We start from the raw sequence: 56872 nt of genomic DNA on the forward strand, positions 1-56872 counted from the left end.
CAGATCCCGCTACCGCGGCCTGGCCAAGACCAGCCTCCAGCACCAGCTCACCGGCGCCGCCGTCAACCTCATCCGCATCGACGCCTGGCTCACCAGCACACCCCTAGCCCGTACCCGCATCAGCCCCCTGACAGCACTTCGCCCCGCCGCATAGCGGCGGGGCGAAGTGACCAGGCCCGAATTAACCAACAGCATCCGCGAGCGGTACCGGACCCCTTCCGTGCCGCGGACGGGTTACTTCAGGCGGGTGCCCGTCGAGCGCAGGTTCCGGCAGGCCTCCACGACGCGGGCCGCCATGGACGCCTCCGCCAGCTTGCCCCAGGTGCGCGGGTCGTAGGTCTTCTTGTCGCCGACCTCGCCGTCGACCTTCAGGACGCCGTCGTAGTTCTTGAGCATGTGGTCGGCGACCGGGCGCGTGAACGCGTACTGGGTGTCGGTGTCGATGTTCATCTTCACGACGCCGTTCTCCAGCGCGGTGAGGATCTCCTCCGGGGTGGAGCCGGAGCCGCCGTGGAAGACGAAGTCGAACGGCTGGGAGCCGGCCGGCTTGCCGTACTTGGCGGCGACGCCCTCGTTGAGCTCCTTCAGCAGCTCGGGACGGAGGACGACGTTGCCCGGCTTGTACACGCCGTGCACGTTGCCGAAGGACGCGGCGAGCAGGTAGCGGCCCTTGTCGCCGAGGCCGAGGGCCTCCGCGGTGCGGACGGCGTCGTCGACCGTGGTGTAGAGGGAGTCGTTGATCTCGTGCGTGACGCCGTCCTCCTCACCGCCGGTCGGGGTGATCTCGACCTCGAGGATGATCTTCGCGGCGCGGGTGCGCTCGAGGAGCTCCTGGGCGATGGAGAGGTTGTCGGCGAGGGTCTCCGCGGAGCCGTCCCACATGTGGGACTGGAACAGCGGGTTGCGGCCGGCCCTGACGCGCTCCTCGGACACCGCGAGCAGCGGGCGGACGTACCCGTCGAGCTTGTCCTTCGGGCAGTGGTCGGTGTGCAGGGCGATGTTGACGTCGTACTTCTCGGCGACGATGTGCGCGAACTCGGCCAGGGCGACCGCGCCGGTCACCATGTCCTTGCTGTGCTGGCCGCCCAGGAACTCGGCGCCGCCCGTCGAGATCTGGACGATGCCGTCGCTCTCCGCCTCGGCGAAGCCGCGCAGTGCCGCGTGCAGGGTCTGGGACGAGGTGACGTTGATGGCCGGGTAGGCGAACTTCCCCGCCTTCGCCCGGTCCAGCATCTCGTTGTAGACCTCGGGAGTTGCGATGGGCATCTGTCCGCTCCTTATGCGTGCGGTGTGGCGTGCTGCGTACGGTCGGCCCTGACCTGGAACCTTGGATGCGACGTCATTGTCGCGCCCATCCTTCCAGACTCGGCCGGAAGGTCCATCCCGCCGTCCGGCCAGTGGTCGGCCGACCCGTCAGTCGAGGCCGAGCTCGTCCTTGGAGTAGGCGAACAGGTACGGCACCCCGGCGCCCTCCTGGATCTTCTCGGCGGCGCCGGTCGCCCGGTCGACGATCGTCGCGACGGCCACGACCTGGGCGCCGGCCTCGCGCACGGCCTCGACCGCGGTGAGCGGGGAGCCGCCGGTGGTGGAGGTGTCCTCGACGACGAGGACGCGGCGGCCCTTGATGTCCGGGCCCTCGACGCGCCGCTGCAGCCCGTGCGCCTTGGCGGCCTTGCGGACGACGAAGGCGTCCAGCTTCCGGCCCCGCGCGGCGGCGGCGTGCAGCATGCTCGCCGCGACCGGGTCGGCGCCCATGGTCAGCCCGCCCACCGCGTCGAACTCCAGCTCCGCGGTCAGGTCCAGCAGCACCTGCCCGACCAGCGGGGCGGCCTCGCCGTCGAGGGTGATGCGGCGCAGGTCGACGTAGTAGTCGGCCTCCAGACCGGAGGAGAGGGTCACCTTGCCGTGCACCACGGCCTTGTCCTTGATCTGCTGCAGCAGCGCGCCGCGTACTTCGCTCATGGAGGCCAGCTTAGAGGCGGGTCCAGGTCCAGGTCGTCGAGGCCTCCAGCGGCTCCAGCGGGGTGACCAGGCGCGGGTGGGTGTTCAGCCCGTCGGGCGGCCCGGTCTGCGGCTCGACGCAGACGGCCTCGCGCTGCTCGTCGTAGACCACGACCCACTCCTCGCGGCTGGTCACCCTCAGCTCCAGCCGCCCCGGCCAGGTGAGGGTGACGTCGACCCCGCCCGGCATCCCGAAGCAGTCGTCCCACGGACCCGGCTTCGGGTCGGTCCGGTGCCCCGTCGGCAGGTGGTCGTCCCCGCGCTCCTCCTGCCAGGCGGGCGCGAAGTCGATCGCCACGTCCTGCCCGCCGAGGTTCCGGTTGAACCACGGGTGCCAGCCGATCTGCGCGGGGAAGGACGACTCGTACGTCTCCACGCTCATCGCCAGGGTCAGGGAGTCCCCGGTGAGCGCGATCCGCTGGGTGACGCGCCCGGGGTACGGCCACGGCTCGACGAGGTCGTACGTGAGCACGGCCTCGTCGGCGCTCGTGCGGGCGGTGCGCCAGGCGGCGTCGCGGGCGGTGCCGTGGATGGCGTGCGGCGGGGCGCTGAGCGGCATCTGCCGCACGGTGGCGCCGTCCCGGAACCGCCCGTCACGGATCCGTCCGCACCAGGGCACCATCGGGAAGCACCCGAACCGTTCCCCCTGCCGCAGCAGCTCGACGCCCCCGACCCGCAGCCCTCCGACCCGCCCGCCGTTTCCCGGCAGCACGTCCACTTCCGCGTCGCCCGCGGTCAGCGTGATGTCTCCGTTACTCACGTGACGACCCTACTGGGGCGATCGAGGGAGCCTCGTTCAGCGGCGTCTGCGGAGCGCCCTGATCGCGACGACCGCCGAGGCCACCGCCAGGGCCGCCGCCGGCGCCGCCCAGCGCAGGGGGGTGTCGGAGGCGACGGTCTGCGGCGCGGGGACGGGGGCGTAGCGGCCGCGCGGCGGGGCGTGGTCCACCTCCTCGGCGCTGCGGCCGATCATCGTCCGCCGGGCGTGCGCCGCCTCGGCGACGGAGCCGTCGTCCTCCTCCTCGTCGTCGAAGGAGGGCGGCGGAACCTCCGCGTCGAAGACGGACGGGACGTCCGCGTCCGGGGGAGGCGGCGGGGCGTCGTCCGGGGCCGGTGGCGGGGCGTCGTCCGCGTCCGGGGTGGTGTCGAAGTCGGTGGTGGCCCGGGGTTCGAAGTCCCCCGTGGACAGCATCTCGGGCGACTCCGGGCCAGAGGCCCGCTCCGCCGCGTCGGCGCCCAGGTTCTCCGCGAAGCGGTTCAGCAGGCGGGACACCGCCGCGGCCACCGCGTCCGCCGGGAATTCCGTGATCCGGCCGTCGGCCGTCGCCGTGCCGGTGACGGTGAGGGCGGTGCCGCCCTCCGCGGCCCGCAGGCGCAGGCGGAGCGCCAGTGTCACCCCGCCGCTGCCGCGGGCCTCCGCCGCCTCGCCCTCGACGGCGTGGGAACCGTCGTCGCGCGCGGACACCCGTACGGCTCCCCGGTAGGTGACGGAGTGGTTGCCGATCCGGACCTTCAGCCGCCCGGCGACGGGGTCCGCGCCGGCGTCGTGCTGGAGCCCGGGCACCGCCCGGGCGACCCGCGCGGGGTCGTCCAGCACCTCCCTGAGCCGCTCCGCCTCGACCGGAACGAACACCTCGTGCTCCATGAGTCCGGAGCCTACCCACGCGACGCCGGACCGCACCCCCGTCGGCGGGAAGTGGCGGCGCGTCGGTGCGGAACGCGGTAAGGGGTCAGCCGGCGTACCGGGGGTGCGGCAGCGTGGACGGCGGCAGGCCGGGGACCCGGGTGCGCTCCGCGGCCCGGACGTCCGCCGCGAGGGAGGCGTCGGTGAGCGTGCGCGGACGCGGTCCGGCGGGGTCGAGGCGCGGCTCGGGACGGTCGCGGGCGGCCAGGACGAACCCCCAGTCCCGGTGGGCGTGGGCGGTCGCCGCGGCGCCCCGGTCGGGTCCGGCGGCGAAACCGGACCGCCGGCCGCCCACCCGGTAGGCGGCGGTCCGCAGCCCCGCCGCGCGGAGCGTCGCGTCCACCGTCCAGAAGTCGCGGGCGCGGGACGCCACCGCGCCGCCGTGCACCACGAGCCGCCCGCCGGGCGCCAGCGCCCGGCGGGCCAGCCCGTAGAACTCCTGCGAGTACAGCTTGGTGCTCGCGGTGATCCCGGGGTGCGGCAGGTCCGAGACGACCACGTCGTACGGCGTCCGGGGCGCCCGTCGCAGCCAGTCGAAGGCGTCCGCGGTGGTCACCCGTACGCGCGGGTCGTCGAGCGCGTGCGCGTTCAGCGCGGACAGCGCCGGGTCGCGGCGCGCCAGCCGCACCACGCCCGCGTCGAGCTCGACGACGTCGACCCGGTGCACGCCGGTGTGGCGCAGCACCTCCCGCACGGCCAGCCCGTCACCGCCGCCGAGGACGAGCACGCGGGCGTGCGGCCCGCGCATCGCGGGGTGCACCAGGGCCTCGTGGTACCGGAGTTCGTCCCGGCCGCCGACCCGCAGCCGCCCGTCGAGGAACAGGTTCAGCGGCCGCCCGCCCCGTCCTCCGGTGAGCAGCACCTCCTGGACGTCCGTCCGCAGGGCGACGCGGACGTCCGAGCCGTACATGGCGTGCCGGGCGGCCCGCTCGAAGTCGTCGACGAGGACGGCCGCCGTGGCGAGGACCACGAGCACGCCCACGTTGGCGGCCGTCAGCAGCCGGCGGGCGCGCCGCGTGAGGTCCCGCCGGAACAGCCCGAGCACCAGCGCGCCGCCCACGACCGCGTTGACCGCCCCCGTGATCAGCGCGCCGGTCAGCTGGCCGAGGACCGGCAGGAGCAGGAAGGGGAAGGCGAGCCCGCCGACGAGCGCGCCGACGTAGTCCGCCGCGGACAGGTCGGCCACCGCGCCCCCCGCGTCCTGCCGGCGGATCCGCTGGATCAGCTCCATCAGCAGCGGCACCTCGGCCCCGATCAGCAGACCGGTGGCGAGGGAGAAGGCGACCAGCAGCCAGCGCGGGCCGCTCGCCCACGCACCGCCCCAGGCACCCGTCCAGGCGAACACGGCGTACAGCGCCATCGCGCTGCACCCGCCGACCAGCGCGAGGGCCGCCTCGACGGCGCCGAACCAGGCCGCCGCGTGCCGCCGCAGCCGTTTCGCGGCCAGGGAGCCGAGGCCCATCGCGAAGACCATCACGGACAGCACGACCGACGCCTGGGTGACCGAGTCGCCCATCAAGTACGTGGCCAGCGCGACGAGTTCCAGTTCGTACACGAGTCCGCAGGCCGCGCAGACGAAGACGCCCGCGAGGACCAGGAACCGTCCCGTGCCCTGCCGCACCGGCAGCCGCAGCGTGCTCCCCGCGTCACCGTCCGACCCCTCCCGGGATGGCGCGGAGCCGGGCGGTGCGGGGGCCTGCGGTTCGATCACCCCAGTGACGTTACGTCACGTCTCCGCGACAGCACGTCACCCACACGTGTGGTCTTTGTTTACGGCCGCCTCCCCTGAGCGGGGGCGACGGCCTCTCCGGCCTCCGTCCTCACACCGCCGACCTCGCCCGCACCCCCACCCTCGTCCGCGTGGCCACCAGCTGCCCGTCCTGCGGGTAGGCGTGCCAGGTCCGCCAGTGGACCTGCTCCCCGTGACACCGGGCGAGCAGCGCCGTGAAGGCGTGCGGGCTGCCGGGGAAGACCCCGGCGAGGCCCTGCGGATGGTCGGAGACCAGGGCCAGCAGCTCCTGGGCGCGGCCCGCGAAGGACCCCGGGGAGAGCACCTCCACCCGGGCGGCGAACTCGTACTCCCAGTCGTCCACCCGCTTGGCCACGCCCAGCGGAAGCGGCGTGCTGCTGCCCGGAATGCACGCCACCGTCTCCGAGCAGAGCCCCCGCTCCTCCTCCAGCAGTACCTGGTGGGACGCTCCGAGCAGTCTCAACTGCACTTTCCTCCCCGCCAGTTCGAGATCGAGCGTGGCCAGCGCGGGAAGAGGCTCGCGTCCCAGGGCCCAGGCGAGGTCGGTCGCGCGGGTGTCGGAGTAGGCGGTGGTCAGGGTCGTGAGCATGGATCGGCTCCGCTGGCACGCATGGAGAGGGGGAGGGGGTCCGCGCACCCCGGTCGCACCGGGGAACCCGGCCCGTCAGCCCGGTCGCCCGGCCGGAAGGAGGGTCCGCGGGGAGTCCGAGGGCTGCGTCGGTGATTTATAGGGAATCATGAAGTGTGGTGCCACCACAGCGTTTTACCCAACTTCGTCGGCTTTCCATCCCCTGGGGGGCTCCCCAGCTCACCTGTTCAACTCCGGCGCACGCCCCGAGGTGACGGCGCGCGCCGGTGCGGCGCGTCCCCGGAACGGCACAGCGGGGCCCGCCCAGGCGCGGACCCCGCTGTCGCGGATACGTCGTCCCCCGTGAGGGAGGCGGGCTGCCCCGTGTCAGCTGCCTCCCCCACCGCATCCGCCGCCGCCCCCGCAGGACGACCCGCCTCCGCAGGACGAGCCACCACCGCAGGACGATCCTCCGTCGGAACCCGACGACGAGCAGGACCCGCCGCTGCTGCCGCCGCCCCCCGCCCACCAGCTGTCACGCCCCCTGCCGCGACGACCCGGACGGCCGGCCCCCACCCGCCGCGCGGGCCTGCGGGCCGCGCTCGCGGCGCCCCCGACGAGCAGCACGAAAATCCCCGCCAGGATGATGCCGACGATCATGGCGTCACCCTCCTCTCGTTCCCCCGTGATCCCCGAAGCGGCCCCCGTGGGCGCCTCGCTCACGTGTGTGACCGGGAGATGCCCTCCGCCCGCGCGGCCCAAAGCACAGTTGAGGAAATCCAGAGCTTCGGCGCAGGATGGCCGCCATGACCTCCAGCGCGCGCCCCCTCCTGAACCGCCGGCTCGCCGAGTTCGGGACGACGATCTTCGCCGAGATGTCCGCCCTGGCCCTGCGGACCGGGTCCATCAACCTGGGCCAGGGCTTCCCCGACACCGACGGCCCCGAGGAGGTCAGGGAGGCCGCCGTGCGCGCCCTGCGGGACGGCCGCGGCAACCAGTACCCGCCGGGCCCCGGCGTCCCCGAACTGCGCACCGCCGTCGCCGCGCACCAGAAGCGCCGCTACGGCCTCACCGTCGACCCCGACACCGAGGTCCTGGTCACCGCCGGCGCCACCGAGGCGATCGCCGCCGCACTGCTCGCCCTGGTGGAACCCGGCGACGAGGTGATCGCCCTCGAGCCGTACTACGACTCCTACGCGGCCTGCGTCGCCATGGCGGGCGGCACCCGTGTCCCCGTCACCCTCCGCCCCCGCGACGGCCGCTTCCGCCTCGACCTCGACGAACTGCGCGACGCCGTCACCGACCGCACCCGCCTGCTCCTGCTCAACACCCCGCACAACCCGACCGGCACCGTCCTCACCCGCGAGGAACTGACCGCGATCGCCGAGCTGGCCGTCGAACGGGACCTGCTGGTCGTGACCGACGAGGTCTACGAGCACCTGGTCTTCGACGACGCCGAACACATCCCCCTGGCCACCTTCCCCGGCATGCGGGACCGCACGGTCACCATCTCCAGCGCGGGGAAGACCTTTTCGTTCACGGGATGGAAGGTCGGCTGGATCACGGCCTCCCCGGACCTGGTCACGGCGGTCCGCTCGGCCAAGCAGTTCCTCACCTACGTCTCCGCGGGCCCCTTCCAGTACGCGGTCGCCGAGGCCCTCGCCCTGCCCGAGTCGTACTTCACCGGCTTCCGCGACGACCTGTGGGCCAAGCGCGACCTCCTGGCGGCGGGCCTGGAGGAGGCCGGCCTGACGGTCTACCGCCCGTCCGGCACCTACTTCGTCACCGCCGACATCCGCCCCCTGGGCGAGAGCGACGGCATCGCCTTCTGCCGGGCCCTGCCCGAGCGCGCGGGCGTCGTCGCCATCCCCACGGCCGTCTTCTACGACCGCCGCGAACTGGGCGCTCCCTTCGTCCGCTTCGCCTTCTGCAAGAAGCGGTCCGTGTTGGAGGAGGCGGCCGCCCGGCTCAAGCGGTCGACCCCATGACGGCCGGCCGGCGTACGGCGCACCGGCGCCCCTTCGTCAGTGGGCGTCCGTCCCGGGCTCCGGGCGCGGGAGCTCGTCCAGGTCGAGGGTGAACGTCCTGCCGTCGGCCAGGGGAATGGGGAGCTTGACCGTGCCGTACTTGTGCGTGTGCGCCGCGATGCAACCGGTGGCGGTCGGCTGTGTGTGGAGGACGACTTCCTGCGCGTACGGGTCCACGACCAGGTGGATTGGGCGAGGGCGTCGGCGACCACGGTGAAGTCGGCCGTGAGGCGGGTGCGGACGTGGATCACGCCGGAGGTCGGAGCTCCGGCGTCGGCGCGCAGGCGCGCGTTAGACTGCGGGTCAGCCATCGGGAAGGGGTTCACTTCCTGATCGGTCAGGCTCTCGTTCGGGATGCCGGTCCCGGCCGGGGGCCGTATCTGTTTGCGGTTGTCGCGGCGAACGCAGCCGCCCGCGTCCCGCACCTGCAAGCCGGTCACTCGCACGGGTGACGCGGGCCTTCCGGCGGGGAGGGTGGGTGGGCGGGTGGTTCTTTCCCCCGGTTCCTTGGGGAGGTCAGTGGCCCGCCGGCCCCTCGCGGACGGGACACCGGCGGACCCGTGCAAGGGCCCGCGACCGGTGCCCCGTCGGCTCGGACGCGGTGGCGGTCGGCCTTCGACCCGCCCATGGAGGCGGCCCGGGAGACGGCTCCGAAGCACAGCGCCGGACCGTGCGGGGCCCTGCCGGCACGGACGGGGACGACGCCGGGGGTCCGTCCGACGGCCGCGCCGGGGCCAATTCCGTTGGCCAAGGCGTCACTTCCGTTCCCCCATGGCTCGAAGGGCACGTCCGTGCCCTCTGTCGGGCGCAGGGCGATCGAGCGATCCTTGGACACGGAATGTGATGACTCGTGTACTGCGCGGGACATCCACGCTCGACACGCGAGGACGGAAAGCCGTGCTGACAGCAACGACCACCCACGAGGACGAGCCGGGACGGGGCACCGCTCCCGTCACCGCGGAGGCACGCGAACAGTTCGTCTCCTCGGCGCGGGGCGCACGGCTCGCCCGGCGTCACGCCGTGCGGTGGATGGCGGAACGGGGCCATCCACCGACGTCCGACGTGTCGTACGCGGTCGCCCTCGTCGTCGGGGAACTCGCCGCGAACGCCGTACGGCACGGCCGGGTCCCCGGACGCGGCTTCGGCCTCCGGCTCGTCCTCGACGCGGCGGCGGGCCTGGTGCGGGTCGAGGTCGCGGACGCCGCCGCCGCGAAGCGACCGCCCGCGTCCGCACCCCCGACGTGTCCCGAGGGCGAGTCCGGCCGGGGGCTGCTCCTGGTGGAGGCCCTGGTCCTGCGCTGGGGGACGGAGCCCCGCCGGCCCGTCGGCAAGACGGTGTGGGCGGAGCTGCCCGCGCACCCGCCGTCCCGCCCGTGAACCGCGCCCGGCCGGGGAAGGGCGCGGGGCCGCGGAGCACGAAGAGCCCGGCCCCGGGCACCGGCCGTCGTGCGGTCGGTGCCCGGGGCGGGCTCCCCCCGTGCGGCGCGCGCCTGCCGGCACCCGCCGCGCCGTCGTGCTCGGAGGCGGACTACTCGTCGTCCTCGGGCTTGTCCGCCTCGTTGATCTCCTGCTCCAGGCCGAGCTGCTCGACGAGCCACTTGTCGAACTCGATCGCGGCCCGCACCCAGCTCACCGTCGACGAGACGAAGTGCTCCAGGCTGACGCCCATGCCGATCAGCATCTGGGCCTCACCGATGAGACGGACCGTGCCGTCGTCGTGGGTGTGGGTGTAGACCTTGGGCCACAGCGTGCGCCGGTTCCAGTCGTCGACGGACTCGAGCAGCTGCGGCTTCTCGTCGATCTGGTGCGGCCGGTCGTAGAACGTCCGGACGGAGAAGATCTGCTGGTCGTCCTCGCCGCGGAACATGAAGTAGGTGCGGAACTGCTCCCACGGCGCCGCGAGGTCACCCTCGTCGTCGACGACGTACTTGAGCTCCATCTGGTCGAGGAGCTGCTTCACGAGGTCCTGATCCGGGACGACGGGGCCCGCCGGTCCTTGCGGCTGCGGCTCGGGCTGGCCCCCGAAATTCGGAATCGAGGACGGGTCGATGGTCACCGTGATTTTCCCTTCGTACGGATCCCGCCATCCTCCCCCATGCGGGGAGGGGGGTGGCAAGCCCCGACGGGCCTGTCAGCCGTGGGCTGACTCGATCCGGTCAGTGCCGGGGTACCCGGTACGGCTCGGGCCCAACGCCCCCGGGGGACATCGGGCCCGAAAACGGAACCGTCACTCAGAGTGCCTTGCCGGTCGCCGGGCCCACCAGGAGTCCGTCCTCGAAGCGGTCCACGCGGACCGTGTCGCCGTCCTTGATCTCGCCGGCCAGGATCTCCTTGGCGAGGCGGTCGCCGATGGCGGTCTGGACGAGGCGGCGCAGCGGGCGGGCGCCGTAGGCGGGGTCCAGGCCCTCCTCGGCGAGCCACTCCAGGGCCTCGGGGGTGATGTCCAGGGTGAGGCGGCGCTCGGCGAGGCGGCGGGCCAGGCCGTCGAGCTGGAGCCGCGCGATGCGTGCCAGTTCGGGCTTGGTGAGGGCGGCGAAGACGACCAGGTCGTCGAGGCGGTTGAGGAACTCCGGCTTGAAGGAGGCGCGGACCACCTCCAGGACCTGTTCCCGCTTCTCCGTCTCGGTGGTGAGCGGGTCGACCAGGTACTGGCTGCCCAGGTTGGAGGTCAGCACCAGGATGGTGTTGCGGAAGTCGACGGTGCGGCCCTGGCCGTCGGTGAGGCGGCCGTCGTCGAGGACCTGGAGCAGGATGTCGAAGACCTCGGGGTGGGCCTTCTCGACCTCGTCGAGGAGGACGACGCTGTAGGGGCGGCGGCGGACGGCCTCGGTGAGCTGGCCGCCCTCCTCGTAGCCGACGTAGCCGGGGGGCGCGCCGACGAGGCGGGCGACGGAGTGCTTCTCGCTGTACTCCGACATGTCGATGCGGACCATCGCCCGCTCGTCGTCGAAGAGGAAGTCGGCGAGGGCCTTGGCCAGTTCGGTCTTGCCGACGCCGGTGGGGCCGAGGAAGAGGAAGGAGCCGGTGGGGCGGTCGGGGTCGGCGATGCCGGCCCGGGAGCGGCGCACGGCGTCGGAGACGGCGCGTACGGCCTCGGTCTGGCCGATGAGGCGCCTGCCGATCTCGTCCTCCATGCGGAGCAGCTTCTGGGTCTCGCCCTCCATGAGGCGGCCGGCCGGGATGCCGGTCCAGGAGGCGACGACGTCGGCGATGTCGTCGGCGCCGACCTCCTCCTTGACCATGGTGTCCCCGGCAACCTCCTCCTCGGCCTCGGAGGCGGCCTCCAGGTCGCGTTCCAGGCTCGGGATCTCGCCGTAGAGGAGCTTGGAGGCGGTGTCGAAGTCTCCGTCGCGCTGGGCGCGTTCGGCCTGGCCGCGCAGTTCGTCGAGCTTCTCCTTGAGTGCGCCGACCCGGTTGAGGGACTGCTTCTCCTTCTCCCAGCGGGCGTTGAGTCCGCGCAGTTCCTCCTCCTTGTCGGCGAGGTCGCGGCGCAGCTTCTCCAGGCGTTCGCGGGAGGCGGCGTCGGTCTCCTTGCCGATGGCGAGTTCCTCCATCTTCAGCCGGTCGACGGCGCGCTGGAGTTCGTCGATCTCGACGGGCGAGGAGTCGATCTCCATGCGGAGGCGGCTGGCGGCCTCGTCGACGAGGTCGATGGCCTTGTCGGGGAGGAAGCGGGAGGTGATGTAGCGGTCGGAGAGGGCGGCGGCGGCGACGAGGGCGCTGTCGGCGATCTGGACCTTGTGGTGGGCCTCGTAGCGGCCCTTGAGTCCGCGCAGGATGGCGATGGAGTCCTCGACGGTCGGTTCGGCGACGAGGACCTGCTGGAAGCGGCGCTCCAGGGCCGGGTCCTTCTCGATGCGTTCGCGGTACTCGTCGAGGGTGGTGGCGCCGACCATGCGGAGTTCGCCGCGGGCGAGCATGGGCTTGAGCATGTTGCCGGCGTCCATGGCGGAGTCACCGCCGGCGCCGGCGCCGACGACGGTGTGCAGTTCGTCGATGAAGGTGATGACCTGGCCGTCGGAGTCCTTGATCTCGGCGAGGACGGTCTTGAGGCGTTCCTCGAACTCGCCGCGGTACTTGGCGCCGGCGACCATGGCGCCGAGGTCGAGGGCGACCAGCCGCTTGTTCTTCAGCGACTCGGGGACGTCGCCCTTGACGATGCGCTGGGCGAGGCCCTCGACGACGGCGGTCTTGCCGACGCCCGGCTCGCCGATCAGCACCGGGTTGTTCTTGGTGCGGCGGGACAGCACCTGGACCACGCGCCGGATCTCCTGGTCGCGTCCGATGACGGGGTCGAGCCTGCCCTCGCGGGCGGAGGCGGTGAGGTCGGTGCCGAACTTCTCCAGGGCCTTGTACTGGCCCTCGGGGTCGGCGGTGGTCACCCGGCGGGCCCCGCGCGCCTTCTGGAAGGCGTCCTGCAGCTTCCTCGCGGTGGCGCCCTGCCGCGAGAGCACCTCGCCGGCGGCCCCGCCCTTGGCGGCGATGCCGATGAGGAGGTGTTCGGTGGAGAGGTACTCGTCGCCGAGGTCGCGGGCGCGGGCCTGGGCGTCCGCGATGACGGCGAGCAGTTCGCGGTTGGGCTGGGGCGGCGCCACGGTGGACCCGGTGACGCTCGGCAGGCCGGCGAGGACGCGCTCGGCCCCGGAGCGCACGGCGGCCCGGTCGGCGTCGACCGCGGCGAGCAGATCCGTGATGTTCTCGTTCTCCTGCCCGGCGAGCAGGGAAAGCAGCAGGTGGGCGGGGGTGAGGTCGGGGTGTCCCTCGGTCACGGCCCGGTTCCCGGCGGCCTGAAGCGCTTCCCGGCTCCGGTTGGTCAGCTCGGCGTCCACGTGTCCGTTCTCCTCTTCGCGGTGACCCTCGGCGGCCTCGGCGGCCTTCGGTGCTGACTCGGTCAGCGTACACAAACTTGAGTCTATTCCACTCAAGGTGGCGGACGGGAGTGCGGCGGGGGTTAAGTTCCGGTCCATGACCACCACGTACTCGGTAGATCCGGGCGATCCGGACGCGTCGTACCTCGGCTTCTGGCGCGAGAGGCACCTGTGCACGCTCACCACCCTCCGTCCGGACGGCACCCCGCACGTGGTACCCGTCGGGGTGACGTACGACCCCCGGGCGCGGCTGGCCCGGGTGATCACCAATGTGACGAGCGCGAAGGTGCGCCACGTACGGGCGGCGGGGGACCGGGGCGCGGCCGTCGCGGTGTGCCAGGTGGACGGCCGGCGGTGGGCGACGCTGGAGGGGCGGGCGGTGGTCCGCACGGACCGGGAGCGGGTCGCGGAGGCGGAGCGGCGGTACGCGGAGCGCTACGGGCGGACGCCGTCGCCGAACCCGTCGCGGGTGGTCATCGAGATCGCGCTCACACGGGCGCTGGGGCGCGGGTGAGGCGGGCGGCGCCGGGCGGCTGTTTCCGGCCATCGCGCGATCGGGTCGATACCCGGAAATGTCCCGCAGAACTGCAGCGGCGTCACCGTGTTCAGGTCACGGTGACGCCGCTGCGGGGGGAAGCGCCTGCGCGATCTTTTACGACGGGGGAATCGCGTCAGGCACTGCGGGGGGTGGCAGAGATGGCCCGGGGGGCAGGGGAGTCGGACTCCACCTGTCGGTGATCCCGCTGGTCCAGGTTCACAAAGATCATTCCGTACCGGATGGCACACCGCACGGGCTTCGGCGCCCCCCTGGGCCGCCGCAGGCACCGGTACGCCCGTACGTCCCCGTCCTCGTCGCGGGTGACGACGACCGGCTCACCGAAGACGGTCACCATCAACGAGTCACCGCTGTGGGGGAGGGCGGTGACCAGGTCGATGAAGTGCCATCCGGATCGGTAGGCGGTGGCCATCTCCCTGCGGAAGGAACGGTCGTCGGGTGGAGTAGTCACATCAACGCCCCGAGTCGACGACGATCGACGGCCAGTGGCTGTCGGCCAGCGTCCCACTCTTCGCGTCGGAGTAACCGCTCAGCGCTCCGAAGGCCGCGACGGCGGAGAGGGCGGCTGCGAGCACCGAGCGAAGCAGTCTCTTGCGCATAGTCGGCTTCGTCCTCACGTGAAAGTCTCCTCGTTCCCCCGTCTAGTAAGACGATGGCTCATTCGAACACGTTGTGGCCACACAAACGGTGCATCATGTTCCTGCACGTTCAGGACCCTGGGGGGTGGAGATTTGGTGGCAAATCGAACTAAAGGGACACATTCCCATGCGGTGACCGAACTGTGCGAAGCAGGCGGCCGACTTTATGCCCATGCTCTGCGTATGGGGAGGGTCGCACGGGAGGCGGCCGAGGAGGCGCCGTGCCTGATGGAACTCGCCCTGCTGCACCCCGATCCCGACGACAAGAACTGGCTGCGCCCGGTCGCCCCGGCGATCGCCCTGGCGCAGCGGCTGCACCCCATCGAGCGCGACATCGCGGAGCGCCGGCGGCTGTCGGTCCGGCTGGCGGACGTCTTCGAGCCGTTCATGGCCCTGGGCGCCCAGGCCGTCACCACCGAGAACTCGATCACCGTCCTGGAGGGCAGCGAGCGCATCAACGCCGCCCTCAACCTCGCCGCCACCCAGTGCCACACCGAGATGCTCACCATCCAGCCGAGCGACGACCGCTTCTCCGAGCGGAGCATCGTCCAGGGGCTGGAGCGGGACAAGCCCCTCATCGAGCGGGGCGTGCGGATCAGGACGCTCTACCAGCACACCGCCCGCTACAGCCCGGAGAAGCGGGCGTACGTGGAACAGCTCTCCGCGGGCCGGGTGGAGTACCGGACCATCGACGAGGTGGTGGAACGCCTCATCGTCTGCGACGAGACGGTCGCCTTCATCCCCACCCGGGACGACCAGCAGGTCGCCCTCGAACTCCGCCAGCCCGGCCTCGTCCGCTATCTGATCAAGGTGTTCGAGTTCATGTGGAGCCGCTCGGTGCCGCTGACCGCCGGCGCGCCCTACGACCCCGCCCCCGGAGGCATCACCGACATCCAGCACTCGATCGCCAAACTCCTCGTCGAGGGCCACGTCGACGAGGCCATCGCCCGCCGTCTCGGCATGAACGTCCGCACCTGCCGCGCCCACATAGCCAAGCTCGCCGCCACCCTCGGCAGCGGCAGCCGCGCCCAGCTGGGGTACCTCATCGCACAGTCGGGAATCCTGCGGCGGGACCAATGATCCGGGGGGCGATCCGGGCATGACCGAGAACGCGCACGACGACGGGCCGGAGTTCCTGGACGAGGAGGCCCTCGACCTGTACACCCGCGCCCTCCGCCAGGGCCGGCTGCCCGCCCCGGCGGCCGCCGGGGCCCCGCACCTCCTCCGTCTCGGCCTGCTGCACCCCGCCCCCGACGATCCCGACGGGCTGGAGCCCGTCGCGCCGCAGGTCGCCCTGCACCGGCTGCTGCGGGCCTCGGCGGACCGCGTCGCCGAGGAGCGCCGGCGCGAGGAGCGTCTGGTCGAGGCGCTGGGGCCGCTGCTGCGGGCCGGCGGGTCCGGGGCGACGGCGACCCCCCTCATCGCGCTGCACAGCGGCAAGGAGCACATCGGACGGGTCATCGACGAGACGATGGCCGACGCCACCGACCTGCTCTCCGTCCAGCCGTACAGCAGCTACATCAACCCCGACCCGGCCCTCCACGAGCCCGCGCTCCGGCGCGACCAGGCCCTGCTCGACCGCGGCGGCCGGATCCGCGCCCTCTACCAGCACACCCTGCGCCACGCGCCCCCGCTCCTCGCCCGCTACGAACGGCTGACGGGCGACGTCGAGGCGCGGACCCTGGACGAGATCACCGAACGTCTCGTCGTGGTCGACCGGGAGGTGGCGTTCATCCCGGCCACCGTGGACCGCAGTTCGGCCCTGGAGGTCCGCCACCCGGCCATCGTGGGGTTCCTGGTGACCGTCTTCGACCGCCTGTGGCACCTCGCCACGCCCCTGTACCCGCGGGCCGTGCGGCAGCCCCCGCTGAACGGCGTCACCCCCCGCCAGCGGGCCATCGCCGCCCTGCTGGTCGAGGGCCACACCGACGCCGTCGTGGCCGAGCGGCTCGGGATGAACGTGCGCACCGCGCGCGAGCACATCGCCAAGCTCGCCGCGACGCTGGGCAGCGGCAGCAGGGCCCAGCTCGGCTACCTCATCGCCCGCTCGGGGATCCTCGACCGGGCGACGTGACCGCCGGGCCCCGGGCCCCGTCCAGGCCGGCCTGGGCGATGCGGACGCCCAGTTGCGTACGGCTGGCCGCGCCCAGCGTCTCCGACAGGCGGGCAATGTGGGCCCGGCAGGTCCGCACGCTGATGCCCAGCCGTTCCGCGATCACCGCGTCCTGGTGTCCCTCCGCGAGCAGGGCCGCGATGGACTGCTCGCGGTGCGAGATGCCCTCGATGCCGGTGGCGGGCAGCGGGGCGGTCAGCGGGATGGCGAGCCGCCACAGCCGGTCGAAGACCGTGCCCAGGTAGTCCACCAGCGCCGGGTGGCGCAGCTCCAGCGCCATGGTGCGCTCGGTGTTGGCGGGGATGAACGCGACCGTGCGGTCGAAGAGGATCAGCCGCTCGACCACCTCGTCCAGCGTGCGCGCCTCCACCGCGTCGCCCATCAGCTCCAGATAGCTGAGCAGCCCGTGCCCGTGCCGGGCGACGTGCGTGTACAGGTCCCGCATGCGCACGCCCCGGCCGCGCAGCGCCATCGCCCGGTGCAGTCCCTCCGACAGCTCCGCCTCACGCCGGATGCCGCCCGGCTGCACGGTGAGCACCTCGGTGGTGCACGCCTGCGTCGCCTCGTCCATCGCCGCCTGGATGCGGGCCAGTCCGTCCAGCACCCGGATCGCCGGGCCCTCCGCCGACGACCGCGAGGCGGACACCTGGCGGCCCAGACCGGCGTACCGCTCGAAGGCCTCGACGGCCGAGCCGACCCGGCGCTGACTCGCGCTCACCTCGTCGTACATCCCGCGCAGCAGCCGGGTCATGACCTCCTGCGGGGCGGTCGGCACCAGCCAGTCCATGTCGTCGGGGTCCGGGTGCAGCAGGGCGAGCTCCAGCAGGCAGGGCACCGGCTCCGCGTCCCGGCGCGGCAGCCGTCCGCACCGCACGGCCCGGGAATACACGCGATCCCCGGCCTCGCACAGTCGGTCGGCACCGTGTGGATGCTCCTCCGTCCCGTGCCCGGCCATCGCCCATCCCACCCCCGGTTCAGCCACTTTCCGCAGCGCAACTATGCGCGGCCGCAACCGGCTGTGCAACACGGGCGGGGCCCGGCGCCGGTCGGGGGGAGCGGCGCCGTGGCCGGATAACGACGGGGCGGCTACTTCAGCTTGACGGCCGCGCAGGCCGCCTTGTACTCCGCGGTGCAGATGTCCGAGACGTCGTAGATCTTGTCGGCGATCACGGTGGCCTCGATGTTGTCCTTCGTCAGCGCGACCACGGGCACGAGCTGCGCCGGGATGTCCTTGTGCGTGGGGCTGTCCACCCGCTCGCGGGTCAGCGCGTCGAACTGGATGTCCTTGCCCTGGACCTTCGCCACGGCCATCTCGGCGGCGCTCTCGGCCTCCTCCGGGTAGGACTTGTAGACGCTCATGTACTGCTCGCCGACGAGGATGCGCTGCACCGCCGCGAGTTCGGCGTCCTGGCCGGTGATCGGGGGCAGGTCGGTCACGCCGGCGGCCTTCAGCGCCTTGACGATCCCGCCCGCCATGCCGTCGTTGGCGGAGTAGACCGCCTTGATGTCGCCCGCGCCGATCGCGTTGATCGCCTCGGTCATGTTGGCCTGGGCGTTCTCCGGCTTCCAGTCCTTGGTGTCGTAGGACTTGGCGATCGTCACCTTGCCCTTGAGCTCGGAGAGCGCGCTCGCCTTGAACTGCTTGGCGTTGGGGTCGGTCGACGAGCCGTTCATCATCACGATCTTGTCGGTGATGCCGCCGTCGCTCCCGAGCGACTCCAGCAGGGAACGGCCCTGCACCTCGCCGACCAGCGCGTTGTCGAAGGAGACGTACGCGTCGATCGGGCCCTCGGCCAGCCGGTCGTAGGCGATGACGGGGATGCCCGCGTCCTTGGCCTTCTGCACGCCGTCCGCGATGGCGTGCGAGTCGACCGGGTCCAGCACGATGACGTCGACCTCGTCGTCGATCATCTGCTGCATCTGGTCGGCCTGCTTGCCGGCGTCCGCCTCGGCGTTGGCGTACTCGACCTTGCCCTTCTTGTTGGTGAGCGACTCCACCTTCGTCTTGAAGATGGGGTAGTCGAACTGCTCGTACCGGGTGTTGGCCTTCTCCGGGAGCAGCAGCCCGACGGTGACGTCGTCGCCCTTGCCCGGGCTCGCCTCGTCGCTGCTCCCCGTCGCGTTGAGCACGCCGCATCCGGCGAGCATGACGGACATGGAGGTGGCGGCCACGGATATGGCGATACGACGCATGCGAGGGCTCACTTCAGGTGCGTTTCGGACGTGGGCACAGCTTTGCGGCCCATGTGACTGAAAAGCCAACGCTTCAGCCCCCGCCGGAGTCAAGGCCGTCCGCTTAACGAGATGGACACGGCACGGGGCGCCGGGCTCGTGAGAGACCTGCGGACGTCCGGCGAGGATCATCTGGACGCGCAGTCATACCATAGCCACACGCGAGCACGGACAAGCCAAGAGGCCCTGAGGTTCGGTGAACCTCAGGGCCTCCCGCGGCGCCCCGGGACCGGCGCCTCAGTCCTGCTGCTGCCGCTTGGGCCGCCACACCACCAGCGCGCTGGTGTGCTGCACCTCCTGGTACGGCACCAGGTCGCGGCGGTACGAGGCGTGCACCGCGGCCTCGCGCTGGCGCATCGCCGCCGCCGCCCCGTCGAGGGCGCCCTCCAGCTCGGCCACGCGGGCCTGGAGGGCGGCGACCTGGTTCTCCAGTTCGATGATGCGTTTGATCCCGGCCAGGTTGATGCCCTCGTCCTGTGACAGCTGCTGCACCTGACGGAGCAGCTCGATGTCACGGGCCGAGTAACGGCGGCCCCGGCCGGCCGTGCGGTCCGGCGACACGAGACCCAGCCGGTCGTACTGGCGCAGCGTCTGCGGGTGCAGACCGGAGAGCTGGGCCGCCACCGAGATGACGTAGACCGGGGTGTCCTGGGTCAGTTCATACGGATTGCGTCGACGGCCGTCCATGCAGATCAAGCTCCCTTCGCGGCCTGGAACAGCTCCGCCCGCGGATCGTCGTCCGCGGTCGCCTCGCGATACGCCACCAGTGCGTCACGAGCCTTCCCCGACACGTCCTTGGGAACACTCACCTCCACGGTGACCAGCAGATCACCGCGGGTGCCGTCCTTGCGGACCGCGCCCTTGCCACGGGCCCGCATGGTGCGCCCGTTGGGTGTGCCCGGCGGCAGCTTCAGCGTGACCGGCGGACCGCCCAGCGTCGGGACCCGCACCTCACCGCCGAGGGCGGCCTCGGCGAACGTGACGGGCACGGTGACGGTCAGGTTGTCGTCCTTGCGGCCGAACACCGGGTGGGTGCCGACGTGCACGACGACGTACAGATCACCGGCGGGACCGCCGCGCTCGCCCGGCGCGCCCTTGCCGCGCAGCCGGATCCGCTGGCCGTCGCTGACGCCCGCGGGGATGCGCACCTGCATGGTCCGCGAGGACTTGGCGCGGCCGCTGCCCTTGCAGATCTCGCAGGGCTCCTCCGCGATCAGACCGCGTCCCTTGCAGTCGGGGCAGGGATCGGTGAGCGAGAAGCCGCCGCCCGAGCCCCGCGCCACCTGGCCGGTGCCGACGCAGGTCGGGCACACGCGCGGTGTGCCGTTCTTGTCGCCGGTGCCCGAACAGGCCTTGCAGGGCGCCTGCGACGACATCCGCAGCGGGACCGTCGCGCCCTCGATCGCCTCGGTGAAGCTCAGCGTCACCTCGGACTCGATGTCCTGGCCGCGCCGCGGCTGGGTACGCGTGGTCCCCGCGCCGCCGCGGTTGAACAGGCCCCCGAAGACGTCACCCAGGCCGCCGCCGAAGCCGCCCGCCTGGCCGCCGGCCTGACCCCCGAAGAGGTCGCCCAGGTCGAAGTTGAAGGAGCCGCCGCCCGCGCCCGGCCCCGGGCGGAACCCGCCGGCGCCGAAGAGCGCGCGCGCCTCGTCGTACTCCTTGCGCTTCTTGGGGTCGCCGAGGACGTCGTTCGCCTCGGAGATCTCCTTGAACCGCTCCTCCGCCTTGGCGTTGCCCTTGTTGGCGTCCGGGTGGAACTCGCGGGCGAGCTTCCGGTACGCCTTCTTGATCTCGGCCTCGGTGGCGTCCTTGGGGACGCCGAGGACCTTGTAGAAGTCCTTCTCGATGAAGTCCTTGGTGCTCATCCCCGACGTCCCTCCTTCCCTGCGTCGACTCCCGCGTCAGCCCTCGTCCGGGCCACCGCTCTCCTTGTTCTCCGAGTCGTCCTGCGCCTCGGCGCCCTCCTCGGCCGGCTTGACGGTCTGCGCGCCGGGCTGCGGCTCGGCGACGGCCACCCGCGCGGGGCGGATGGTGCGCTCGCCGATGCGGTACCCCGGCTGCAGGATCGCCACGCACGTCGTCTCGGTGACGTCCGGCGCGTAACTGTGCATCAGCGCCTCGTGGATCGTCGGGTCGAAGGGCTCGCCCTCCTTGCCGAACTGCTGCAGACCCATCTTGGCGATGATCGTCTCCAGCGACTCGGCGACGGACTTGAAGCCGCCGACCAGCTCGCCGTGTTCCCGCGCGCGGCCGACGTCGTCGAGCACGGGGAGCAGCTCGCTCAGGAGGTTCGCCACGGCGATCTCCTTCACCGCGATCCGGTCACGCTCGACCCGGCGCCGGTAGTTCTGGAACTCGGCCTGGAGGCGCTGGAGGTCCGCCGTGCGCTCGTTGAGCGCCGTGCGCGCCTGGTCCAGCTGGGCCACCAGTGCCGCTTCCTGGCCCGTGTCCCCGGCCGGGGCCGCCCCCTCCTCCTCGGAGGGCTGGGCGGCGGCCTTCGGCTCGGCTTCCTCGGAGGGGACGTCGGGCTGCTGCGACTGCTCGTCGAAGCCCGGGGTCTCCTCGGTCACGCCGCACCGTCCTTGCGGTCCTCGTCGACGATCTCGGCGTCGACGACGTCGTCGTCGGCCTTGGCCTCGCCGGCACCGGCGGACGCACCGGCCGCCTGGGCGCCCTGGGCGTCGGCGTACATGGCCTGGCCCAGCTTCTGGGAGACGGCGGCGACCTTCTCCGTGGCGGTGCGGATCTCGGCGGTGTCCTCGCCCTTGAGCTTCTCCTTCAGCTCGGCGACGGCGGTCTCGACCTCGGTCTTGACGTCACCGGGGACCTTGTCCGCGTTGTCGCTGAGGAACTTCTCCGTCTGGTAGACGAGCTGCTCGCCCTGGTTGCGGGACTCGGCGGCCTCGCGGCGGGCGTGGTCCTCCTCCGCGTACTTCTCGGCCTCCTGGCGCATCCGGTCGACCTCGTCCTTCGGCAGCGAGGAGCCGCCGGTGACGGTCATCTTCTGCTCCTTGCCCGTGCCCAGGTCCTTCGCGGTCACGTGCATGATGCCGTTGGCGTCGATGTCGAAGGAGACCTCGATCTGCGGGACGCCGCGCGGCGCCGGGGGCAGACCGGTCAGCTCGAACATGCCGAGCTTCTTGTTGTACGCGGCGATCTCGCGCTCGCCCTGGTAGACCTGGATCTGCACGGACGGCTGGTTGTCCTCGGCCGTGGTGAAGATCTCGGAGCGCTTGGTCGGGATCGTGGTGTTGCGCTCGATCAGCTTGGTCATGATGCCGCCCTTGGTCTCGATGCCGAGGGACAGCGGGGTGACGTCGAGCAGCAGGACGTCCTTGACCTCGCCCTTGAGCACACCGGCCTGGAGCGCGGCGCCGATCGAGACGACCTCGTCCGGGTTGACGCCCTTGTTGGCCTCCTTGCCGCCGGTCAGCTCCTTGACGAGCTCGGCGACGGCGGGCATGCGGGTGGAACCGCCGACGAGGACCACGTGGTCGATCTCGGACAGCTGGATGCCGGCGTCCTTGACGACGTTGTGGAACGGCGTCTTGCAGCGCTCGAGCAGGTCCGCGGTCAGCTGCTGGAACTGGGCGCGGGTCAGCTTCTCGTCGAGGTGCAGGGGGCCCTCGGCGGAGGCGGTGATGTAGGGGAGGTTGATCGTGGTCTCGGTGGACGAGGACAGCTCGATCTTCGCCTTCTCGGCGGCCTCGCGCAGACGCTGCAGCGCCATCTTGTCCTTGGCCAGGTCCACGCCGTGCCCGGACTGGAACTGCTTGACCAGGTAGTCGACGACGCGCTGGTCCCAGTCGTCACCGCCGAGGTTGTTGTCACCGTTGGTGGCCTTCACCTCGACGACGCCGTCGCCGATCTCCAGCAGCGAGACGTCGAACGTACCGCCACCGAGGTCGAAGACCAGGATGACCTGCTCGTCCTTGTCCAGGCCGTACGCCAGGGCGGCGGCCGTCGGCTCGTTGACGATGCGCAGCACGTTCAGGCCGGCGATCTCGCCGGCCTCCTTGGTGGCCTGGCGCTCGGCGTCGTTGAAGTACGCCGGGACGGTGATGACCGCGTCCGTGACCTTCTCGCCCAGGTACGCCTCGGCGTCACGCTTCAGCTTCTGCAGCACGAAGGCGCTGATCTGCTGCGGGTTGAAGTCCTTGCCGTCCAGGTTGATCTTCCAGTCGGTGCCCATGTGGCGCTTGACCGACCGGATGGTCCTGTCGACGTTGGTGACGGCCTGGCGCTTGGCCACCTCGCCGACCAGCACCTCGCCGTTCTTGGCGAAGGCGACGACGGACGGCGTGGTCCTGGCGCCCTCGGCGTTGGTGATGACGGTGGGCTCGCCGCCCTCCAGAACGCTGACGACGGAGTTAGTCGTGCCCAGGTCGATGCCGACCGCACGTGCCATTTCGATTCCTCCATGACTTGAGTGGAACGGACTCAAGCATGCCTGACACCCGGCGCAGGGTCAACAGAGCTGAGTCGAGCAGGCTCAACTCTCATCCACTCCTTACACGCAACCGGTCCGTGACCTGCGGCGACGCCTCGGAAGATCGCTGGCGAGGGTGAAAAACAGGAGGGACGGGAAGGCGCAGGAGCGCGAGGACGACCACCGCGGCCACCGCCGCCACCCAGACCGTCGCACCCCCGGAGACCCGTCCGGTGTGCGCGGCCACTCCCACGAGTACCCCGCCCAGCGACGCCACGCCGAGCAGGACGGTCACCGCGCGGGGAGCGAGTCCGAGCCGGCGCAGCCGGTGCCCGAGGTGGTCCGGCCGGCCGCGCGTCACGGGCCACCGGGACAGCCGTCGCGCGAGGACCACCAGGACGGCGTCGGCGCACACCACGGCCGTCAGGGCGAACAGCACCCCGGCGCCGGCCCCGGTCCCCTGGCCGGCCCGCACGAACACCGCCGCCGCGGCCACCACGAACCCGGCGAACAGCGAGCCGCCGGCGCCGAGCCCGGACCGCGCGGGGTGCCAGTTGTGCAGCAGGAACCCGGCGAGCGCGGCGGCCAGCACGCTCAGCAGCAGCGCGATCCCGTCCATCAGCTCGGCCGCCGCACAGGCCGCCGTCCCGAACGCGGTCACCACCCCCACGGTGCCGGCCAGCCCGTCGGCGTGGTCGAGCCCCCGGAAGGCGGCGGTGACCGCCACGACCCACCCCACGGCGAGCACGCCCGCCGGCACCCCGGTCTCCGCGTACGGCACGACGAGCGCCGCCGCCACGGCCGTACCGGCGAGCGGGACCCACCACCGCAGCCGCCACACGTCGGCGGCCAGCCCGAGGACGCCGACCCAGACCCCGGCGGCCAGCAGCCGCCCGACCCCGGTGCCGAGCGGGGCGTGTCCCGCCCGGTCGCCGACCCCCGCCACCAGCACGGTCGCGAGCACGACGGCCGTTCCCCCGGACAGCGGCAGCGCCCAGCGGCGTCTGCGGTCCAGGATTCCCAGGCGCAGGGCGGGGACCCGCAGCAGCTCCGCGAGGAGGGCGGAGAACAGCAGGGCGGTGGCGGCGGCGACGATCCCGTAGAGCACGGATATAAGTTAGGGGCGTATGGGCCGATTTATCGCGAATAACACGAGGGGATCCCGGACGCCCTTCGGGACACCCCGGGACGCCTCCGTAGGCGACCCTGAGCGATTCAGATCACCCCGCGCCCGGCTACAGTGCGGCCGGGGATGGGGGTAGTCTCGAACGGACTACATAAGTTACCGCTTAGTAATGTCGGGGCAGCCTTACCGGAGACCCCGTCGACGTTCCGCACATCCCCTCAAACCCCTCGCAGGCCCGAGGAGCCCTCATGCAACTCGCCGCGATCATCGTGTCGCTGGTCCTGACCGTGGTCGGCGTTGCGCTGCTCGCACGCGCGATCGGCCAGTTCGTCCGGTACTTCAAGCTGGGCCAGCCGGTCCCGGCCGGCGCCCGGACCGACAACCCCTACCAGCGCAGTGTGACCCTGGTGCGGGAGTTCCTCGGCCACACCCGCATGAACCGGTGGGGCGTCGTCGGCATCGCCCACTGGTTCGTCGCGATCGGCTTCCTGACGCTGCCGCCGACCCTCGCCCAGGCGTTCGGCCAGCTCTTCCAGGCCGACTGGGTGCTCCCGGTCATCGGCGGCTTCCTGCCGTTCGAGCTCTACATCGAGTTCATCGGCGTGATGACCGTGCTCGGCATCGCCGTGCTCATCGTCATCCGCCTGCTGAGCCTGCCGTCGCGCCCGGGCCGCAAGTCCCGCTTCGCCGGCTCCAAGGCGGGCCAGGCGTACTTCGTCGAGTACGTCATCCTCACCATCGGCCTGGCCATCTACGTGCTGCGCGGCCTGGAGGGCGCGCTGCACCACGTGGACCACTACGAGGCCGCCTACTTCGCCTCGTACCCGCTGGTCCTGGCCTTCAAGGGCCTGTCGGTCGCCACGCTGCAGAACCTGGTCTACCTGGTCGCCATGATCAAGATCGGGACCTCGTTCGTCTGGATGATCGTGGTCTCGCTCAACACCAACATGGGTGTGGCCTGGCACCGGTTCCTGGCCTTCCCGAACATCTGGTTCAAGCGGGAGGCGGACGGCGGGGTCGCGCTGGGCGCGCTGCAGCCGATGACCTCCGGCGGCAGGCCGATCGACTTCACCGATCCCGGTGACGACGACGTCTTCGGCGTCTCCCAGGTCGAGCAGTTCTCCTGGAAGGGCCTGCTGGACTTCTCCACCTGCACCGAGTGCGGCCGCTGCCAGTCGCAGTGCCCGGCCTGGAACACCGGCAAGCCGCTGTCCCCGAAGCTGCTGATCATGTCGCTGCGCGACCACGCGCACGCCAAGGCCCCCTACCTGCTGGCCGGCGGCGGCAAGACCATGGAGGGCGAGGAGAAGGCGTCCGCGGAGCAGCTGGCCGGTGTGCCGGCCGCCGCGCTCGCGGAGGCCGAGCGCCCGCTGATCGGCACCGCCGAGGACAACGGCGTCATCGACCCGGACGTGCTGTGGTCCTGCACCACCTGCGGCGCCTGCGTCGAGCAGTGCCCGGTGGACATCGAGCACGTCGACCACATCGTCGACATGCGCCGCTACCAGGTGATGATCGAGTCCGCGTTCCCCTCCGAGGCGGGCACGATGCTCAAGAACCTGGAGAAGAAGGGCAACCCCTGGGGCCTGGCGAAGAAGCAGCGCCTGGAGTGGACCAAGGAGGTCGACTTCGAGGTCCCGGTCGTCGGCAAGGACCTCGAGGACCTCTCCGAGGTCGAGTACCTGTACTGGGTCGGCTGCGCCGGCGCCCTGGAGGACCGCGCCAAGAAGACCACCAAGGCCTTCGCGGAGCTGCTGCACATCGCGGGCGTGAAGTTCGCCATCATGGGCGGCGACGAGAAGTGCACCGGCGACTCCGCCCGCCGCCTGGGCAACGAGCCGCTGTTCCAGGAACTCGGCATGGAGAACGTCGCCGCGCTGAACATGGCCTTCGGCGAGGAGACGGACGACGAGGGCAAGGTCGTGCCCGAGTCGGCGAAGCCCAGGTCGGCGAAGAAGATCGTCGCCACCTGCCCGCACTGCCTCAACACCCTGGGCAACGAGTACCCGCAGCTCGGCGGCGACTACGAGGTCATCCACCACACCCAGCTGCTGCAGCACCTGGTCGACGAGGGCAGGCTGATCCCGGTCACCCCGGTCGAGGGCATCATCACCTACCACGACCCGTGCTACCTGGGCCGCCACAACAAGATCTACACGCCCCCGCGCGAGATCATCGGCAAGGTCCCGGGCCTGCGCAACGAGGAGATGCACCGCCACAAGGAACGCGGCTTCTGCTGCGGCGCGGGCGGCGCCCGGATGTGGATGGAGGAGCGGATCGGCAAGCGCATCAACAACGAGCGCGTCGACGAGGCCCTCTCCCTGAACCCCGACATCGTCTCCACCGCCTGCCCGTTCTGCCTGGTCATGCTGACCGACTCGGTCAACGGCAAGAAGAACGAGGGCAAGGCCAAGGAAACCGTCCAGGTCGTCGACGTCGCCCAGCTGCTGCTGGACTCCGTCAAGACCCCGGCCGACCCCACCGGCGACGCGACCAGCGAGACCGCCCCCGAACCCGAACCCGTCAAGTAACGCGACGCACCACCGAAGGGGCCGCCCACCAGGGCGGCCCCTTCGCCATGTTCACGTACAACCCTCCGGCCCACTCGAAGGTCTCCTGGTCGGCGGCCATCCGTGAACCACAGGACAACTCGGGGCGAACACGGGTGCCACACCGCACCAGCATCCGTGAACGGCCGTGCCCGGCGACCGTCCCGCACCCCGCAGGAGACCTCCTTGCACAAGAACCTCCGCACCGCCCTGGCGACCGCCACCGCGGCCGCGCTCACCGGCGGCCTGCTGGTCGCCATGGCCGGCCCCGCGTCCGCCGCCCCCTCGGGCGTCGACGGCGACTTCAACGGCGACGGCTACCGGGACGTCGCCGTCACCGCCCCCCTCGCCTCCGTGAGCGGCAAGGGCAGCGCCGGCGCGGTGACGATCCTCTACGGTTCCCCCCAGGGCGCCGGCGCGGGCAGGATCCAGACCCTCACCCAGGACAGCGCGGGCGTCCCCGGCGCCGCCGAGAAGGACGACCAGTTCGGCGCCCACACCGCGCCCGGCGACTTCAACGGCGACGGCTACGCCGACCTCGCCGTGGGCGCCCCGGGCGAGGACGCGGGCACCGACGCCGACGGCGGCACCGTCGTCATCCTGTGGGGCGGCTCCGGCGGCCTCTCCGGCGGCACCACCGTGTCCGACCCCACCCGCTCCGTCCACGACTGGTTCGGCCAGGTGGTCGCCGCCGGCGACTACGACGGCGACGGCAAGGCCGACCTCGCGATCGCCTCGGACATCAACAAGGTCGACATCTACCGCGGCGGATTCACCAAGTCCGGCTCCACCGGCGGCCGCTACACCGTCACCCCGCCCATCCTGAAGGTCCCGGGCATCGACATCTTCAACCTCACCCCCGGCGACACCGACGCCGACGGCCGCACCGACCTGGTCGTCGACGGCTTCGAGGGCGACAGCCAGAGCGACTACTCGTACAACGCCAACTACTGGCTGCCCGGCTCCTCCTCCGGAGCCACCGCCTCGGGCGCCCGGAAGCTCCCCGCCGGCGTCATCTCCGACATCGGCGACGTGAACGGCGACGGCTACGGCGACATCGTCATCGGCAACGCGTGGGACCCCGGCACGGAGACCCCGGGCACCGCCAAGGGCGGGTCGGTGGACGTCGTCTACGGCACGTCGTACGGGCCCGACGCCATCGAGCGCGTCAACCAGAACAGCGCCGGCGTGCCCGGCAGCAACGAGAACGGCGACAACTTCGGTCACGAGGTCTCCCTGGGCGACATCAACGGCGACGGCCACGACGACCTCGTCGTCGGCGCGCCGGGCGAGGACCTGGACGGCGTCGAGGACGCCGGCATGGTCTCCGTGCTCTACGGCGGCCCCGGCGGCCTCCTGGAGACCGGCTCCCAGTCCCTGCACCAGGACACCCCGGGCGTCCCCGGCGGCAACGAGGAGGGCGACGGCTTCGGCGGCGAGGTGCTCCTCTCCGACGTCACCGGCGACGGAAAGGCCGACCTGACCGTCGGCCTGCCGTGGGAGAACGACTCCAACGGCTACGCCGTCACCTTCGACTCCGACGGCCTGAGGATCAACACCACCGGCCGCGGCATCGGCCTCGGCACCGCCGGCCTGTCGTCGGCGGGCCACCCGATGTTCGGCTTCCACGTCAACGGCTGACCACCCGCAGCCGCGCGAGCGCCCCGTGGGCCGGGGCCGTCCACAGCGGACGGCTCCGGCCCACGGGCACGGCGCACGGCGCACGGCGCACGAAAAATCCTCGCGCCGCGCGCACCCGCCCCCTACCGTTTCCGATCATGAACCGTGGTGCGTGCGCACCGGTGGTCCCCGACCCGCGCGCACGTCACCCCTTGCACGTCACCCTCTGCACGCCACCCCCGAATCCCTCGCATCCTTCCGGCACGCCGACCGCGTCCGGCACCCGCAGGAGAACCCCGCATGCACCAGCGCCCCGCGCGCCTCGCCCTGGCCACCGCCCTCGCCCTCACCGGCGGCCTGCTCGCCCTGTCCGCGCCGTCGGCCGCCGCCGCCCCCTCCGGCCTGGCCGGCGACTTCAACGGCGACGGCTACCGCGACCTCGCGGTCGGCGCGTTCGGCGCCGACGTCGGCTCCGTCCCGAACGCCGGCGCCGTCGTCGTGCTGTACGGCTCGTCCTCCGGGATCTCGGCGTCCCGCAGGACGGTCGTCACCCAGAACTCCACCGGCGTCCCCGGCGCCGCCGAGGAGGACGACCGCTTCGGCCACAGCCTCGCCGCCGGCGACCTCGACGGCGACGGCTACTCCGACCTCGTCGTGGGCGCCCAGTACGAGGCCATCGGCGACCGCGACGGCGTCGGCTCGGTCACCGTCCTGTGGGGCGGCAAGTCCGGCCTGTCCGGCGGCGCCGTCCTGCCCCAGCCCTCGAACCTCGCCGAGTGGGGCGGTTACGGCTCCGGCGTGGCGGTCGGCGACTTCGACGACGACGGCGACGCGGACGTGACCGCCACCGGCCAGGACCGCACCCGCCTGTACCGGGGCCCCTTCACCCGCACCGGCACCCCGGCGGGCCACACCAGCCTCCCCCTCGGCTCCACGTACGAGGTGATCGCGGGCGACCTGAACCGCGACGGCGCGGCCGAACGCGTCTACCCCTTCCTCGTCGACGGCGACCCGGGCGGTGACATCAGCTACCACCGCTGGACCGGCACCAAGTACGCGGAGACCGACCTGCCCGCGGCCGACGGCGCCCAGGGCACCGTCGGCGACGTCAACGGCGACGGCTACGGCGACCTGGTCCTCGGCGAGCACGAGGACCCACGCGCCGCCAAGCCCGGCGGCCACAAGGGCGGCCAGATCACCGTCTGGTACGGCGGCCCCACCGGCCCCGACCCGGCGCAGAAGCCCACCGTGATCCACCAGGACACGACGGGCGTCCCCGGCGGCGGCGAGACCGGCGACCTGTTCGGCTCCGCGCTGAGCGCGGGCGACGTCAACGGCGACGGCTACGCAGACGTCGCGGTCGGCGCCTTCGGCGAGGACCTGGACACCAAGAAGGACACCGGCACGGTGACCGTCCTGTTCGGCTCGGCCTCCGGACTGACCGGCAAGGGCGCCAAGCAGTACTCGCAGAACACCTCGGGCGTGCCCGGCAACAACGAGACCGGCGACGGCTTCGGCCAGACGGTCCGCCTGGTCGACCTCGACAAGAACGGCAAGGCCGAACTCGTCGTCGGCACCGGCTACGAGAACGGCTACGGCGCCGTCACCGTCCTGCGCGGCGCCTCCACCGGCCCCACCACCTCCGGCGCCACGTTCGTCTCCGCCCGCGACGTCGCCCTCAAGGGCAACGCCACCTTCGCCTGGGCCATCGCCCAGTGACACCCCCGCGCCCTCCGCACAGCACCACGAGGTTCCCCATGCGCCTGCGCACCGCCGCGACCGCACTCGTCGCGGCCACCCTGACCCCGTTCGTCCTCACCGTGCCCACCGCGCACGCCGCGCCCGCCGCCACGCCCGCCGCCCCGTACGACTTCAACGGGGACGGCCGCGCCGACCTGGCGATCGGCGCACCCGGCGCCACCGTCGCCGGCAAGGCCAAGGCGGGCGCCGTGTCCGTCCTCTACAGCGGCACCGGCGGCCCCAAGACCTCGACCAGGACCCTCCTCACCCAGAACACCGCCGGCATCCCCGGCAGCGCCGAGGCCGACGACGCGTTCGGCACCTCCGTGGCCTCCGCCGACCTCGACCGCGACGGCTACGCCGACCTGGTCGTCGGCACCCCCGGCGAGGACACCAGCGACGACACCAACGACGGCGTCGCCACCATCGTCTGGGGGTCCGCCTCCGGTCTGTCCGGTGCCCGCACGGTGAACAACTTCGCCCACTCCAGCCACGACCGCTACGGCCTGTCCCTCGCCGCGGGCGACTTCGACGCCGACGGCCACCCGGACATCGCCGTCGGCGCCACCGGCTCGACGATGCTCACCCTCGTCCCCGGCCCCATCACCCGGTCCGGCCCGTGGCACGGCGGCACCGCCCAGGGGATGGGCGCCTACCTCGAGTCCCAGGGCGTCCCGTACCTCTCCTCCGGCGACGTCACCGGCGAGGGCTTCGACGTGCTCGTCACCCACGGCCACCGCAACGGCGGCGGCAGCTTCAGCGACCTGCGGAACGGCAACATCGCCCACTCCGGCGACTGGTTCTCCTACCTGCCCCCCGGCTACGTCTCCGCCGTCGGCGACATCGACGGCGACGGCTACGGGGACATCGCCGTCGGCAACGACCGGGAGCCCTCCGCCGACTTCCAGGGCGTGCTCGGCGGCCAGGTCACGATCGTCTACGGCGGCCCCCAGGGCCGCGACAGGGACCGCCCCGAGGTCGTCCTCACCCAGAACACCGCCGGCGTCCCCGGCGCGTCGGAGGCCGGCGACCGCTTCGGCAGCGGCGTCGCCCTGGGCGACGTCGACGGCGACGGGTACGCCGACCTCGTCGTCGGCGCCGCCGGCGAGAACAGCGGGGCCGGCGCCGTCACCGTCCTGTACGGCTCGGCCCTGGGCCTCACCACCAGGGGCGCCACCTCCTACACCCAGAACACCACGGGCGTGCCCGGCAGTTCGGAGAAGGGCGACCTCTTCGGCGCCCGCGTCGTCCTCACCGACCACACCGGCGACGGCCGCGCCGACCTGTCCGTGTCCGGGACGGGCGAGAACTCCGGCGACGGCTCGGTCTGGTTCCTGCGCGGCGCGGCGAGCGGCCTCACGACCACGGGCGCGACCAGCTTCGGTCCGGGGTCGACGGGCGTGTCCACCACCGGCAGCCCGCGCTTCGGCACGGCTCTCGGCGGCTGACCGCCGCATCCCTCCCACCGCCACGCCGCCGGCCGGGTCCCTCCGGCCGGCGGCGGCACCGGCCTCGGCCCGAAGTCCGGCGTCGGCGGCCGCTTCGGCCGTGACGTGGCCACCGGCGACTTCACCGGCGACGTCCACCTCTTCCGGGGCGGAAAGGGCGGCCTCACCGGTTCCCGCTCCTCCTGGATCGCCCAGACGGTCCTGGGCCCCGCCGACGAGCGCGACGCCTTCGGAGCCTCCCTGCGGCTGCGTGACCTGACCGCCGACGGCCGGGCGGACCCGGCGCTCGGCGTGAACGACGGCATCGTGCCGCGCGGCACGAGCACGGTCCCGACGACCACCGGCGCCATCCGGCTGCCCGAGTTCGGCGGCGGCTTCCCCGACTGGCACCGGTCCCCCGTCCTCCGTGGGTCCGGCCCGCCACGGCCCCGGTCCTCCGGAGGACGGACAACCCGGCTGACGGCCCCTTAGGGGATGTCACAGCTCGGCCGCAAAGCCGGTCCCGGAAGCCGGAGCCCGGCGCGCGGCCGCCCGGGACCAGGTACGTTCGAGGACGTGGCTGGATTCAGGATCGGACGCGGCCGGAACAACAACGGCGCTCCTCACGCGCGACCGCAACACCCCCCGCACGGACAGCAGACGCCGCAGGGGCCGTCGTACGGCTACCCGCAGGCGCCGCAGCCGTACCCGCAGCAGCCGTCGTACGGCGGTGGCGGCGCCGGCCCCTGGCCGCACGCGCACGGCGGCCACGGGGGTCACGGCGGCCACGGGGAGCCCGAGTACTTCGGCGACGGCGCGTACCCGCACGGCGCCCAGGGCGGCCCGCACGACCCGTACGCGGCCAACAACCCGGGCCACACCCAGGCCTTCTCGATCAACGAGGAGCCCTACCACCAGGCCGACGCGGCCCCGCCCGCCGGCCCGACAGGTCCCCGGCTGCCCTGGAAGGACCTGCTCAAGGGCATCGTCCTCTCCCCCGACCGGACCTTCCTGCGGATGCGCGACTACACGATGTGGGGCCCCGCCCTCATCGTCACCTTCCTCTACGGCCTGCTCGCCGTCTTCGGCTTCGACACCGCGCGCGAGGACGCGATCAACGCCACGCTGTCGAACGCCGTCCCGATCGTCCTGACGACGGCCGTCGCGATGGTGATCAGTGCCTTCATCCTCGGCGTGGTCACCCACACCCTGGCCCGCCAGCTCGGCGGCAACGGCGCCTGGCAGCCCACGGTCGGCCTCTCCATGCTGATCATGTCCCTCACGGACGCGCCCCGCCTGGTCGTCGCCATGTTCGCCGGCGGCGACGCCGCCTTCGTCCAGATCCTCGGCTGGGTCACCTGGGTGGCGGCCGGCGCCCTGCTCACGGTCATGGTCGGCCGCTCCCACGACCTCCCCTGGCCGAAGGCCCTGGGTGCCTCGGCGATCCAGCTGGTCGCCCTGCTGTCGATCGTGAAGCTGGGCACGTTCTGACCCCGCGCCTCATACGGAAGGAGGGGGCTCCCGGACAGGTCCGGGAGCCCCCTCCTTCCGTGTCGTCACGTCGCCGTGCCGCCCCGCTCCGGGACGGCCTCAGCGCACGTCCACGAAGTCACCGGCGGCCTTGACGGCCGGGGTGGTCGAGGTGCCCTCGAAGGAGTAGCGGAAGTAGCCGTCGGTGGACGCCTTGACCGTGGTCGACAGGTTGCCCGTCGAGTTGGTCCTGATCGTCTTGACCGTGGTGTAGGTGGTGCTGTCCTTCTTGCGGAACTGCAGCTTCACCGGCTGGTCGGTGTACCCGCGGTACTTGTTGTCCTCCCAGTTGGCCCGGGTGAGCTTGCCGGTGACCGTGATGGTCTTGCCCTTCGTCACCGGCTCCGGCGAGGCGTTGACCGTCAGCTTCGAGTGGCGCTGCACCTTGAAGGTGGTGGCCGCGTCCCGGTGGATGTAGTCGTAGTCGTTGGCGGAGACCAGCGTCCCGAGCTTCCAGGTGGCCGCCGCCTTGTTGTCGACGAAGCCGGTCGCCGCCTGCGGGTCGAACGTCAGCGTGCCCGTGCAGGTCGACGTGGTCGCGCTCGCCTCGACGCACGTGATGTCGCCGTCGTCGTACCAGATCTGCGCGTAGTTCGGCTTCGGCCCGACGGCGTGGATGTACGTGGCCCGGGCGATCCCCGAGTCGTCCGACGCGGTCACCGCGACCTTGAAGGACACCGGCTCGGTGGTGCCGACCACGACCGGCTTGCCCCCGTTGACGACGACCTTGTCGATCGTGATGTCGCCCGAGCCGCCGTCCTCCGCCTGGGCCGCGGTGGCGCCGGTCGTGGTGACGGCCAGGGCGACGCCGGTGCCGAGCAGGGCAAGACGCATGGGTGTGCGCATGGATATCCCCCCACAGAGTCCTCAGTTGATCACCAAGACCCTACGGCGTTGGCCAACGATTCACCACGGTGTTATGCCGACGGTGTCGCCACGGAGGTTCCGCCACGGACGGGCGCCCGCCTCCACCCGGCTCCGCGGGGACCGGCGGCGCCCCCGCCCCGGACCCGTCCTGGCCGGAGGGCCGTCCTGGCCGGAGGGCCGTTCCTCAGAGGGCTTCCCTGTTCGGCCTGGCCGCCTTCCCCGCCCCGTGCACCGGCGGCTGAACGCTCCACGGGAAGTTGATCCACTCGTCGGTGCGCTTCCAGACGTACTCGCACTTCACCAGCGACTGCGACTTCTCGTAGATCACGGCGCTGCGCACCTCGGCGACGGCGTCGAGGCAGAAGTCGCGCACGAGCTTGAGCGTCTTGCCGGTGTCGGCGACGTCGTCCGCGATCAGCACCTTCTTGTCGGTGAAGTCGATGGCGTTGGGCACCGGCGCGAGCATGACCGGCATCTCGAGCGTGGTCCCGACCCCGGTGTAGAACTCGACGTTGACCAGGTGGATGTTCTTGCAGTCGAGGGCGTAGGCGAGCCCGCCGGCCACGAAGACACCGCCGCGGGCGATGCTCAGCACCACGTCGGGCTGGTACCCGTCGTCGGCGATCGTCTGGGCGAGCTCACGGACGGCGACGCCGAACTGCTCGTAGCTGAGGTTCTCGCGCATGTCGCTCACACCTGCGTCCGGTGGAAGTTGAGGTAGGACCGCGAGGCCGTCGGCCCCCGCTGTCCCTGGTACCGCGATCCGTACCGCTCGCTGCCGTACGGGTGCTCGGCCGGCGAACTGAGCCGGAACATGCACAGCTGCCCGATCTTCATCCCGGGCCACAGCTTGATCGGGAGCGTCGCGAGGTTGCTGAGCTCGAGGGTCACGTGCCCGGAGAAGCCGGGGTCGATGAACCCGGCGGTGGAGTGGGTGACCAGCCCGAGCCGCCCGAGCGAGCTCTTCCCCTCCAGCCGCGAGGCGAGGTCGTCCGGCAGCGTGATGACCTCGTACGTGCTGGCCAGCACGAACTCACCGGGGTGCAGGATGAACGGTTCGTCCCCCTCCGGCTCCACGAGCCGGGTCAGGTCCGCCTGCTCGACGGAGGGGTCGATGTGGGGGTACCGGTGATTCTCGAACACCCGGAAGTAGCGGTCGAGGCGTACGTCGATGCTGGACGGCTGCACCATGGCGTCGTCGTAGGGATCGATACGCACCCGTCCGGCGTCGATCTCGGCCCGGATGTCCTTGTCTGAGAGAAGCACGCCCCGAGAATACGCAAGGCGCGCGGACCGGCCGCAATCGGCCACCCCGCGCGCCACCGCTGTTACCCCTGCTACCGCGCTGCTACCGCTTCTCGAGCACCACCGGCACAACGCTGCGGAGCCGCGCACAGCCCGGACACCGCAGAAGCCGGCCGGGACCGAGTCGCTCGGCCTGCCGCATCGGGAACGAGGCGGCGGTGAACACGTGCCCATCGGCACAGCGGACGACAGTGCGCTCCATCAAGTCCAAGAGTCCCTTCCCCAAGAGCCCCGTCTGGCTGACTGCCCTGACGGCAAAAGCCACATTACGGGATCAAAGGAACGACCCTCCAGGCGGCACCCCGCCCCTTCACCGTACGCCCCAACTTCTGCCCCCCGCAGCCGCATCCATCCCCTGAAACGACATCAGGCCCCCGGGCTCGAACACCGGGGGCCTGACATGAGGTAGAGTGACGGGCGTCCGGACGCCGCTCGCCTGCGGGGCCCTGGATCACGCGGGTGTAGTTTAATGGTAGAACATCAGCTTCCCAAGCTGAGAGCGCGAGTTCGATTCTCGTCACCCGCTCCACGAAGAAGGCCCAGGTCATCGACCTGGGCCTTCTCAATGTGTGCAGTGCCGTGGCCCCCACAGGGCCGCATCTGACGGCCGGCTCCCGCCGGTGTTCGAGCCCGTCGGCATGCTCCGCATCAGTCTCCGGCTGTTCGGACGTGGCCCAGCCGCTGAACTGCCGACGGGGCCGCACTCCATGGTTTCGAGATCTCACCGTAGGGCTCCCAGCCGTACCGCCGCATGCACTGAGCGTCCTCCATGCGACCGGCCGCCTCCAACAGTTCAGCGTACTGACGCCAGACGTACGGGTCACCGGTCCGCGAGGCGCGGCGGAGCCAGGCGAGCGCCTCGTCCGTGCGACCCGCGATGCGGAGCAGCTCGGCCACGGCGGACCGCTGGTCCGGGTAGTCCTTCTCGCCGTGACGGTCCGCGCACGACTTCAGCCAGTCGAAGGTCTCGTCCGGCCCCTCGGCTGCCGTCATCAGGCGAGCGATCTGCGGGAAGACCTCCGGATCCCCTCCTTCCGCCGCACGCTGGTACCAGGCGAGGGCCTCTGAAGGTCTCCCCAGTTGCTCATGCAGGGCGGCGACATGCACCACCGCGTCCCGTCGACCGGCGTCGACCTCTTTCCGGTACAGCATGAGTGCTTCCGCCAGGCGGCCCTGCTGCCTGAGCGCCTCTGGCGTGTTCGTGCCCTTCTCTCGGCGGTCGCCCTTGGCGAGCTCCTCCGCGAAACCCAGCAGTGCGGTCAACTCGCGCCGCACCGCGTCGTCCTGATCCTCCTCATCGACAAGGCTCCACAATCGGCTTCGAAGGAGGGCGTCCATGGCCAGGTGCCGGATCAACGCGTGCCCTGCCCAAGGGATACCGCCACTGTCCTTTCTGCCTTCTTCCGCTGCACGGGACAGCAGCCACGCCAGGACGGTGAGGCCGCTGTCACCGCGCTCCCGCATCAAGGCGGCCGTCTCCACCACTGCGTACCCACCACTTGCCTCGGCCTCTTGCTGAAGGTGGACGAGTGCTTCCTCCATCCGCCCCGCCTGCTCCAGCAGGTGAGCCAGCTCTCCACGTCCGCCGTGCACGCCGGCATCGGCCGCGCGTCTGAGGCAGGCCTCTGCCTCCAGGAGCTCTCCAGCCCTGCGCAGAAGCATGCCGGCGTAGAGCCGGCCATGGCTTCGTCCCGCTTCGGCGGCTCTCTTGTACCAGGCGACTGCTTCGTCCGGACGGGTCGCCTCCATGAGACCGGCCACCTGCTCCATGGCCGTGGTGTCCCCGGCTTCCGCGAGAGGCAGACACCACAGCAGTGCCTCGTCTGGTCTTCCCTCTTCCTCCAAGAACTGAGTAGCTGCCCCGGCAGCGCCCGGCACCCCCGCTTCCGCCCCTGCCTCGAGCAGCCGCAGAGCGATCCGCAGGTACCCCCTGTCCCTGGCCGCCTCGGCCAATGCGGTGAGGGAGTCCCGCGCGGCGTGGTCCACCAGTGCGTCCCACAGCCCCGCCGGCGGTGCCTTGGTGCGCCTTTCCTTCCTGCCGTGCTGGTCCAGGTAGTCCGCGAGTCTGATGTCGTCGGTGAGGACACGAGGCCCGCCCGGTTCACGGAAGGTGGCGGGCGTGAGAGGGCCCCGGATTCCACGCGCCGGCTCGCTGAGTTCTGCGAGTGCATGCTCGATGTCACCGTCCGCCACCAAGTCGTACTGGTCGGCGGAGAGGTAGTGGCTGATCGACGCTTCCAGGAGGATGCGCGGGAGGAGCGTGTCGTGCCCGAGACGGCGGGCATCCATGGCCGACTCGATCAGGGCCCTCTGAAGAGCCGTGGCGGTCTCATACCGGTCGATGAGTGCTCGACCGCCCGCGAGGTACTGCGTGATCCGCCCTGGCTCCCCCTGTTCCAGCGCTTCCTTGAGCCTGAGGTCCGCAGCGGCGAGGCGCCTCAGCTCGGGCACGTCCGTTTCCTCGAAGGTGTCCGGTACCCGGTAGTGCTTCCCGGTGAGGAGGGCACGGGCCTGTGCGTGCGTATCTCCGCGGTCGCCGTCTTTGCACGGCTTCACCAGATCCGCCCACAGGTCGGGCCAGGTCGTGCCCAGGACGAGCAGCGGTCCCCGCCGCGGGTCGTTGAGTACTTCTCGCAGGTGGGCAGCTGCCTGCTCGCCCCGGTCGCCGCTCAGGAAGCGGTGGATCTCGTCGAGCCACAGGACGGTGCGGGGAGTGATCTCGGCCAATGCAGCGATCAGTGCTTCGGCAGGGCTCGGTACCAGAGGAAGCACGAGCCGCCAGTCCGGAGGGAGCAGGTTGAGCGCCTCCCAGCACGCCCTCGTCTTGCCGGTCGATGATTCACCGACGAGGACGGCGAGTACGCCGGCCGGCTGCCCGGCCGCCCGCGCGACGAGGTCGTTCACCGCGTCGGCCAGCCACCGGTCGTGCTGCCGTTCGACGTAGAGGGGAAGCAACGGCAACCCCGACGCGCCATCGCCGTCGATGGCCTCGTGCACTTCCAGCGTGAACGGATCGGTGAACTCACGGACCGGCTGCCCGGGGCCGGTCCGGCACCGTGCGCAGGACCCGCACCGGCTGCGCCTGCTCCAGCAGGTTGCGCCAATGACGCTCGTTGACACTTTCACCCGCCCAGGAACTCCACAGCCGCACCAGCGCCAGAACGTCGTCGCTGCTCCTGTCGCTCGGGACCTTCGGTTCCTTGTCCCTTGTCGGTACCCAGTCGCTGATCCGCTGGTCGCCGACTCTCCTCCCGTATGGGGGCTTGGCGAGTGCCTGGATCACCTCTCGCCGTGAGTACCGGCAGCCGGCTCGGCGGCGGGCCTCCCGCGCCTGTTGTTCCAATGCACGCAGCTGCTCGTAGAGCAGTCGCGCCTCCCGAGACCGTGTTGTCACCCGCGCTCCCCCTCCTGGCCGCCGCGCCCGGGACCGCCCGCAGCGGGTGCAGCGGGCACCTCGTCGGCCAGCAGCGTAGAACGAGAAACGCCCGGTCCTCCCGCCCGGCCGGGTCTCTTCCACATCACCGCACGAAACTCGGACCGCCGGCTCGCAGCAGCGACGAGATGACCGGAGGAGAACCCGATGAACAAGCTCACGGAACGAAAGCGACAGCGAACCGCTCGTCGTCTGGGGCGTGCCGCCCTGTTCGCCGCCGTACGCGGCGTCGCCACGAGTGCGGGCTCTGCTCTTGTCGGGTGCGGCCTGGTGTGGTGGCAGAGCCGTTGAACGAATCGCAGGCCGGCGCCGGAGCGGCAGCGTGGTGGGTCAAGCCCGATGCTCATGAGCACAACACGCCGCCTCCACTCGGCAAGGGAAAGCATCGAGGCGACCAAGGTCTCCGTGCCGCCCCGGCACGCGGGAGTCAGTACGCTGAGCGCAGCGGGATCGAGCCCGCCGCACAGTGTCCGGGAGGCGTGTCATGACTGCCGAGATGGTGGCCCCGGCGTGGATGCACGAGCAGATCACGGCGGAGGAGTACGAGTCGTGGTCCGAGGAGCAGTGCGCCGGCATCGAGATCGTGGACGGAATGGTCGTCGTGAGCCCTAGCGCCTCCAAGCGGCACAACCGGCTGGCCCGACTCCTGGCGAACGCCCTGGACGCCGCCGCGGGCCCCGACTGGAACGCCGACACGGACTTCGACGTCCGGCTACAGGACGTCCCGCTCACCAACCGCCGCCCCGACGTCATCGTCTACCGCGCTGACACGATCGACATCACACCCACCCGGCCCGAGCACGTACTGCTGGTGGCCGAGGTGGTGTCGCCCGGCTCGGAGACCACCGACCGGATCGTGAAGGTGGACCAGTACGCCAAGGCCGGGATCGGCTTCTACTGGCGGATCGAGCAGGCCGCGACGGGCACACCGCTGGTGTATACGTACCTGCTCGATCCCGCGACGAGGACGTACCGCGAAGGAGACGTGTTCGCCGGCACCCTGAAGATCACCGCCCCCTTCGCAGCGGAGATCGACCTCGGCCAGGTCTGAACCGGTCGCAGGGCAGCCAGAGGGGCTGCTCAGCCTGCAGTGGCGCGCCTGGCAGACTCCTACGGATGTGCGAAAGCAACCGAGGCTCCCTCGGGCGAGCAGAGCCCGGAGGCGTAGAACCCACGCGGACGCCGCCGCACCTCCGGTCGGACGGCTTCACCGTGCCGTGCCCACCGCGTGCCCTTCAGAACGGACCACTATGGTCAACAGGAGCATGTACCGAAGAAGCACGCCCTCATCGTTGAGCGTGTATCCGCAGGCCAGCGCGAGGGCGACCACTCGAGCGCCGTCGCTTCCCAAGCTGAGAGCGCGAGTTCGATTCTCGTCACCCGCTCCATGTGAAACCCCCAGGTCAGTGACCCGGGGGTTCTTTGCTGTCCGGACCGGTGAGCGGGCGCCGCACTGTTAACCCACCGAAGGCTCCTCCCTGTGGCGCGCACGATCACCGGCGTGGCGTTTCGCACGCTCGGCACGTATGAGGTCGTCCAGTCCGGCGGCGACCTCCCGCTGCCGGTCCTCGCCGGAGTGCTGGTGGATCAACGCCGACTTCTCGGAGGAGCGGCCGGCGCGCACCATCGTGTCCCGGAGGGTGACGCCCGAGCGGGTAGGCACGGTGTGGCGGAGGTCGTGGAACCGGAATCCGTCCGGGAGACCGGCTGTCTCGCGAGCCCGCTGGTGGCACCGAGCACACATCGAGCGAGTCGACAGCCGCCTCCTGGCTCACACCCGACGAGGTCGGCGAGCGCATGGCCGAGGTCTACGCGGTCGGGCTCTTGGCCGCCTTGGACGGCAACGGCCGAGCGGGTCCTTGACGTTCCTGCGACCGGACTGCCTGCTTGGAGCGAACGGTCATGGGGCTCAACAGGAGTCTCAGGTGGTTCCTCGCGCGCTGTTCCGAGGTTTCGGGAGCCGGGGGATGCCGAGGGGCTCGGCGAGCTTCTCGACCCGGCGGGTGAGGACGCCGGGAAGACGTGCGCTGGGCACGTCCGGGATCAGGGCCTGCTCGGTGCGGCGACGGCGTCAGTCAGCGCGTTCGACCCGGCCAGACGTCGCCGACCTGTCGTGTCCGGCGTTGCGGAAGACGTCGGCCTCAGCGGACATCAGCGCCTCGGCGAGCGTCCTGACCATCGCACGCGGCGGGTCAGGACTGGCCGCGGCGAGCCGGAGCGCTGATCACCGGAGTCAGCGGCCGGCGTACCACCGTCGGCGTCCTGCTGGGTCACGCCGCCGGCGGATCCTCCGCCTGGCCCGGCACTGGCCCTTCACCAGCCGCTCCACCGCCGCCCCCGAACGGCTCGCACCCCTGCCGAACCTGGGCTGACCAGCGGATTCACCCGTCCCTACGACAGCCCCTCGCCACCCGGAACACCACCCGTCAGGCGACGAAGGCACGTCAGACGACGTCGTGGATGTTGTGCTCGGTCAGGTCGGACGCGTGCCGGGCGACAGTGCTGTAGTCGGCATCGTCGTGGAGGACGGTCAGACCGTGGTGGGCGGCAGTGGCTGCGATGACGAGGTCCACCGCCGAGGCACTGCGGTGCTCCCCGGCCTGAGCCATACGGTGCTGCACCGCGCTGATCCAACGCCCTGCGTTTTTCGGCACCGCCACATCGGGACAGAGGTCGGAAAACATTTCCGCGATCTCGTCGTACTCGCGGCGGTTCCGGGCGTTGTACAGGAACTCGGTGCGTTGCACGTAGCAGGATGCGATGGCCCCGGCATCGATCGCGTCGTACCAGGCCGATTGCAGTTTCGGATCGCGGAGCAGCCGGACCAGGCCGGACGTGTCGAGCAGGTAGATCACCGGCTGTGCTTCTCCGCCCTGTGCAGACGCTCGGCGTCCTCGACGGCACCCCACTCACGCGCGCGCTCGAAGTGACGGCTGATGCGCGCCGCACGCTCCTGCTGCTCGGCGTAGAAATTCAGAGCGAGGTTGACCGCCTCCTTCTTGGTCCGGACTCGGGCCAGAGCCATGGCGCGCTCCAGGGCGTCGTCATCGATGTCGATCTGGGTCACGGACATACGGCACCTCCCAGGCAATGTTGGTGATGTACATAGGAGAATACGTCACCAACATTCGCCGGTCCACGCGTCGCTCCGGGTGCACACAGTGGCGACGTACCCTCCAGGTCAGCCCGAGGACTCCTCGTTCCGGTCGGTGCGGGCGTCGCGCTCCACGCGACCCGGCCACCGGGCGCGTTCGTGCCCAGAGCGTGCCCGTAAAGGCGGACAACCACGGTCGACAGCGATGTCACCAAGCACTCCCGCCTGCAGCCACCATATGAATCTGCGCAGGTCATCAGCTATACAGCCACGCAGGCGCCGTCGCTTCCCAAGCTGAGAGCGCGAGGTCGGCTCTCGTCGTGTCAGAGCGGGAGGTCGTCGGGGAGTACCCGGAACGCCTTGTGATGGCCCAAGGGGCGTACGGCCCGGAAGTCACGTCGGTCGAGGGTGAGGATCGCGTCCGTGTCGTAGTCGGCGGCGAGCGCCACGTTGACCGCGTCGGCGAGGTCGAGGTCGAGCGCACGGTAGCGGACACGGAGGGACTGGGCGGCGCCCAGGTGGTCCTCCGTGATCTCCGGCATGACGACACGCCCCCGGCTCATCCAGCGCCGGAGGTCGTCGACCGCGCTGTGGGCGGCCGCCCTGCCGAGCTCGCGCGTGGCAACGTGATCCAGCTCGGCCAGCAGCAAGGGGGACATGACCAGGAGGCCGGCCGCCATGATCGCCTCGTTCGCCGCCCGGTGTCCCGGGTGAGACGAGTCCAGGGCCGCCAGGAGGCCGGACGTGTCGGCGATGACAATGATCACGCGGCGGTTCCGGAATCCGGGTCGGTCTCCCGGTGGACGGCGTCGGCGACCGCGTCACGGATCTCCGCCTTGGAGGGCGTGCGCCCCGTCCCCTCGAAGGTGCGCGAGAACAGCGGCTCGTCCCAGACCCTGTTCGCCATGGCGGCGAGGTGGATGCCCTGACGGATGATCTCGGCCTCGCTGATCCCCCGGCGCTTCGCGGCCTCCTTGATGATCGCCAGGTCCTCGGGGTCGGCGTAGACGTTCGTGCGCTTCATGGACATGTACCAAGAGTAGTCCATGTACCGGATTGACACACGTAGCTGCCTCGTTCTTCGGCTCATCGGCTGCCGCGATCGCAGAACCGTACGTCTACGACTGGCCGGAGCTCGCCCGGCACCCCGAGTACGGCCCGGAGGTCTCGATGCATGCCCACCGGTGGGGAGAACGGCCAAGCCGTGGTGAGCCGCGGTGGCGGCGATCACGGGGTCCACCGCCGAGGCGCTGCGGTCCTCCCCGGCCTGGGCGGGGGCCGGTGGTCAGCCGGAGGGCTCCTGCGAGGTCGGTGCTTCCGGTTGCGCCCGTGGCCGGGGCTCGACGGGGCACGCGTGGTCCGACTGCGTCATCGTCCATCCGTCCCCGAACACATGGAGGCCGCTGGGCGTGGCGGAACGGCGCGCGGTGTCGCCGTCGGCTTCCGCGTCGGCGCGGGGGACGGCGGTGGGGACCGACGAAGCCGCGTGGTTCACCGTGCACGTCAGCTGGAGCATGGCCCGGCGGCTCAGCGGAGCCGTCTCACCGGGGAGTTCGACGAAGAGGATGCCGCCGTCGATCGCCACCAGCGGCGCGTCCGTCAGGCGGGGCAGCTCCGTGGTGGCCGCCGGGGCCACGTTCGCGGCCGACGCCTCGAACAGCAGGCGTACGACGGCCTCGAGGTTCCCGGCGTCGTCGATCCGGTGGGGATGGGGCACCAACTCCCCGTCGCGCAGGAAGAAGAGGGAGATGGTGGTGGGCGTCGGGGGTGGCGTCGCACTGTGGGAGACCATGCCGCTCGCCGGCGCACCGGCCTCGATGACACCGGACGGGGGGACTCCGCACGCCGTGAGCGCGACCGCGGCCACGGCCGTGAGCCCGGACAGCAGCGCTGCCGTCCGCGAGCCCCTCACCGGGTGCCCCCGTCGGCCTCGGTGTCGGTGTCGTCGCGGTGCAGCGGGAGTTCGACCGTGAACACCGCGCCGCCCCGGGGCAGGTTCGCCGCCCGGATGCGCCCCCCGTGCAGGCGCACGTTCTCCGCCGTGATGGCCAGACCCAGCCCGCTGCTCTCGCTCCTGGCCCGTGAGGTGCTCGCCTTGTAGAACCGCTCGAAGATGTGCGGCATGGCCTCCTCGGCGATCCCCGGTCCGTTGTCGGTCACCTCGATGACGGCCCACTCCATGCCCGCCCCGTCCACCCGTACCCCCATGGTCAGCCGCACGGGCGGCGCCCCGTGCCGCAGCGCGTTGCCGATCAGGTTGGCCGTCACCACGTCGAGTCTGCGCGGATCGACGCGCGCGCGGAGCTCACCCGGTCCGGGCAGCCGGGTCTCCACCTGCTCCTGCCGCCACCGGGAGGCGACGGTGCGCCGCACGGACTCGACCAGGTCGATCTCGTCCCGGTTGAGTTCGGCCACCCCCGCGTCGAAGCGGGAGATCTCCATCAGGTCGTCCACCAGTCCGCTCAGCCGGTTCGTCCCCTCGCTGATGAGCCGCAGCGCTTCACCGGTCTCCCCCTCCCCCTCCCCCTCCCCCTCCAGGTCCAGCACGTCGGTGACCGCCGACATCGCCGCCAGCGGCGTGCGCAGTTCGTGGGAGACGTCCGCCACGAAGCGGCGCCCCTGGGCCTCCAGGCGACGCAGCTCCCGCACGGTCCGCTCCAGTTCGGCCGCCGTCTCGTTGAAGGACTGGGAGAGGTCGGCCAGTTCGTCGGAGCCGGTGACGTCCAGCCGGACGTCGAGGTGCCCGGCGGCCATCCGGCGCGTCGCCCGGCGCAGCGCCCGCACGGGACGCAGTACGCCGCTCGCGGCGAGCAGCGCCAGGACGACGGCGAGGCACAGGGCCACCAGGGTGGCCCGCTCGATGCCGCTGACCATGGCCTCGACGTACCCCTCCTCGGCGGTCTGCGGGACCTCCAGGTACATCACGAGCCCGGAGAGCCTGGGCTCCGTGCCCTCGCCCGAGGTGTACGTGACGGGCATGCCGACGACGAGGCGGGGACGCCCGTCGACGTTCATCCGCTGGAACACCGCGGCACGTCGGTCCCGGACGGACCGGAGCATTTCGCGGCTCGGCTCGGTGAAGCCGGCGCTCGGCGCGTAGGCGCGGTGGCCGCCGTACACGGCCATGACCCGCCAGTCCGACGACCGGTTCGCGTACAGCACCTGGTTCACCGCGAACTGGAGGTCCGACCGGTCCGGGGCGGGGGGGATGGAGGGCGCGACGGCGTCGACGCTCGTACGGAACCGGTTGATGACGGAGTCCTGGCTCTGCTGGAGCACTCCCGTACGCGCCTCGCGGAAGGCGAGGGCGCCGGTGCCCAGGGAGCTGGCCATGGCCACCAGCACGAAGGAGGCCAGCAGGCGGGGGCGCAGGCCGCGCAGGGGGAGCGGGACGCGCGCCAGGGCCGCCCGGAGGAACCGCCGGGGGCGGCCGGCACCCGGTACGGCGGCGGCGGAGGGGGCGGGGGCCTCGTCGGCCGTGGAGGCCTCGGGGACGGTCCTCCGTGCCCCGGCGGTCCTCCGTGTCCGCGCGGACGTCCGGTCGCTCATGAGGTGCCGAAGCGGTAACCGAAGCCGCGTACGGTCTGCACGTAACGGGGATTCCTGCCTTCACCGAGCTTGTTGCGCAGTCGCTTCACGCAGGCGTCCACGAGCCGTATGTCGCCGTGGTAGCTGTGTTCCCAGACCGCTTCCAGCAGCTGCTGGCGGCTGAACACCTGGCCGGGCGAGGCCGACAGGGTCAGCAGCAGCCGCAGTTCGGAGGGGGCGAGGGTGACGGGTTCGCCGCGGTGCGTCACCACGAGCCCGGCGCGGTCGACGACCAGCTCGCCGTGCGTCTCCACCCGGGGGCGGGTACCGTCCGGCAGCGACGCGTCCTGCCTGCGCAGCACGGCCCGTATGCGTGCGTCGAGCACCCGGGCCTGCACGGGCTTCACCACGTAGTCGTCCGCGCCGGTCTCCAGTCCCACGACCACGTCGATGTCGTCGCCCCGGGCCGTCACCATGATGATCGGCACCTGGTCGCGGTCCCTGATCCGGCGGCACACGTCCAGGCCGGACATGCCGGGCAGCATGAGATCGAGCACGACGACGTCCGGCCGGAACGGACGGAGCTGTTCCAGCCCTTCCTCACCCGTTTCCACGGCGCGGACCTCATGACCCTGATGCCGCAGACCCAGTTGGACGGCCCTGCGGACATCGTGGTCGTCTTCGACGATCAGGACCCGTGGCATTGCGGCAGTGTAAGCAGACCGGACGAGGCGTCCGTCCCGAGGAAGGACGCTCTCCGACCGCCGTTACACAACGATCACACGGGCCGGGGAACACAGGGCTCCGTTACCTTCCCGTGATGTCACCGGCTCGTCGCGATCATCTGGGATCACCAGATTGACCTTCCATGCATGTGGCACGACAGCGACCATCCGCACCCCCCACCGGCAGCGCCGCGGCCGGTCACCGCGCCGGTCGCCGGCGCCGGTCCTCCCGTCGCCGGGGACGGCCGCGCCGCCGGGGCCGGAACCTGCTGATCGTCCTGCTGGTGGGCGTCGGCCTGCTGGGCTCGGCGGCCTATGTCCTGGGAGGCGGGCGGAGCGACGCGTCGAGCGGTGCGCCCCACCCGGGGGGCACGCACGTCACCCCCGCACCCACCCCCACGCCGTCCGCCTCCCCTTCCCGCTCCCCCTCCCCCTCCGCCAGCCGGACCGAGATCGACGTCCCCCCGACGGGCAGCGGGACGTTCGTCACCGCGCAGGCCGGTGGGGAGAAGGTGGGCAGCGGCTCCCGCCCGGTGCGCTACGTCGTGGAGGTCGAGACCGGCCTCGACGTCTCGCCGTCCCGGGCGGCGAACGAGATCGCCGACATACTCGCCGCCCCGCGGGGCTGGACCCACGACCCGGACAACGCGTTCCAGCTGGTGGGCGCGGGATCGCCGCACGACATCACGATCAGGATCGCGACACCCGCGACGGCGGACGCCCTGTGCTGGGCGGGCATCCAGCAGGACACCGGAGGCGAGTACAACTGCGAGGTTCCCGGAGGGGTGGTGGTGAACCTCAAGCGCTGGGTCAAGGGCTCGCCGACCTTCGACGGGCCGATCCACGACTACCGGGCGCTGATCATCAACCACGAGATGGGGCACTTCCTCGGTCACTCGCACATGACCTGCGGGGGCGCCGGTCGCCTGGCCCCCGTGATGATGCAGCAGATCAAGGGCCTGCACGGCTGCGTCGCCAACGCCTGGCCCTACGACGAGAACGGTGACCTCGTCACCGGGCCGCCCGTGTGACCGGCGCCTGCCGCCACAGCTCGGTCATGCACCGGCCCCGGGGCCGTGGACCGCCGGCGCCCCTGTGGACTCCGTCTTCTCCCGCGCCCGCAGGGTTCTCCTCCCTCGGTCGGCCGGAAGTACATGACCCGATCCCGCGCACTGTTCCGGGACCGGCCGCAAGGGCGGCGATCGCCGCCTCCCGGGGTGATCCGGGGTCCCGCGTCCGTCCGGGGTCTTCAGGAGTCGGCTCCGGCCGGTGGCCCGTCGTCGCCCAGCACCGGGGCGCTGCGCACCAGGCGCAGTGCCGTCGTCAGGAGGAGGCCGCCGACGACGTTGCCCAGCACCGCCCAGGCCAGCCACACCAGCCAGTCCGCGTAGCCGTACGCCGTCCCGCCGGCGTGCAGGCCGGCGAACGCGATCAGGGAGTCCAGTACCGAGTGCCACAGCCCGAGTCCGGCCAGGACGAACGCGGCGACGACCGATGCGGTGATCTTCCCGGTCATGGAGTCGGTGCCGTGGTGCATGCGGGTCATGAGCGTGATGACGGCGCCGCCCAGCACGGCCAGGCAGAAGGTGCCCAGCGTGTACCCCCCGTCGACGAAGTGCGCGCCCGCCGTGGCCGCGGTGCGGTGCAGGTCGGGGAAGGCCTGCACGACGAGCCAGGTGAACACCCATCCGCCGATCAGGTTCATCACCAGGACCGTCACCCACATCCGCGCCAGGTCGAGCCAGGTGGCCGCGCCGGCGAACACGGTGGTGACGGGCACCAGGAAGCCCTCCGTGAACAGCTCGCTGTGGCCGAGCAGCAGGGCGATGAGCCCCACGGAGAAGGCCAGTCCGGCCAGCGGTTCACTGCCGGTCTCGTGCCGCACGAACAGCAACGCCATGATGCCGACGCCCACGTCGATGCCGCCGAGCAGCGAGGTGGCCACCAGCGACGCCCAGGTGCGGTGCAGTCGCGGCCGGCCCTCGGCCACGATCCGTTCCGCGGCCTCGGCGATCCGTCGTTCCCCGGGGCCCCGCATGATCCGGTCGTCCGACTGCATGGTGGTTCCTCCCGCCCCGCGTCGCCGCGGAAGCGTCTCGTCGGTTCCGTCGCGGAAGCGTTCCGGATGCATCCTCGGCGAGGCCGTTCCCGGATTCCGTCACCCACGCCGTCCCGTCCCCCGTGCGGCACACTCCCGACCCCGCCCCGCCCCCGGCCCGGTCGCGGGCGAGCGCCCCGGACCCGGCCCCGTGGCCGGCGCGTGAGGCGTGCGGGGCGTGCGGGGCGGTCGCGGTGGGCTCAGTCGCCGGACGTCCGTCCCCGGTGCGGCACCTGGGGCGACTTCGCGGCCTCGGCCTCCGCCTTGGCGTCGCTCACCGCGGCGGCGGCCTGCCTCTCGGCCTCGCCGGCGGCCGCGGCGGCGTCGAGGGGGAGCGTCGATCCCGCGCCGAGCTGCGGGATCCGGTCGGCGTCCGACGTGTCGTCGTCGCCGACGGCGGCCGCCTCCCCGGGGGACGCGGCTCCGGTGGGGCCCGTCGTCGACTGGTCGCCGAACGCACGGGTGACGGTCCTGATCGCCTCGGTCAGCTCCCCCGGGATCACCCAGAACGTGTTGTTGTCGCTGCCGGCCAGGTGCGGGAGCGTCTCCAGGTACTTGTAGGCCAGGACCTTCGCGTCGGCGTTGTTGCGGTGGACGGCCTGGAAGACGAGTTCCACCGCCTTGGCCTCGCCGTCCGCCCGCAGGATCATGGCCTGCTGCGTGCCCTGGGCCTCCAGGATGTCCTTCTGCTTCGTGCCCTCCGCGGTGAGGATCTTGGCCTGCCGCTCCCCTTCGGCGTGCAGGATGGCCGCGCGCTTGTCACGCTCGGCCCGCATCTGCTTCTCCATCGCCTCCTTGATGGTGTGCGGTGGATCGATGGCCTTGATCTCGACGCGGTTGACCCGGATGCCCCACTTCCCGGTGGCGTCGTCGAGGACGGCGCGGAGCCGGGAGTTGATCTCCTCGCGCGAGGTGAGCGTCTCCTCCAGGTCCATGCTGCCGATGACGTTCCGCAGCGTGGTCACGGTGAGCTGGTCGATCGCCTGGAGGTAGTCGGCGACCTCGTAGGCCGCCGCCCGCGGGTCGGTGATCTGGTAGTAGAGCACGGTGTCGATGTTCACCACGAGGTTGTCCTCGGTGATCACCGGCCTGGGGTCGGACGAGTAGACCTGCTCGCGCACGTCGAGTTTGGTGTTGATGCGGTCCGCCACCGGCAGGACCAGGTTCAGGCCGGGTTGCAGCGTCCGGTGGTAGCGGCCGAACCGCTCGATGTTGTAGCGGCGCGCCTGCGGGACGATCCGCACGGTGGAGGCCACGAGGAAGACGACGACGAGGACCGCCACGAGGAGGGGGATGACAACGGGATCCACAGTGCCTCCGTTGCTGTGCGTTCAGCCGTTCACGGGTTCACGGGTTCACCGGTTCACGGGGCCGTGCGTCACGGAAGGAGGGCGCGGGGGTGAACGACGGCCGTGGCGCCTTCGATCTCCATGACGTCCACCAGCGCTCCCACCGGGATCACCAGGCTCTCGTCGAGAGCGCGGGCGGACCACTCCTCGCCGGAGAGTTTGACCAGGCCGCGGGTCGCGGTGACCTCCTGCACGACCTCGGCCCGCCTGCCGATCAGCGCGTCGCTCCCCTCACGGACGAGGGGCCGCCGTTCCCTCTGCCGCAGCGCGACGGGACGGACGAGGACGAGGCCCGCCGCCACCGCCGCTCCGAGGGCCACGAGCTGGCCGAGAAGTCCGACGCCGACACCGGCGACCACGGCGGCGACCAACGCGGCGCCCGCCAGCAGCCCGAGGAACAACGTCAGGGTGAAGAACTCCGCGACGCCCAGCACCGCGGCGGCGAGCAGCCATACGAACCACGGCATCGGATCGCCCTCCTTCAGAGGCCTTCTCCCTCAAGTTACCTCCGGGAAAGCCGGGCAGACAGACGCCGTGGCCGTGGTTCTCGTCCCTCGGAGGGCTCGCCCTGATCGACGGCGGTGCCCGCCGGCGGCCGGGAGCCCCGTCGTCCGGCCCCCACTCCGGCGCGTCGCGTGACGGTGCGTGCGGGAGGCCTGACGGAGCGGGTGGGGCGGGTGCCCGGGGACCGGCCACCCGCCCCCGCGCCGGACGCGGGTGTCAGGCGCCGAGACCGTAGAGGTCGAACTCCTCCCAGCCGGAGATCGACTCGGAGCGGGCGCGCAGGACGTACTGGAGCGAACCGGTGTAGCTGTTCTCCATGGAGACGAAGAGGCCGTTCAGCGTGGACTGGAGCGCCCAGCGGTTCAGGTCCTCGTTGTGGTAGAGGACGAAGCGCTCCCAGCCGCCCACTCCCGTGGAGCGGGCGCGCAGCTCGTTCCGCGCGTCGCCGGCGAAGTTCTTCTCGACCGCCACGTAGCGGTCGTTGGCCAGGGACTTCAGCGCGTACGTACCGGTGGTGCCGTCCCACTCGAAGGCGAAGCCCTCCCAGGAGCCGTTGTACGCGGCGGAACGGGCCCGGAGCGCGCCGGTGTGGGGGTCGGGGTACGTCTTCTCCGTGGCGACGAACTTGCCGTTGCGGAGCGACTGCACGGCCAGCAGCTCGGGCTCCTCGGCCTGTGCGGAGACGTCGTCGGCGGCGGCGAGCGGCGCCTTCCGGGCGGCCGTCTCCTGGGTGAGGTGCGCCAGCCCGGCGGCGTCGACCTTCTCCCACCCGCTGGGGACGGCCGCCGGCCGGTCGGCCCGCGGGGCCGCTCCGGCCGCGGGCGCGGTCCAGGCGGAGGCCGCCAGCAGGGCGCTGAGGGACAGAAGAACGGGGGTCATGCGTCTCACGGCTTTTCCTCACCCTTCACGGAACGGATTCTGGGCACGGCGAGACGGTGGACCCGCAAGGGGTTTCCGGCCGTTTCCCGGGAGACCGACGGCATGAAAGGCACAAGCCGCTTTCCCGTGCGCCGGGTGGTCTCCCCGACGCGCAGGGGACCCTCCCGCGTCTCTCGCCCCCCAACGGCTGCGGTCGGTGCCCCTCTCCGGGCACTTCGGCAGCGGCCGCGCCCCTCGGCGCGACCGCACCCATGCAAACAGCGGGGCGCGGGTTCCGGTAGGGATTCCACCTCGCGTTGCGCGAGGGTTCACCGCCCCGCCCACAACCCCTTCCCACGTGTTCGGGAACGAGGAGGGCCCGGCCCGTTCCCGGGATCCGGCACCGTGTCCGCCGTCCGCCGGCACGGCCCGGTGGGACCCGGGGCCGTACCGGCGGACGGGGCGGTCACTTGGTGAAGGTGAAGTACTTCCAGGCGCCGTGCGTCGTGGAGTTGACGGTGTCCCCGGAGGAGCCGTTGACGTACGACGAGCGCATCCGGGCGCGGATGCCGGAGTCGCCCGGCGCCTCCAGGCGCACGACCGACTTGCCCTTGGCGTCCAGGGCGAAGTACTCGGAGCCGGCGTCGCGCCAGGCGCCCGCGTAGTGGATCTGGAGCTGGAGGCGCTGGTTGCGGCCCTTGTAGTGGCTCATGGTCGTGGTGAACACGGGATCGGTCTTCTTGTGGAAGTAGTAGTACGTCGTGGAGCCGATCCTGCCGGTCTTGTAGTGCTTGGAGACGCTGGTGGAGACCTTCACCTTGGCGTACCCGGTGGACTTCACGGTCTTCGGGGCGTAGCGGGCGTCGCCGGCGAAGACCGCGCTGACGGCGGTGTCACGGGTCATGGTGACGGTCGCCGACAGGTTGCCCTTGGAGTTGACCTTGCCCGTCTTCAGCAGCTTCTTCGCCTTGTCGGCGCCGAAGGGGTCCGCGTAGATCGAGACGGTGCGGTTCTTGTACGTCGTGCCGAGGTGCGCGGTGAAGGTGACCTTCTTGCCGTACGCGTACAGCTTGCCGTTGTTGTTCAGGCTCAGCGAGGTCGCCTTGCGCGAGACCTCCACCGTGTCCGAGCCGGAGGCCGGGGCGTGCGTGGCGTCGCCCGCGTAGGAGACCTTGTAGGTGACCTTGCCGCCGGCCGGCGGCGTGTCCGTGAAGGAGAAGCTGCCGTCCGCCTTCGTCCTGACGGCGGCCAGCGCCTTGCCCTTCGGCGACTCGACGTCCGTGCGCGTCACCTTCAGGCTGGTCCCGGCCGCGGGGCGCGTCCTGGAGGTGAGCGTGCCGGTGACGGTGAGCTTCTTCGCCCGCTCCGACTTGGCGGGGGCCGACACCTTGAGGGTGGGCAGCTCCTTGGTGGGGTCGGTCAGGGCGCGCAGGGTGTGGGTGCCGTAGGAGTTCACGGAGACGGCGAAGACCCGGCTCGCGTCCGGCGCCCAGGCGAGCGCCCCGTCCACGAGGGTGTCGGCGCCACTGCTGTTGCCGGTGTTGGGGAAGTCGTACTCCCGCACCGGAACCGGGTCACCGGGCCGGTGGACGTGGACGTCGGGGTCGTACCAGGAGAAGCTGCCGCCCGCGACGCTGCCGTCGGGGGCGACCCGCACGGCGTTCGGGTAGGCGTCGATGGGGTAGCCCGACTGCTCGGTGAGGTCGGTGGCCGAGTAGGCGCCGATGCCGTAGCCGTACTCCGGGTCGCCCCACGAGGTGAGGACCTGCTTGCCGTCGGGCGTCAGGTCCAGCTGCTTCACGGCCGTGTCCATGTCGCCCTTGACCCGCAGCGCGGCCCCGTCGGCCGAGACGTCGTAGACGGCGAGATCGCCGCCGTTGCCGGCCACCAGGACGCCCGGGACGGCCGGGTCGGACGCCAGGAACATGCCGAAGGCGCCGTAGAAGTCGACGTCGCCCCGCTGGGCGAGGCGGACGACGGGTTCGGGGCCGGAGGTGTCCAGCGAGCCGAAGTCCGTGCCGTGGGCGAACCAGATCCTGCCGTCCACCACCTCCAGGTCGCCGGGGGCCGCGCCCACCGGGTAGCTCGCGGTCTGGGTGTACGTGGCCGTCTCCACCGAGACGATCCGGTTGCCGTTCTTCACGGCCGCGTACACCTGCCCGGAGTCGGCGGACAGCGCCAGTCCGGTCACGCCGGGAAGGCCGGTCAGCGTCGCCTTCACGGTGCCGCTGTAGTCGGTGACGACGATCCTGCCGCCGGTCGGATCGGAGACGTAGACCCGCTGGTGGTCGCCGTCCACGACGATGTCGCCGACCGAACTCACCGGAAGGGTCTTCGCGGAGTCGGCCGACGCCGGAACCGCCGTGCCTCCCACCAGAGCCATGGAACCGAGGACGACCGCGAGTGCCGTCGCGGTCGCGATGCTGCGCCTGCGCACAGTGATGTGCCCCCAGAGAAAGAAGTCCGGTGGTCACCGGACGGAAGATGAAAGAAGCCGCGCGTCCCCCCTCACCCGAACGGGTGTTGGACGCTGCCGAGGACGCAGCGTATGGCATGGGAGTGACAATTGAGGAGCGGAATACCGCGAACCGGCCGAGGGGGCCGACGGGAACGCCGTGGCACGCCGCGCTCTCCCGGCCGGGGTGCGGTGTGCCACGGCGTCCCGTCGGCCCGGGGTCACCCGGCGGGCAGGGCCTCCCGCATCGCCTTGGCGGTGACCGTCGGGTCGTAGCCCTCCGGGACGCCTTCGACCAGGATGAGGTCGCCCTCGATGTGCCGCGAGCGCAGCGGTGCGATCTCCCGGTACGCGGGGGAGTCCCACCAGGCCCGCGCCTCGGCGATCCCGGGGAAGCCGATCACCACGACGTGCCCGGGCCAGTCGCCCTCCTTCACCTCGTGCTGCGCGGCGTGCACGAGGAAGCGCCCGCCGTACGGCTCGAAGGTGGCGGGGATGCGCTCGATGTACTCGGCGATGTCCGGGTGCGGGGCGGCTTCTCGCAGGTGGGCTATGGCGTAGGCGGGCATGGTGTCCTTCCGGTCGGTCGGGCTCCGTACACCGGGAGCATGGCATGCCGGGGCGCCGGAATCGATGACCCGTCAGGTAAGCGGACCCCGCCGGCGCCCCGGACCGGCGGCGCATCCGCCCATCGGCGCGCCCGCCCGTGCGGGCCCCCGGCCGTCCCCGGGCCGGCCCGGGGCCCGCACGGCGCGGGAGCCGCGGCGGTCCGGAGCGGGGATCGCGCCGGCGTCGTGGTCGGCGGCCGGACGGGCGACCATCCGGTTGTCGCCGGGTCCGGGGTTCCCGGGCGGTGACCGCGGCCCGCGCGACCGGCGGGCACCGCCCCGAGGGGCCGGGGCGGGGAGGGTCCGGCGGTTTCGCGCACAGGGGGAGGGGGCCGTCCCGGCTCCCCCGGGACGGCCCCCTCCCCCTGTGCGGGGTCGCCTCAGTGCTTGAAGGCGTCCTTGGCCTTCTCCTTGGCCTCGCGGGCGTCTCCCGTGCTCTTCCTGGCCTGCCCCTCGGCGGCCATGCGGTCGTTCCCGACGGCGCTCCCCAGAGCCTCCTCGGCCTTGCCCCGGGCCTGCTCGGTCTTCGCCTTGGCCTTCTCGCCGGCACTCATGGAACACGCCTCCTCGTAGCGTCCTTGCCGCTGTCTCGGTGGAGTCCGCCTGCCCCCACCTTTCCTTCACAAACAGGGTGCCGTCGGTGAATGACCGTGCCGACGCAGGGCAGACGGTGGCGCAGGAGGTCGATAACTATGGTTCCCCTGCTGCTCGTTCTGCTTCTCGCCCTGGTCCTCTTCGGCGCGGGATTCGCCGTGAAGGTCCTCTGGTGGCTCGCCATCGCCGTCCTGGTGCTCTGGCTGCTCGGCTTCGTCATGCGCTCCACCTCGGCCGGCGGCGGACGCAGCCGCTGGTACCGATGGTGACGCGTCCCGAAGACGCGCCGTACCTCGCGGGGCCCGGTCACCACGGTGGCCGGGCCCCGCGGACCGTCGGTCACCGGGCCGCGCCGAGGGGCGTGCCGGACTGACGGCTCCGTGGACGGCCGACCGGGGAGGGCGGTCCCGCCGCGCGGGACCGTCGGGTCAGCCGGCCGTCGTCACCCGCGGCGCACCGGCGGCCGGGGGTCCGCCTCCCCCCTCGACCAGCTCCCACGCGCGGGCGAACAGCTCGGGCAGGGTGCGGGTGGGGAGCGGGAGGGGGTTCTCCAGGCGGCCGTTGCCGGAGCGCTCCACCCCGAGCAGGGCCGCCTTCCACGCCTCCATGGGCTGGTAGGGCTTTCCGGCGTGGATCCACTCGCCCGGCAGGAAGAGCCCGCGGCCCGCCCTCGCGCGCCGGTCCTCGACGGCCAGGCCGTGCTCGACCAGCACGGCGGCGGCCTTCCGGTGCCGGGCGGGCTTCCAGCCGTTCCACGTGCGGACGTTGCGGTCGGTCGGCACGTACAGGGTCAGCAGCTGCAGGTAGAGGGCCGCCGCGTCCTCGTCGACGCCGAGCCGGCCGGCGGCCCGCCCCAGCACGTCGGGCGCGGAGACCGCCGGGTTCGCCTCGTACGACCCCGGGGGCGGCGACGTGTCCTCGAGCCGCTCGACGAGGCGCGCGCAGACCGGTCCGCGCAGCCACTCGACCAGCTCGATCTCGGAGGCGTGGGGGGAGCCCGCCCGGGACCGGCGCAGCGTCCGGGAGCGCTCGTCGTCGCCGTAGAACGCCGGGCGGAAGTACAGCCGGGGCCGGGACCGCTCGCCCCCGCGGTCGACCACGCCGTCCACGACCACGGTCAGTCCGTCGTCGACGCTCGCGACCGCCAGCGGTTCCGGGCCGGCGTAGGGACGCGAACCGAACCTGTCGTGCACGTCGGCGACCTCGCGTCCCGCCCCGTGGCCGAGGGCGCCGGCGTCCAGCAGCAGGCCCGGGTGGTCCAGCCGCTCCCGCAGCGCCCGCAGGAGACCGGGCGCCCCGGCCCGGACCGGGTCGCCGCAGGGCAGCTCCGCGTAGACCCGGAAGAGACGCGGCACGACGGAGCGCAAGGTGTCGGTGAAGTCGGTGAGGTCCCGGCCCCCGGCGGTCGGGAAGGGACGGAAGTCGCCGTTCTGGATCCAGCTGTCGAGGTCCGAGCCGAGGCCGCGGATCGACGCGTGGTCGGTGAACGCCGCGCAGAAGCGGTCCGCCGACAGCGGGAACGGACGCAGCTCGACGACCGCGTCGAAGGTCCGCTCCGGGACCACGGTCCGCCGCCCGTACCGCTCCCGCCACGCCTGTGCGAGCCGTTCCGCCACCGCCCGCATGCCCCCCGGCTCCCACAGCTCGGCGGGATCCCCGGGCAGCACGTCGGCCGCCAGTTCGAGGCGCTCCAGCGGGCTCCTCCGGCCGGGCCCGTGGACACCGTCCTCGATCTGGGCCATCTTGAGCCGGTGGACGCTGCGTTCCCCGGCGTCGAGGTGCGGCAGGTAGTCGGCGGTCAGCATCCCCGCCAGGGCGAAGGACGCCGCCGCCCGGCCCGTCCCGGTGCCGTCCCTCAGCACGGCCACCGCGTCGAGGTCCCACGGCACCGGCCCGCGCTCCCGGACCAGGTCCACCAGCCGGCGCACCTGTGCGGCGCTGCCCCATCCCCCGCGCGGGACGTCGGTCACCTCCTCGATCGTCCCCAGGCCCGGCGGATCCGCCTCCCCCGTCCGCAGGTCGACGAACCTCCGCAGCCCGCCGGCGGCCCAGCCGACCACGACGGACGCCCCCCGCCCGTCCCGGACCGCCGCGGGGCCGCCCTCGGCCGGCCGCACCAGTCCGGTGCGCAGCCGGGCCCGGGGATCGGCGAAGGGACCGTCCGCCCAGACCTCCAGCAGCGCGAGCAGCCGGCGGCGCCGCTCCTCGCGGGTGGGCTCCACGGCGGCACGCAGCGCCACGGCGCCGATGCGTCCGATGAACCGCGTCCAGGACCCCTCCCCCGCCGTTCCCGGCTCGTCGTCCGGCGCGGCCGGCTCCCCCGCCCCGGCCAGGTAACGCCCGGTCCGCTCGATGCCGGCCAGCGCCCCCTTGCCGCTCCAGTACCCCAGGCCGTCCACGAGCCCGTCCAGCGCGGGCGCCAGACCGTGGTCGTCGAGGTCCCTCGTCCCGGCCCGCGCCGTCAGCAGCTCCCTCGTGGTCATCCCGTCTCCCCGTACCGCGTCCGAACGCTCCACGGGGCGATCATGGCGTACGGGTCCGACAGCGGGGCGCGGGGTCCGGCGGGTCGTCGGACGCCCCCGGTCCCCCGCGCGCT

General features: G+C 71.9%; 53 protein-coding genes, 1 tRNA gene and 3 pseudogenes (1 of these 57 cut by a window edge). 16 read left to right on the forward strand and 41 right to left on the reverse strand.

Annotated elements, in window-relative coordinates; genetic code table 11:
* Positions 1–234: 234 nt before the first annotated feature.
* The 6 genes from fbaA to ABTY20_RS13385 all read right to left on the reverse strand — a co-directional run bounded on the left by fbaA (position 235) and on the right by ABTY20_RS13385 (position 6024).
* Positions 235–1266 carry a class II fructose-bisphosphate aldolase gene (gene fbaA / locus ABTY20_RS13360; RefSeq protein ID WP_351997115.1) on the reverse strand — a complete coding sequence of 344 codons (1032 nt, stop codon included), beginning with the start codon at positions 1264–1266 and terminating at the stop codon, positions 235–237.
* Between the two features lie 147 nt (positions 1267–1413).
* Entirely contained in the window at positions 1414–1962 is a 549-nt protein-coding gene (pyrE, locus tag ABTY20_RS13365; protein ID WP_351997116.1) for an orotate phosphoribosyltransferase, read from the reverse strand.
* Between the two features lie 10 nt (positions 1963–1972).
* A complete protein-coding gene (locus ABTY20_RS13370; protein ID WP_351997117.1) occupies positions 1973–2761 on the reverse strand; it encodes an aldose epimerase family protein in 789 nt (262 codons plus the stop codon).
* Positions 2762–2797: 36 nt separating this feature from the next.
* On the reverse strand, positions 2798–3646 hold the full coding sequence (locus ABTY20_RS13375) for an SRPBCC domain-containing protein (protein WP_351997118.1): 849 nt from the start codon (positions 3644–3646) through the stop codon (positions 2798–2800).
* Positions 3647–3731: 85 nt separating this feature from the next.
* Entirely contained in the window at positions 3732–5396 is a 1665-nt protein-coding gene (locus tag ABTY20_RS13380; RefSeq protein ID WP_351997119.1) for a polyamine aminopropyltransferase, read from the reverse strand.
* A 109-nt stretch (positions 5397–5505) separates the two neighbouring features.
* Entirely contained in the window at positions 5506–6024 is a 519-nt protein-coding gene (locus ABTY20_RS13385; RefSeq protein ID WP_351997120.1) for a DUF2617 family protein, read from the reverse strand.
* Positions 6025–6800: 776 nt separating this feature from the next.
* Here ABTY20_RS13385 and ABTY20_RS13390 point away from each other — a divergent pair.
* Positions 6801–7991, forward strand: coding sequence for a pyridoxal phosphate-dependent aminotransferase (locus ABTY20_RS13390; protein WP_351997121.1), 1191 nt, complete (start codon positions 6801–6803; stop codon positions 7989–7991).
* A 36-nt stretch (positions 7992–8027) separates the two neighbouring features.
* Here the strand turns inward: ABTY20_RS13390 and ABTY20_RS13395 are convergent, their stop codons facing one another.
* Complete coding sequence (locus ABTY20_RS13395) at positions 8028–8207, reverse strand: hypothetical protein (RefSeq protein WP_351997176.1); 180 nt, start codon at positions 8205–8207, stop codon at positions 8028–8030.
* Between the two features lie 720 nt (positions 8208–8927).
* Between ABTY20_RS13395 and ABTY20_RS13400 the strand changes: the two genes are divergently transcribed.
* Positions 8928–9407 carry an ATP-binding protein gene (locus tag ABTY20_RS13400; RefSeq protein ID WP_351997122.1) on the forward strand — a complete coding sequence of 160 codons (480 nt, stop codon included), beginning with the start codon at positions 8928–8930 and terminating at the stop codon, positions 9405–9407.
* Between the two features lie 151 nt (positions 9408–9558).
* Here the strand turns inward: ABTY20_RS13400 and ABTY20_RS13405 are convergent, their stop codons facing one another.
* Both ABTY20_RS13405 and clpB read right to left on the reverse strand, forming a co-directional pair.
* Positions 9559–10086: a type III secretion system chaperone family protein gene (locus ABTY20_RS13405; RefSeq protein ID WP_351997123.1), complete on the reverse strand. Its 528-nt coding sequence runs from the start codon at positions 10084–10086 to the stop codon at positions 9559–9561.
* A 175-nt stretch (positions 10087–10261) separates the two neighbouring features.
* On the reverse strand, positions 10262–12859 hold the full coding sequence (clpB, locus tag ABTY20_RS13410; RefSeq protein WP_351997124.1) for an ATP-dependent chaperone ClpB: 2598 nt from the start codon (positions 12857–12859) through the stop codon (positions 10262–10264).
* Between the two features lie 136 nt (positions 12860–12995).
* Between clpB and ABTY20_RS13415 the strand changes: the two genes are divergently transcribed.
* Entirely contained in the window at positions 12996–13412 is a 417-nt protein-coding gene (locus tag ABTY20_RS13415) for a pyridoxamine 5'-phosphate oxidase family protein (RefSeq protein ID WP_351997125.1), read from the forward strand.
* A gap of 157 nt (positions 13413–13569) precedes the next feature.
* Here ABTY20_RS13415 and ABTY20_RS13420 read toward each other — a convergent pair whose 3' ends face one another.
* Both ABTY20_RS13420 and ABTY20_RS13425 read right to left on the reverse strand, forming a co-directional pair.
* On the reverse strand, positions 13570–13905 hold the full coding sequence (locus tag ABTY20_RS13420) for a hypothetical protein (RefSeq protein ID WP_351997126.1): 336 nt from the start codon (positions 13903–13905) through the stop codon (positions 13570–13572).
* 1 nt (position 13906) lies between these two features.
* Positions 13907–14053, reverse strand: coding sequence for a hypothetical protein (locus ABTY20_RS13425; RefSeq protein WP_351997127.1), 147 nt, complete (start codon positions 14051–14053; stop codon positions 13907–13909).
* A gap of 132 nt (positions 14054–14185) precedes the next feature.
* Here ABTY20_RS13425 and ABTY20_RS13430 point away from each other — a divergent pair, with 132 nt between their 5' ends.
* Together ABTY20_RS13430 and ABTY20_RS13435 are read left to right on the forward strand one after the other, a co-directional pair.
* Positions 14186–15172 carry a helix-turn-helix transcriptional regulator gene (locus ABTY20_RS13430; RefSeq protein ID WP_351997128.1) on the forward strand — a complete coding sequence of 329 codons (987 nt, stop codon included), beginning with the start codon at positions 14186–14188 and terminating at the stop codon, positions 15170–15172.
* Positions 15173–15191: 19 nt separating this feature from the next.
* The gene (locus tag ABTY20_RS13435) at positions 15192–16166 is read left to right on the forward strand and encodes a helix-turn-helix transcriptional regulator (RefSeq protein ID WP_351997129.1); all 975 of its coding nucleotides are present in this window, start codon (positions 15192–15194) and stop codon (positions 16164–16166) included.
* Here the strand turns inward: ABTY20_RS13435 and ABTY20_RS13440 are convergent.
* The 7 genes from ABTY20_RS13440 to ABTY20_RS13470 form a co-directional block, all read right to left on the reverse strand.
* A complete protein-coding gene (locus ABTY20_RS13440; RefSeq protein ID WP_351997174.1) occupies positions 16129–17160 on the reverse strand; it encodes a helix-turn-helix transcriptional regulator in 1032 nt (343 codons plus the stop codon). The genes ABTY20_RS13435 and ABTY20_RS13440 overlap by 38 nt on opposite strands.
* Positions 17161–17291: 131 nt before the next feature.
* Positions 17292–18410, reverse strand: a complete 1119-nt coding sequence (locus ABTY20_RS13445) for a substrate-binding domain-containing protein (protein WP_502991800.1) — start codon at positions 18408–18410, stop codon at positions 17292–17294.
* 264 nt (positions 18411–18674) lie between these two features.
* On the reverse strand, positions 18675–19124 hold the full coding sequence (locus tag ABTY20_RS13450; RefSeq protein WP_351997131.1) for a heat shock protein transcriptional repressor HspR: 450 nt from the start codon (positions 19122–19124) through the stop codon (positions 18675–18677).
* 5 nt (positions 19125–19129) lie between these two features.
* A complete protein-coding gene (gene dnaJ / locus ABTY20_RS13455; protein WP_351997132.1) occupies positions 19130–20302 on the reverse strand; it encodes a molecular chaperone DnaJ in 1173 nt (390 codons plus the stop codon).
* Positions 20303–20338: 36 nt separating this feature from the next.
* Positions 20339–21007, reverse strand: a complete 669-nt coding sequence (gene grpE, locus ABTY20_RS13460; RefSeq protein WP_351997133.1) for a nucleotide exchange factor GrpE — start codon at positions 21005–21007, stop codon at positions 20339–20341.
* Positions 21004–22845 carry a molecular chaperone DnaK gene (gene dnaK, locus ABTY20_RS13465; RefSeq protein ID WP_351997134.1) on the reverse strand — a complete coding sequence of 614 codons (1842 nt, stop codon included), beginning with the start codon at positions 22843–22845 and terminating at the stop codon, positions 21004–21006. The genes grpE and dnaK overlap by 4 nt, the downstream gene beginning before the upstream one ends.
* 91 nt (positions 22846–22936) lie before the next feature.
* Positions 22937–23974 (reverse strand): MraY family glycosyltransferase, encoded by a 1038-nt coding sequence (locus ABTY20_RS13470; RefSeq protein WP_351997135.1) that lies wholly within the window; start codon positions 23972–23974, stop codon positions 22937–22939.
* A 266-nt stretch (positions 23975–24240) separates the two neighbouring features.
* Between ABTY20_RS13470 and ABTY20_RS13475 the strand changes: the two genes are divergently transcribed.
* From ABTY20_RS13475 to ABTY20_RS13500, 6 genes are all read left to right on the forward strand, one after another.
* Positions 24241–26523, forward strand: coding sequence for a heterodisulfide reductase-related iron-sulfur binding cluster (locus tag ABTY20_RS13475; RefSeq protein WP_351997136.1), 2283 nt, complete (start codon positions 24241–24243; stop codon positions 26521–26523).
* Positions 26524–26727: 204 nt separating this feature from the next.
* Entirely contained in the window at positions 26728–28182 is a 1455-nt protein-coding gene (locus tag ABTY20_RS13480; protein WP_351997137.1) for an FG-GAP-like repeat-containing protein, read from the forward strand.
* A 279-nt stretch (positions 28183–28461) separates the two neighbouring features.
* Positions 28462–29880, forward strand: a complete 1419-nt coding sequence (locus tag ABTY20_RS13485) for an FG-GAP-like repeat-containing protein (protein WP_351997138.1) — start codon at positions 28462–28464, stop codon at positions 29878–29880.
* A 38-nt stretch (positions 29881–29918) separates the two neighbouring features.
* Entirely contained in the window at positions 29919–31349 is a 1431-nt protein-coding gene (locus ABTY20_RS13490; RefSeq protein WP_351997139.1) for an FG-GAP and VCBS repeat-containing protein, read from the forward strand.
* Positions 31350–31454: 105 nt separating this feature from the next.
* Positions 31455–31820 carry a hypothetical protein gene (locus ABTY20_RS13495; RefSeq protein ID WP_351997140.1) on the forward strand — a complete coding sequence of 122 codons (366 nt, stop codon included), beginning with the start codon at positions 31455–31457 and terminating at the stop codon, positions 31818–31820.
* A gap of 3 nt (positions 31821–31823) precedes the next feature.
* A complete protein-coding gene (locus tag ABTY20_RS13500) occupies positions 31824–32819 on the forward strand; it encodes a Yip1 family protein (RefSeq protein ID WP_351997141.1) in 996 nt (331 codons plus the stop codon).
* Positions 32820–32918: 99 nt separating this feature from the next.
* Here ABTY20_RS13500 and ABTY20_RS13505 read toward each other — a convergent pair whose 3' ends face one another.
* The 3 genes from ABTY20_RS13505 to dcd all read right to left on the reverse strand — a co-directional run bounded on the left by ABTY20_RS13505 (position 32919) and on the right by dcd (position 34991).
* Positions 32919–33704 (reverse strand): calcium-binding protein, encoded by a 786-nt coding sequence (locus tag ABTY20_RS13505; protein WP_351997142.1) that lies wholly within the window; start codon positions 33702–33704, stop codon positions 32919–32921.
* A 205-nt stretch (positions 33705–33909) separates the two neighbouring features.
* Positions 33910–34419: a phosphoribosyltransferase gene (locus tag ABTY20_RS13510; protein WP_351997143.1), complete on the reverse strand. Its 510-nt coding sequence runs from the start codon at positions 34417–34419 to the stop codon at positions 33910–33912.
* The gene (dcd, locus tag ABTY20_RS13515) at positions 34416–34991 is read right to left on the reverse strand and encodes a dCTP deaminase (protein ID WP_030827650.1); all 576 of its coding nucleotides are present in this window, start codon (positions 34989–34991) and stop codon (positions 34416–34418) included. The genes ABTY20_RS13510 and dcd overlap by 4 nt, the downstream gene beginning before the upstream one ends.
* A gap of 494 nt (positions 34992–35485) precedes the next feature.
* Here dcd and ABTY20_RS13520 point away from each other — a divergent pair.
* Positions 35486–35559 (forward strand) — tRNA-Gly (locus tag ABTY20_RS13520).
* 119 nt (positions 35560–35678) lie between these two features.
* Here the strand turns inward: ABTY20_RS13520 and ABTY20_RS13525 are convergent.
* The gene (locus tag ABTY20_RS13525; RefSeq protein ID WP_351997144.1) at positions 35679–38027 is read right to left on the reverse strand and encodes a tetratricopeptide repeat protein; all 2349 of its coding nucleotides are present in this window, start codon (positions 38025–38027) and stop codon (positions 35679–35681) included.
* A gap of 25 nt (positions 38028–38052) precedes the next feature.
* Positions 38053–38424 (reverse strand): hypothetical protein, encoded by a 372-nt coding sequence (locus ABTY20_RS13530; RefSeq protein ID WP_351997145.1) that lies wholly within the window; start codon positions 38422–38424, stop codon positions 38053–38055.
* A gap of 523 nt (positions 38425–38947) precedes the next feature.
* Here ABTY20_RS13530 and ABTY20_RS13535 point away from each other — a divergent pair.
* Positions 38948–39514: a Uma2 family endonuclease gene (locus tag ABTY20_RS13535; RefSeq protein WP_351997146.1), complete on the forward strand. Its 567-nt coding sequence runs from the start codon at positions 38948–38950 to the stop codon at positions 39512–39514.
* A 405-nt stretch (positions 39515–39919) separates the two neighbouring features.
* Here ABTY20_RS13535 and ABTY20_RS13540 read toward each other — a convergent pair.
* Positions 39920–40213: pseudogene (locus ABTY20_RS13540) on the reverse strand (tyrosine-type recombinase/integrase); the annotation flags it as partial.
* Here ABTY20_RS13540 and ABTY20_RS13545 point away from each other — a divergent pair.
* Positions 40180–40326: pseudogene (locus ABTY20_RS13545) on the forward strand (NUDIX hydrolase); the annotation flags it as partial. The pseudogenes ABTY20_RS13540 and ABTY20_RS13545 overlap by 34 nt on opposite strands.
* 73 nt (positions 40327–40399) lie before the next feature.
* On the opposite strand, the pseudogene ABTY20_RS35365 reads toward ABTY20_RS13545, so the two are convergent.
* The 8 genes and pseudogenes from ABTY20_RS35365 to ABTY20_RS13580 all read right to left on the reverse strand — a co-directional run.
* A pseudogene (locus ABTY20_RS35365) lies at positions 40400–40675 on the reverse strand (IS256 family transposase); the annotation flags it as partial.
* Between the two features lie 232 nt (positions 40676–40907).
* The gene (locus ABTY20_RS13550) at positions 40908–41318 is read right to left on the reverse strand and encodes a PIN domain-containing protein (RefSeq protein ID WP_351997147.1); all 411 of its coding nucleotides are present in this window, start codon (positions 41316–41318) and stop codon (positions 40908–40910) included.
* Entirely contained in the window at positions 41315–41536 is a 222-nt protein-coding gene (locus tag ABTY20_RS13555; protein ID WP_203591804.1) for a type II toxin-antitoxin system VapB family antitoxin, read from the reverse strand. Before ABTY20_RS13555 ends, ABTY20_RS13550 begins: the two co-directional genes overlap by 4 nt.
* Positions 41537–41880: 344 nt before the next feature.
* The gene (locus tag ABTY20_RS13560) at positions 41881–42324 is read right to left on the reverse strand and encodes a PIN domain-containing protein (RefSeq protein WP_351997148.1); all 444 of its coding nucleotides are present in this window, start codon (positions 42322–42324) and stop codon (positions 41881–41883) included.
* The gene (locus ABTY20_RS13565) at positions 42321–42587 is read right to left on the reverse strand and encodes a ribbon-helix-helix domain-containing protein (protein WP_351997149.1); all 267 of its coding nucleotides are present in this window, start codon (positions 42585–42587) and stop codon (positions 42321–42323) included. Before ABTY20_RS13565 ends, ABTY20_RS13560 begins: the two co-directional genes overlap by 4 nt.
* A 255-nt stretch (positions 42588–42842) precedes the next feature.
* Complete coding sequence (locus ABTY20_RS13570; protein ID WP_351997150.1) at positions 42843–43469, reverse strand: hypothetical protein; 627 nt, start codon at positions 43467–43469, stop codon at positions 42843–42845.
* On the reverse strand, positions 43466–45106 hold the full coding sequence (locus tag ABTY20_RS13575) for a sensor histidine kinase (protein ID WP_351997151.1): 1641 nt from the start codon (positions 45104–45106) through the stop codon (positions 43466–43468). The genes ABTY20_RS13570 and ABTY20_RS13575 overlap by 4 nt, the downstream gene beginning before the upstream one ends.
* Positions 45103–45789, reverse strand: a complete 687-nt coding sequence (locus ABTY20_RS13580; RefSeq protein ID WP_351997152.1) for a response regulator — start codon at positions 45787–45789, stop codon at positions 45103–45105. Before ABTY20_RS13580 ends, ABTY20_RS13575 begins: the two co-directional genes overlap by 4 nt.
* Positions 45790–45953: 164 nt before the next feature.
* Here ABTY20_RS13580 and ABTY20_RS13585 point away from each other — a divergent pair, with 164 nt between their 5' ends.
* Entirely contained in the window at positions 45954–46841 is an 888-nt protein-coding gene (locus ABTY20_RS13585; protein WP_502991801.1) for a DUF3152 domain-containing protein, read from the forward strand.
* Positions 46842–47059: 218 nt separating this feature from the next.
* Here ABTY20_RS13585 and ABTY20_RS13590 read toward each other — a convergent pair whose 3' ends face one another.
* The 7 genes from ABTY20_RS13590 to ABTY20_RS13620 all read right to left on the reverse strand — a co-directional run bounded on the left by ABTY20_RS13590 (position 47060) and on the right by ABTY20_RS13620 (position 54236).
* The gene (locus ABTY20_RS13590; RefSeq protein WP_351997154.1) at positions 47060–47869 is read right to left on the reverse strand and encodes a formate/nitrite transporter family protein; all 810 of its coding nucleotides are present in this window, start codon (positions 47867–47869) and stop codon (positions 47060–47062) included.
* Positions 47870–48108: 239 nt separating this feature from the next.
* Positions 48109–49218 carry an SPFH domain-containing protein gene (locus ABTY20_RS13595; RefSeq protein WP_351997155.1) on the reverse strand — a complete coding sequence of 370 codons (1110 nt, stop codon included), beginning with the start codon at positions 49216–49218 and terminating at the stop codon, positions 48109–48111.
* 68 nt (positions 49219–49286) lie between these two features.
* Positions 49287–49724, reverse strand: a complete 438-nt coding sequence (locus tag ABTY20_RS13600; RefSeq protein WP_351997156.1) for an NfeD family protein — start codon at positions 49722–49724, stop codon at positions 49287–49289.
* 253 nt (positions 49725–49977) lie between these two features.
* Entirely contained in the window at positions 49978–50640 is a 663-nt protein-coding gene (locus tag ABTY20_RS13605; protein ID WP_351997157.1) for a fascin domain-containing protein, read from the reverse strand.
* Between the two features lie 445 nt (positions 50641–51085).
* Entirely contained in the window at positions 51086–53056 is a 1971-nt protein-coding gene (locus tag ABTY20_RS13610) for a YncE family protein (protein WP_351997158.1), read from the reverse strand.
* 239 nt (positions 53057–53295) lie between these two features.
* Entirely contained in the window at positions 53296–53643 is a 348-nt protein-coding gene (locus tag ABTY20_RS13615) for a DUF1330 domain-containing protein (protein ID WP_351997159.1), read from the reverse strand.
* A 419-nt stretch (positions 53644–54062) separates the two neighbouring features.
* Complete coding sequence (locus ABTY20_RS13620; RefSeq protein ID WP_351997160.1) at positions 54063–54236, reverse strand: CsbD family protein; 174 nt, start codon at positions 54234–54236, stop codon at positions 54063–54065.
* A 138-nt stretch (positions 54237–54374) separates the two neighbouring features.
* Here ABTY20_RS13620 and ABTY20_RS13625 point away from each other — a divergent pair, with 138 nt between their 5' ends.
* Entirely contained in the window at positions 54375–54545 is a 171-nt protein-coding gene (locus tag ABTY20_RS13625) for a hydrophobic protein (RefSeq protein WP_351997161.1), read from the forward strand.
* A 159-nt stretch (positions 54546–54704) separates the two neighbouring features.
* Here the strand turns inward: ABTY20_RS13625 and ABTY20_RS13630 are convergent, their stop codons facing one another.
* Positions 54705–56759, reverse strand: a complete 2055-nt coding sequence (locus ABTY20_RS13630) for a hypothetical protein (protein ID WP_351997162.1) — start codon at positions 56757–56759, stop codon at positions 54705–54707.
* Between the two features lie 112 nt (positions 56760–56871).
* Position 56872, reverse strand: partial view of a DUF5933 domain-containing protein gene (locus ABTY20_RS13635; RefSeq protein ID WP_502991802.1) — a 1-nt sliver only. The gene runs 1352 nt beyond the window's last position; just 1 of its 1353 coding nucleotides falls inside the window; its start codon lies off the right edge, out of view — the gene reads right to left on this strand; the stop codon is cut by the window's right edge — 1 of its three bases falls inside, at position 56872.

The organism is Streptomyces sp. NPDC126497, from assembly GCF_040302425.1.
Classification (GTDB): domain Bacteria; phylum Actinomycetota; class Actinomycetes; order Streptomycetales; family Streptomycetaceae; genus Streptomyces.

Excerpts from the sequence above, each read along its gene's own strand:
- ABTY20_RS13615 (WP_351997159.1), bottom strand. The coding sequence starts at position 53,643 with ATGCCCGCCTACGCCATAGCCCACCTGCGAGAAGCCGCCCCGCACCCG.
- ABTY20_RS13505 (WP_351997142.1), bottom strand. The coding sequence starts at position 33,704 with ATGCGCACACCCATGCGTCTTGCCCTGCTCGGCACCGGCGTCGCCCTG.
- ABTY20_RS13580 (WP_351997152.1), bottom strand. The coding sequence starts at position 45,789 with ATGCCACGGGTCCTGATCGTCGAAGACGACCACGATGTCCGCAGGGCC.
- ABTY20_RS13630 (WP_351997162.1), bottom strand. The coding sequence starts at position 56,759 with ATGACCACGAGGGAGCTGCTGACGGCGCGGGCCGGGACGAGGGACCTC.
- ABTY20_RS13415 (WP_351997125.1), top strand. The coding sequence starts at position 12,996 with ATGACCACCACGTACTCGGTAGATCCGGGCGATCCGGACGCGTCGTAC.
- ABTY20_RS13435 (WP_351997129.1), top strand. The coding sequence starts at position 15,192 with ATGACCGAGAACGCGCACGACGACGGGCCGGAGTTCCTGGACGAGGAG.
- ABTY20_RS13375 (WP_351997118.1), bottom strand. The coding sequence starts at position 3,646 with ATGGAGCACGAGGTGTTCGTTCCGGTCGAGGCGGAGCGGCTCAGGGAG.
- ABTY20_RS13390 (WP_351997121.1), top strand. The coding sequence starts at position 6,801 with ATGGCCGCCATGACCTCCAGCGCGCGCCCCCTCCTGAACCGCCGGCTC.
- ABTY20_RS13585 (WP_502991801.1), top strand. The coding sequence starts at position 45,954 with ATGCATGTGGCACGACAGCGACCATCCGCACCCCCCACCGGCAGCGCC.
- ABTY20_RS13625 (WP_351997161.1), top strand. The coding sequence starts at position 54,375 with ATGGTTCCCCTGCTGCTCGTTCTGCTTCTCGCCCTGGTCCTCTTCGGC.
- dnaJ (WP_351997132.1), bottom strand. The coding sequence starts at position 20,302 with ATGAGCACCAAGGACTTCATCGAGAAGGACTTCTACAAGGTCCTCGGC.
- ABTY20_RS13385 (WP_351997120.1), bottom strand. The coding sequence starts at position 6,024 with ATGCTCACGACCCTGACCACCGCCTACTCCGACACCCGCGCGACCGAC.
- ABTY20_RS13485 (WP_351997138.1), top strand. The coding sequence starts at position 28,462 with ATGCACCAGCGCCCCGCGCGCCTCGCCCTGGCCACCGCCCTCGCCCTC.
- ABTY20_RS13425 (WP_351997127.1), bottom strand. The coding sequence starts at position 14,053 with ATGCGCAAGAGACTGCTTCGCTCGGTGCTCGCAGCCGCCCTCTCCGCC.
- ABTY20_RS13555 (WP_203591804.1), bottom strand. The coding sequence starts at position 41,536 with ATGTCCGTGACCCAGATCGACATCGATGACGACGCCCTGGAGCGCGCC.
- ABTY20_RS13490 (WP_351997139.1), top strand. The coding sequence starts at position 29,919 with ATGCGCCTGCGCACCGCCGCGACCGCACTCGTCGCGGCCACCCTGACC.
- ABTY20_RS13500 (WP_351997141.1), top strand. The coding sequence starts at position 31,824 with ATGTCACAGCTCGGCCGCAAAGCCGGTCCCGGAAGCCGGAGCCCGGCG.
- ABTY20_RS13475 (WP_351997136.1), top strand. The coding sequence starts at position 24,241 with ATGCAACTCGCCGCGATCATCGTGTCGCTGGTCCTGACCGTGGTCGGC.
- fbaA (WP_351997115.1), bottom strand. The coding sequence starts at position 1,266 with ATGCCCATCGCAACTCCCGAGGTCTACAACGAGATGCTGGACCGGGCG.
- ABTY20_RS13450 (WP_351997131.1), bottom strand. The coding sequence starts at position 19,124 with ATGGACGGCCGTCGACGCAATCCGTATGAACTGACCCAGGACACCCCG.
- ABTY20_RS13535 (WP_351997146.1), top strand. The coding sequence starts at position 38,948 with ATGACTGCCGAGATGGTGGCCCCGGCGTGGATGCACGAGCAGATCACG.
- dnaK (WP_351997134.1), bottom strand. The coding sequence starts at position 22,845 with ATGGCACGTGCGGTCGGCATCGACCTGGGCACGACTAACTCCGTCGTC.
- ABTY20_RS13600 (WP_351997156.1), bottom strand. The coding sequence starts at position 49,724 with ATGCCGTGGTTCGTATGGCTGCTCGCCGCCGCGGTGCTGGGCGTCGCG.
- ABTY20_RS13605 (WP_351997157.1), bottom strand. The coding sequence starts at position 50,640 with ATGACCCCCGTTCTTCTGTCCCTCAGCGCCCTGCTGGCGGCCTCCGCC.
- ABTY20_RS13565 (WP_351997149.1), bottom strand. The coding sequence starts at position 42,587 with ATGTCCATGAAGCGCACGAACGTCTACGCCGACCCCGAGGACCTGGCG.
- ABTY20_RS13575 (WP_351997151.1), bottom strand. The coding sequence starts at position 45,106 with ATGAGCGACCGGACGTCCGCGCGGACACGGAGGACCGCCGGGGCACGG.
- ABTY20_RS13440 (WP_351997174.1), bottom strand. The coding sequence starts at position 17,160 with ATGGCCGGGCACGGGACGGAGGAGCATCCACACGGTGCCGACCGACTG.
- pyrE (WP_351997116.1), bottom strand. The coding sequence starts at position 1,962 with ATGAGCGAAGTACGCGGCGCGCTGCTGCAGCAGATCAAGGACAAGGCC.
- ABTY20_RS13620 (WP_351997160.1), bottom strand. The coding sequence starts at position 54,236 with ATGAGTGCCGGCGAGAAGGCCAAGGCGAAGACCGAGCAGGCCCGGGGC.
- ABTY20_RS13590 (WP_351997154.1), bottom strand. The coding sequence starts at position 47,869 with ATGCAGTCGGACGACCGGATCATGCGGGGCCCCGGGGAACGACGGATC.